The sequence below is a fragment of the Mycobacterium sp. SM3041 genome, from assembly GCF_039668335.1.
In the GTDB taxonomy this organism is placed as follows: Bacteria; Actinomycetota; Actinomycetes; order Mycobacteriales; family Mycobacteriaceae; genus Mycobacterium.
The window spans coordinates 1-56,453 of the sequence record NZ_JAYXBQ010000049.1; the positions used below are offsets into that span (position 1 = coordinate 1).

Sequence of the window (56,453 nt, forward strand, 5' to 3'; positions counted from 1 at the left end):
CTGGTGTACTCGGTCAGTGACGGCGCGGTCGTCGTCGACAAGCTGACCGCCCGGCCGTGGGTGTACGACGGTGGTTTCGCGGTACCGGGCCGTAGTGCCAGCGATCCTGAGGGCCGGATCACGTTCTACGACAACACCGGAAAAGAACTGTCGCATTTCACCGTTGGCGTTGGCCGCGGCGCCTGGCAGGTCATCAGCCGGGGCGCGCTGCTGGTCGTCCAGTACGGCGATCCCAAGGCCCCGGACCAGATGCGGTGGCTGGTATTCGACGCCACCGGCAAGAAGATCACGGACCTGCCTACCCAGGGTGAGCCGAGCAAGACCCGGGCGGTGATCATCGGCGACAAGTTGTACGTCTCGGACACCGTCGGTATCGAGAACACCGCCAAGGAAAACCCGTGGAAGCAGATCGATCTGGCCACCGCCAGCATCCTGCGCACCTGCGCCGATCTGAACCTGCGCGGCTATGTCGCCTCCGATGGCAAGACCATCCTGTCGGGCATCATGGGCGAGGCCGGGCACATCACCGAAAACGCGGTGGACCCGTCCAGCTGCCAGACGCTGTGGTCGATGGATTCCCGCGACGGCGGGGTGGTCAAGGTGAACACGTCGTTGGTGCAGTACTCCGATAGTCAACTCAACGGTGTGGAGAGCTGATATGGCCAACGGTTTCGAAGCGATCCAGCGACGGCGGGCCCGCATCGCCGGTGTGCTGTTCCTGGCTATCCATAATGCCTGATATCGATTTGTACAGCCCTATTCCAGGCCCGTTCACGATCCCACAGCGGTGACATTGGGCTGATCCGCTCGACAATCTCGACGAGTTCGTCGCGTGTCGGCTGCACCCGGCGGACCAGCCCCGGATCGTTGGCTAGCCGCAACGCCCAAGCAGCTGCAGCGGGATCGCATGATCCGAAAACCCTATCGAGCCAACCGGGTTCGACGGCTAGGCCAGATTCGGCGGCAAGATGCTCCGTCAGCGCCGTAGGCGTTTCAGCATGTTCGAGGCGGTCGTAGGCGTCGGAGATGAGCTCGGTGAGTCGGTCGTCGAAGGCCGGCGGCAACAGTTCTGGACGCATGTCGGCTATCGCCCCTCTCCCTCTGAAATCTGGAGTGCCGGTGGGTCGGTGATGTCGCACAGCCGTAGTTCGTCGTCCTCGACGGCGAAGTGGAACATCTTGCCGTTGTCGCTGCCGCCGGGCCGGAAGAAGAACACCATCATCGACCAGCTGGTGGCGGTGTCCTCGGTGAGCTCTCCGAACCCGAGAATCTCGATCGGCGAGCCGGGCGCCCCGACTTGGGCCAGGCGCCTACCGGCGTCGGTCTCCGGACCAGACGCCGAGCACGTCAGCGCACGCACGTTCGCGCCCTGGCGGTCGCCGACCTGCTGCGCCCACAGCCGCACGGTGCTCTGAGCGACGGCTTCACCTTGCCCGCGGGGCATCGCCGCCGCCGCGGCGATGGGCCGCATCGTCACCCGCTCGTGGGTCAGTGCGAATCCGACTGCCGCACACAGCATTACCACCGCGACGATCGCGGCCATGAGCGGCCAGCGGTACCCGGCTGGTCGGGGTGTCATGAGATCGCCCCGCATACCTTGAGCTCACCGTCCTCGTTCACCAGCACGTACGTGTCGCCGAAGAAGTTGTTGGCGCCGACCGCGGCGTGCTGTCGTCCGGCCGGGGTGAGCCCGATCTGCCGGTACATCACGTCGATCTGGGCGCCGTTGCGGGTCTTGGCGTACCGGAAGAACCCGTCGATGTGGTCGCGGGCCTCGACGCGGTACCCGGTGGGGTCGAGGATCGTCGGCAGGTCCCGTGCGATGGTGCCGGTGGGGTTGGCGCACGTCAGCTGCCGCACCGTCGCCGTGTCGCCACTGTCGGCGGCTTGAACCCACGCGGTGACCACCTGCTGGGCGTGCAGCTGCTCGGCCGACGGCGCGGGGGTTGGGGTGAGTCCCGCGCGGGGGGCCGGCCACACCGCCACTGCCACCACCACAATGGCCGCGATCAACGACACCACGGCGATCGCCCACAACACCCAACGAGCCCCAGGGCGCGTGCCCGTCGACGACGCGATCGGGGCCTCGACGTTCATCGGTGTCCAGGGGGTTGAACCGGATTTCCGAGCGGTAAGGCCGTAGTCACCGCTCGATGTTATGCGGCCACACATGGTCGGCGATCGGTGTCGTGCTGGATGGCGCCCTATGTCCATGTAACCAACGTGGTGGAACACCACAGCTAGGAGTTCTATCGTCCCGATTGGACGGTGGGGTTACGTGTGTGCGAATAGTGCCGCGCAGTGATCGACACAACCTTAACTTGTTGGGTAGCAGTCTTTTTCAGTATCGGAGGGCAGGCTGGCGTTCGCGCTCGTCAAGTGCGCGTTCACTCCTTGATCGGTCACTGATAGCTGATCGACGTGCAGGCCCAGGGGCAGCGTCTGTTTCGCCATGTAGGCGTCCAATGCCGGTTGCAGCGTCTCGACCGCTGCCACACCCGGTCCAGTGGTGTCGACGACGTCCAATGCGATGGTCCCGTTGGCGAGCGTCTTCGGTTTCACGGTCACACTGGCCAGGAAGTTGCCCAGTTTGATGGTGCCGTCGGTTGGGCTGGCCGTGACGTCGGTGAGGAGCTTCCCGGCGACGGGTACCGCAGCCTGCAGCGTTTGCTTGATGCCGTCGAGGCTCCACGTGAGAGCGGCGTCGGCCGATCCGACAGAGCCCGCGGAACCGTTCGCCGCGGGACGCACGTCATGCAGGTTGATGACGACGGGCATGCCCCGCATGCCACGAATCCTGTTGCCCGAGGTCTGAATCCGGATGGATGTGTAGGTACCGCTGGCGGCTTGCCACAGGATCGGCGGCATCGTGGCGAACGAGACCGTTGAGGTGTCACCCGTCGCGCACTTGACGGTGTCGGCAACGACCGATTCCGCGTGATTGCGAACCAAGACCTCGGCGCCGATCAGGCCAGCCACGGCGACGAGGATGGTCCCACCCAAGGCGATGAAGGCTGTGCGTCGCGACCGTTTGCGTGGTGCCGCAGGCGGGGCCGCGTACGCCGGCGCTGGTGGTGGTGCCACGGGGTGGGCGGGCGTGGGCACGCGGGGCGGATAGGTCGGATGTGGCGCCGTCGGGCCGTCATCGCCAACGAATCCGGCCGGTCCGGTCTCGGCAGGGCGGAATCGAGGGAACTGGATTGTCGGACCGTCGGCCGGCGTCGGCGCTGTGAATTGCCGGGGACCGGGCTCACGCGGCGGATGGTCGACCATGGAAACGTCCTCCCTGATGCTCCTGGTTGCCGCTCATACCGCTCGGCCCACATGGTGCATCGCCTCGTCAGTGCAGGCATTGATGAACTCGCCGCGCATGAGCCTGCCGGGCGCCAGATGCGTCCCGTTGGCCAGGTCGGTTCCGTTCGACCCGACTCGAAATGCCTCGGCCATGCAACGCCGTTCGACGTCGGACTTCGACAGATCGTCGGCCCGGCCGGCCGCTTCCTGCGCCTTGATCCACCGCAGGGCATACTCGCGGCCCGCCTGCCGGGACGGCCCAACGGCGTTCTCCCAGGCTTTGGGCAGACTGATCACCGTCACCGCGATCCCGATGGCGCAGAACGCCAGCAGTGCCGTCAGCGCCCACACCGGGTGGCGTGCGACGAATCCTGGGGAATGAGCCGGCGCCGACGGCTGATACACGTCAGATGTCCAGTTCGTTCCGTTCCACCACCGCAGGCCGCCGCTGCCGCCCGGATCGGGAAACCAGCTCGCGCCGGTCACCCGCAGCGCTCCCACATCATCAAATCCCCCCGAAGACTGTGCCTGGTCATCAATTCTGCCGCAGGCGCGGGACCGGTCACGTCACGAATTTTCGGGCCTTGCGGTACATCACGGACACGAGGAATCAATGTGGCCCGTCCGTGGGGCTGGGCATCTGTGCGATTGTTTCGGTTAGCGGCCCACGCGCCAAGGTCATGGCCGCGCAGCAGGAAAACTCCAGGCGCTGGCGCCGGTTGAATAGCCCCGAGAGTGGTGGAAGATCATCCGCACAGCAGGCAAGTGGTCCCCGCGATATGCTCGCGGCGACTCGGTGCGCTGCGTGTGGCTTGACATGCGTTTGCCGTCGTCTTCAGGCATTACGAGGCGACTGGCTTATCGTTTACTGCCCACGCTGCGGGCACGCTGCGTCTCCCGGGACGCGGTGCCGAGTCCGGTGGCCCACCACTGAGCGGGCGCCGATGGTGGCTCCTGCTGTCTGATTAGCTTGTTCCCTGTCGGGCTATGGTCTGATTCGATCCCCATGGTGTCGACAGCAGGGCCTCAGCACTGTGAACGGCACTGATGGGAGCGACATGTCGGGCCTCGGGATCACCCAAGCCGCTCCGTCGGTGGTCGTTGGCGTGGACGCGCACAAGCGGACCCACACGCTGGTGGCTGTCAACCATCTGGGCCAGAAACTGGGTGAGTTGACTGTCGAGGCAACGGACCCGGGGCATGCCAAAGCGTTGCGCTGGGCGCAGACCAAGTTCGGTCCCGATCCGGCGCTCTGGGCGATCGAGGACGTACGCATGGTGTCGGGGCGCCTCGAGCGCTTCCTTGTGGATGCGGGCCTGACCGTGGTGCGGGTGCCGACGCAGACGATGGCGAAAACCCGTGCCTCCGCGCGCAGCCCCGGCAAGTCGGATCCGATCGACGCCGAGGCTGTAGCGCGCGCCGCGCTTCGCTACCCCGAGCTGCCCAGGGCCTGTCACGAACCGGTCTCGTACGAGATGAAGCTGCTGATCGATCACCGCGCCACGTTGATCAAACAACGCACTGCCGCGATCAACCGTCTGCGGTGGCGGGTACATCGGCTCGACCCCGAGTACGACTGCGGGCCCAACCTCAAAGCCGACGTCCATCGAGAGCGACTCCGCGGCTGGCTGCTGGAGACCCAGTCTGGTGTGCTGGCAGAGATCGCTGCCAGCGACGTCGACGAGCTCTCCAGACTTACTCAGTTGATCCGGCCGCTGGAGCGTGACATCGAGGTGCGCATAGCGGAGGTCGCGCCGAATCTGCTTGCGGTGCAAGGCTGTGGCAGCTTCACCGCGGCCCGAATAGTGGCAGAGACAGCCAACGTCACCCGCTTCCGCACCGAGGCCCAGTTCGCCATGCATGTTGGTGTCGCGCCACTTCCCTTTTGGTCATCCAATAGTCCCCACGTCCACGGTGTGCGATACGGCAATCGGCAGCTGAACGCGGCGATCCATGTCATCGCCCTAAGTCAGCTCCGCAGCGGCGGCATCGGCCGGCCGTACTACGACAAACACGTCGACGCCGGGGACAGCACCAGGAGCGCACTACGCCGCCTCAAGAGGCGACTAGCGCGAGTGGTGTTCAACGCAATGCGCAAGGACTATGCGCTGAGGGTTGCCGCCGAGACAGACACCGCCGTGAGCGTAGATGCGCCTTGAACTTGTCGTCGTTTGCCCGTGGCACTCTCGTTTCTCATCAAGTCGGGGCACGTGACGATCCCCGCACACACAATCGGGCTCGATCCTCGGTTACGAGTGAGGAGAGAGGCACCCGCCTGGCTTTCCGCTGACAGCCGTCAAGCCGATTGCGCATCGACCGACCCCCGCAGAAATTGGTGCAAACCAGCTCAAAAAGTGTGAGCTACGGTTAGCTCTGGACTGACCAACGAGGGGGGATGTCATGGGTTCGGGAATGGTCGCGCCGCCGTTGGTGGTGCGTCTGGGCGACGCGATGTTTACGTTTCCGCCGGGCAAAGAGGTCGTCGTGGGCCGCGGTGAAGGCGCCGATGTGCGTATCGACGTCGACTCCAAGCAGGCGATTTCCCGCACGCACATGGTGTTGCGGGTCGAGGGCGGCCAGTGGGTGGCCGTGGACAAGAGCCGCAACGGCATCTATGCCGATGGCATCCGGGTGCAGACGATTGCGGTCGACGACAGCATTCCGATCGCTCTCGGCGCGGCCACTGGCCCCAAACTGATCTTCAAGACCGCCACCCAAGTCGTGCCCGCGGCACGTCTGGCCACGGCTGCCCCGCCGGCGGCGCCCGGGCCGGCGGCGCCACCTCGGCGCCCTGTTCCCCTGCCTGCCCGTGGGCCGCAGCCTCCATACCAGCCACCAACCGCTGTGCCGCCGGCTCGGCCGAGCGGACCCGTGCCGCAGCCGCGGCCCACCGGTCCGCTGCGCGGCGCGGTACCGCCTGTGCCCCAGCAGTTTTCGCCGCCGCCACTGGGCCAGCAGCCCCCTGCGCCGCGGGCCCCGCAGGGTCCGCCGTCCGGGCACGCTGGTCCGCCGTCGGGGTCGATTCACCGTCCTGCCGGCCCGCCGCCGCGCCCAGCCAGCCCGCCGCCGCGCCCCGCCGGGCCGCCCCCGGCCGCGCCCAGCCAGCCTGCGCCGGGGTGGCCGAACCCCGCGGCAGCAGCAGCGGCTCCCCCAGCTCCACGCCCGCTGGAGCCTTCACCGGCCGACGAGGCGGATGCGCTGGCCAAGGTGACCGGCATGGTCAAACGGGTTCTGCCTCAACGCGGAACACCGGCGCTGCCGCCCGGGGCCATCACCATCGGCAGGCACTCCACGTCGGCGATCCGGGTCGATGACACGCTCGCGTCGCGTACCCATGCCTATCTGCTGCCGGCGCCGACCGGCATGCAGATTCACGACAACCACAGCAACAACGGCATTTTCGTCAACGGTGTGAAAGTGCCGGCGGCGACGCTGCAGCTCGGTGACGTTGTGACCATCGGCAACACCGACTTGGTGTTCACCGGCGTCACGCTGGAGCCGCGCACGGCTGCGGCGGCGACCGGAGGTCTGCAGGCCCACCAGGTTGGTCTGACCATCGACGGCTACCAGCTGTTGACCAGCGTGTCCTTCGCTGCCCGTCCCGGCACCCTGACCGCGGTTATCGGGCCGTCGGGTGCGGGTAAGTCGACGCTGATCAAGCTGTTGGCGGGGGCCACCCAACCGACTTCCGGGCAGGTGACGTTCGACGGTCACGACGTGCACGCCCACTACGCCTCGCTGCGTTCCCGGATCGGCGTCGTGCCGCAGGACGATGTGGTGCATCGCCAGCTCACGGTGGATCAGGCGCTGGACTACGCGGCCAAGCTGCGGCTGCCGGCGGACACGAGCAAGGCTGACCGGCGCGCGGTTGTTGAGTCGGTGTTGGCCGAACTCGAGCTGACCCAGCATCGTGCCAAGCGGGTGGAAAAGCTCTCGGGCGGCCAGCGGAAACGTGCCTCGGTGGCGATGGAGTTGCTGACTGGCCCGTCGTTGCTGATCTTGGATGAGCCGACCTCGGGTCTCGATCCCGCGCTGGACCGCCAGGTGATGTCGATGCTGCGCAAGCTCGCCGACGCGGGCCGCACCGTCATCGTGGTCACGCACTCGCTGACCTATCTGAGCATGTGCGACCAGGTGCTGCTGCTCGCCCCGGGCGGCAAGACGGCCTACGCCGGCCGACCCGACGGCATCGAGGCGGCGATGGGCACCACCGACTGGGCTGACATCTTTGCGTGGGTGTCGGCCAAGCCGGACGACGCGCACGCGGTGTTCCTGCACAACAACCCGGCGGCCGCGCAACCCGCCGCGGCGGCGGGACCGGCGGGGCCGTTGGGTGAGCCGGCCCGCACCAGCACCGGCCGCCAGGTGCTGACCCTGATGGGGCGGCAGGTCCGGCTGATTCTGGCCGATCGCGGGTACGCGGTGTTCCTGGCTCTGCTGCCGCTGGTGATGGGTGCGCTGTGCCTGGTGGTCCCGGGCAAAAACGGGCTCGGGGTGACCAAGGCCAACGGACCCTCGCCGAGTGAGCCGGCGCAGCTGCTCAGTGTGCTTATCATCGCCGCGGTGTTCATGGGCACTGCCCTGACCATTCGAGACCTGGTGGGTGAACGGAGCATCTTCCGACGCGAACAGTCTGTCGGCCTGTCTGCGGGGGCGTATCTGACCGCGAAAGTCGTGGTGTACAGCGTCGCTGCGGCTGCGCAGACCGCGATCGTCGTCGCCCTGGTGGTGGCGCTCAAAGGCGGCCCGGCACGCGGCGCGCTGGCTTTCGGCAGCCCGGTGGCCGACCTGTACGCGGCGCTGGCGTTGACGGCTGTGGTGTCGGCGATCGTCGGCCTGCTGCTGTCCGCATTGGCCCGCTCCGGTGACTGGATCATGCCGATGCTGGTGGTGATGATCATGTCGGCGATCGTGTTCTCCGGCGGCCTCATCCCGGTCAGCGGGCGCGCCGGCCTCAACCAGTTGTCGTTCCTGCTGCCGGCCCGCTGGGGCTTCGCTGCCTCTGCCTCCACGGTCGACCTGATGACCGCCAACGCCCTCAACACGGTCGACGATCCTCTGTGGCGTCACCAGCTCACGTGGTGGCTCACCGATGTGGGCATCCTGCTGGCCCTCGGCGTCGCCGCGACGATCGTCGTGGCGCGGCTGTTGCGACTGCCGTCCACCGACGCCACTGGTGCCGGCGGGCGCACGACGATGTCCATCGTGGTGGTTATTGCTCTCCTGGGCGGGTTCGTCGCTGGTGCGTCGTACTTGACCCGCGGCAGTCACATCCGTGACCACGCCGCGACGGCGGACCTGCCCAACATGCCCGCGCAGGGGGCGCCGCCGAGCCAAAAGCCGGTGGCCGCAGGCGATCTTGCCGGGCTGCTGCCGGACGCATCGGCGGTCGGGGGTGTCATGGGGTCGACGATGACGGTCACCGGAGCGAACCCGGCGACCACTTTGGCCGCCAGCACCGTGGACCCGGCCAAATGCGCGGGTGTGACCGCTGCCGGCACCGCGCAGGTCTATGGGCCCAGCAATCCGACTGGGGTCGCCGGTTTGAGTTTCACCTCCACCGACCCCAACGTGACGGTCACCGAATATGTGCTGGGCTACCCCGACGCCGACCACGCTGCGTCAGTCCAGAGTGACCAGATCAACGCTTGGCATCCCTGCGCGCGCACCACCGCCAACCTGGCCGCTGACGGTCAACCGCCGTCGCCGGTGGCGATCGGTGAGGTCAGCTTGCCCAATGGCCATGCCGCGGCGGATCTGACCATGGGCTCCAAGGCATGCCGCCACGTGCTGGTCACGGACTCCAACGTGCTCATCGACGTGCTGGTCTGCGGGCCCAACGCCGGCGCGCATGCCGACGATGTGGTCGCCAAGATCACCGACAAAATCCACTGACCCCGTACGGCGACGCCAATTTTGAAATTGGCGTCGGGAGGGTCGCCGATTCAGCTTTAGAGTAATGCCGGGGAGGTTCCCTGGGGGGCGCCGCAAATGTGTGTGCGGAGCGCTTCGGTTGACACAGAAAGTAGGAAACTGAATGAAGTTCCGTACGACTCTTGTGGTCGGTGCCGCGGTGGCGGGCATCGCGCTCAGCGGCTGCTCCAGCCAGCCCAGCGGCGGCGGCCCGGCCAGCGGTGCCGACGCTTCGCAGTTGGTGTCGCAGTCGGCCACCGCGATGAAGGCCGTGACCGGTGCACATGTCGTGATCACGGCCGACGGCAAGGTGCCCAACGTCAAGATCACCAAACTCGAAGCCGACATCGCCGACAAACCTGCGGTGGTCGCCACCGGTGAGGCCACCATGCAGGTCGGCAACGGCCAAACCCAGAGCGCCAAGCTGATCTACCTGGACGGGCGCTTGTATTCCGACATCGGTGAGCCGGGCAAGTGGGTTGACTACGGCCGCGGCGACTCGATCTACAACCTGGGCGTGATTTTCGATCCGAGCCAAGGCCTGGCCAACGCCCTCTCGAAGATCAAGGACGCCAAGGAAGCCGGGTCCGACACGATCAATGGAACCGACGCCACCAAGGTGACCGGCACCATTTCGTCCAATGACGTTGCGCAGCTTGCTGGTTCGCGCAAGGCCCCGCAGAACGCGAAGGACGTGCCGATCACCGTCTGGATCGACAAGAAAGATCCGCACAACCTGCTGCAGGCGCAGGTGGAGTCGCCGTTGGCGCAGGACGCCAAGGTGACCATGACGCTCTCGGACTTCGGCAAGACCGTCACCGTCGAGAAGCCGCAAGTCACCAACCCCACCGACGCCGGCAACTGACCTCACCGACCACTCCGGCGCCGCGACATGCTCCGTGCGCGCCGCCTGAAAGGACTTTTCTTCCAATGAAATTCACCGTTTTCAGCCGCCGTACCGCTGCGGCCGCCGTGGCTGTGCTGGCCGCGTCCACGTTCAGTGTTATCGAGTCCGCACCCGCTGGCGCTGTCAGCGGCTATGGCGCCATCGCCTACAACCCGTACGATGCCGCTGGCTGGGCGATTGATTACCCGACCCGGCAGGCGGCGTCGCAGGCTGCAGTGAACTCCTGCGGCTACACCGACTGCGAGGCGCTGACCACCTTCACCGGCTGCGGGGCGGTAGCTAAGAGTCATTCGCTGAAGGTGGTGCAAGGCGGCAGCGGCACTACCCTGGCCCGCGCCGAGGCAAGCGCTCTGCGGCAGCTCAATGCCGCCGATGGCTATATCGATACCTGGGCGTGCAACTAACTCTGTTGCCGCACAACGCGAAAACAACAAGTTTTAGTTGTCACCTGCACGTGCTATCTGTCACCTGACCTGAGAGTAAACAGTGACCGAGCAGCACTACTACGAGATTGACAAGGTTCGCCTTCATGGCCGGTGGGTGCCGCGACGACGTCGTCACCGCGGCGCCCACCGCGCCTGAAACCAATAGATAGTTCGACATTCGGGGGTCGTCGTGGACGCATCCACACCAGCGCGGCGGGGGCTGCGCACCATCACCGGCGCTCTCGCCGCCAGCACCATCCTGCTGTTATCGGCGTGCACGGGGGCGGTGGTCGCCGGTCATGGGGTGTCCCCGATCAACGACCCCACCCATGTGGGCGATCTGCCTGCCGCCGATGGTCCCAGCGGCGTCAAAGACGGAGCGCCGCCGGCCACGGGAACCGTGCAGAACACGAACAACGGCGACATCGATCGACTCATCCTCCTGGCGATCAACGACCTCGCCGACTACTGGCAAACCACCTACCCCACAACAGATTTCAAAGGCAAGTTCACCCCGGTCCCCAACCTGGCATCCTATGATGCCCGCGACCCCAACAGCCCAGAGCTGTGCGGCGAGAAGACCTATGAGCTGGTCAACGCCTTCTACTGCCCACCGGATAACCTCATGGCCTGGGACCGTGGTGTGCTCGTCCCCGCCGGACGCAAGTACTTCGGCGACATCTCCGTCGCCGGGCTGATCGCCCACGAGTACGGCCACGCCATCCAGCGCATGGCCAAGATCGTCAACAAGAAAAGCCCCGTGGTCGTGCGCGAACAGCAAGCCGACTGCTTCGGCGGCGCCTACATCTACAACGTGGCGGCCGGCAACTCGAAACGCTTCCAGGTGAGTACCGGGGACGGGCTCAATCACGTTCTGGCAGGACTCATTACGATCCGTGACCCCAGCTACGGGCCCCAAGACGAAGAACTCCTCGAAGAGGGCCACGGCACCGCGCTGGACCGAGTCAGCGCCTTCCAGATCGGATTCACCCAGGGGCCAGCCGCATGCGGGAAGATCGACATGCGTGATGTCGAGCGCCGCCGCGAGGGGCTGCCGATGGAGCTCGACGAAGAACCCAACCGCGACAACAAGCGCCGCGGCACGGACGTCCCGCTCGACCAGGGCGTGTTCACGGTGCTGGTGGACACCCTCAACGCCGTGTTCGAGCCGAAGAACCCGCCGAAAGTCAGCTTCGATTCGGCCAGCTGCGCCGACGCCAAAGGCGGCTCCCCGGCGTCCTACTGCCCGGCCACCAACACCATCGTCCTAGACCTGCCGGAGCTGCAGAAGCTCGGAAAGCCAGCCGACGAAATCAAACAGAAGCTCCTGCTGCAGGGCGACAACACCGCCCTGTCCATCGTGGCATCGCGGTACATGCTTGCGCTGCAACACGAAAAAGGTGTGCCGCTCACCGGCGGCCCAGCGGCGTTGCGCACGGCGTGCCTGACCGCCGTGGCCGAACGCAGCATGGTCAAGCCGGTGAAGACGCCCAGCGGACAGAACCTCACGCTGGCCGCCGGCGACCTGGACAAGGCCGTCGCCGGACTGCTCACCAACGGTATCGTCGCGACCGACGTCAATGGTGATGGTGTCATCGCTGGCTTCACCCGCATCGCGGCGTTCCGCGCCGGCCTCATCGGGAACCACGACGACTGCTACGACCGCTTCGCCTAACCACCCGCTGGCACGACTCCCGGGCCTACTCCGTTGAAAGAGGGGCGTCGATGAAGGCACGCGTCTACGACTACGTGGTGCTCACCGCCGATGTCCCCGGCAGTTCCGGGGACAGGACCATCCCCAAGGGCACGCGTGGCGCGGTCATCGACGCCTATGACCGACCAACAGAGCGATACACCGTCATCGTGAACATCACCGACGACCGATCATTGTCGGGATCGCGCCGCGACAACGTGATACTGAGTCCCGATCAATTCGACCTCGCGCCAACGGATTAGCAGGCCGAAGACCTCCCGGGCCGGTTCAGCGGTGGTAGCCCGCGCCGAAGTCAACCGACAGCGCCGCGGCCAGCTCCGCGATCCGGCGCCGGTACGTCGCGCCGAGCTGGTCGAAGACAATGCCGGCGCCGGCCGCGATGTGTCGGTCGTAGGGAAGATCGATCACACGCCCCGGCATGATGTGACGCTCAAACTGGGCGATCAGATCTTTCATATCGACCCCCGGGCGACCTGGCGTCACGTGGTTGATCACCACACAGGCGCGGTGGGCCAGGTCCTGGTAACCGTTGAGGCGCAACCAATCCAGCGTGGTCGCCGCTTGCCTGGCACCGTCGACCGATGCGGTGGCGACGACCACGACGTCCGAGACGGTGGACAGCACGCCGAGGGACGCTGAGTGAAACAGACCTAGGCCGCAGTCGGCGAGCACCAGATTGTAGAAAGGGTTTACGCGCTCGACGATGCCCGTCCAGTCGTCGGCGCTGAAATCACGCTTGGCGACACTGTATGGGTCCGATGCGATGACTTCGAGGTTGGCATCGGTCGTGCGCGTGTATGCGCGCAGCGCGTTGGAACTGTTGATGTTGTTGTCCGCCAACAGGTCTGCCACGCTCACCTCGGATGGCAGCCCGGCCCGGTCGGCGAGGTTGCCGCAGTCCGGATCAGCGTCCACGGCGAGAATCCTGTCGCCACGAACGTCCGCGAGAAGCGATCCGAGGGCCACCGTGACCGAGGTCTTGCCCGCGCCGCCTTTGAGCCCGATGATCCCGATCTGGTAGGAGCCCACGACGTTGCTCCGGATGCGGCTGAACAGATCACGCTCATAGATTTCGTCGCGGGAGGGACCGAGGTTGATGCGGGTCGTGGCGTACACGGCGCGACGCCAGCCGCGCCGCGGCAACGTCCTCGCGGCGCCCCGGGCCGCCACCGTCGACACGGATTCGGCGGCGGTGGGCAGGCCGAGCTCGGCGGCCGCCTCGGGCGCCATCTGCAGACCAGGCAGCACCTGATCCTGCCCATAGAAGGGGTTGCTGGCAGGCTCCGGATAGCCGGCGCCAGCAGGCCCCGACGGGTGCGCCGGCACCGGCGGGAGCTGAGGGAAAACCTGGGTCCGCTCCAGCTCCTGGGCGGGCCCGCCAACAGTGGCCGGCACCCGTCCATGGGTGGCAATAGGGTCAACGCCGGCAGGATTTTCGCCGTAAAACTGCTGCTCAAATTGGTTATTCATGAAATACCTCTCAACGTGTGCATCCCCGTGCACACCAAAATGTTTCGCATCGACCCTACGTCGGGACGCGTGCTACCGCCCTGGCACGACGCTTCAATCGAAGGTCAGCGGCGAGTGGATCGTTAGCTGGCGGCTGGTGCCCGCGGGCTGCGTGAACGGCCGGTTCGTGGCCGAGCGTGGTGCGTCGTAGGGTTGGGCGGATGGGGCTCGGGGGGACGCGACGTCGATGACTGCGCTGCTGCTGTCGTTGGCGGGCCTGGCGCTCCTGGATTCGGTCAACGTGTTGAACATCGGCGTCGTCTCGGCAGTGATCTACGGCAGCCGGTTGAATCGTCAGTCGGCGCTGCCGGGTGGGGTGAGCTTCATCGTCGGGCTCCTGGCCGTGACGACCCTCTTTGGCCTGGGCGTCGTGCTCGGCCTGGGGCTACTTGCTGATCTGACCACGTTTCACCTGACGCCCACGGTCCGGTTGTGGGGCGAGCTCGCGCTTGGACTGGTGCTGATCGTGGTGGCCTTCGTCCCGTTGACGGCGCACACCACGGCTCCGGGATGGGCGCTGGCGGCAATGCGTGAGCGTCCATGGTTGCTCGGATTCTTGGGCGCGGCAATCGGTCTCGGGCAGGCGCCCACAGCGGTTCCCTATTTGGCGGGGCTGGCGATGATCTCGGCGATGCACCCACTGCCGCCGGCGTGGCCGGTCATCGTGGTGGTGTATTCGGCGCTCACGGTGCTGCCGTGCGTGGTGTTGCTCGGGCTGTCAACTCGTGCGAGCAGGCACGCCGATCGACTCCAGCGCTGGCTCGTACGTGGCCTCACGCGGTACGGGCCGCTCGGGGTTCGCCTGCTGTTTCTGGTCGCCGGTGTCGCGATGGTCGCTGATGCGCTTGTTCACGCGCGCCGATGGTGGTGACGCTGGGGCCTGTGACGCCCCGGTCGTACCGTGTACTTGCTTAGGCGCACACCGACATTCGGATGACCAAGCCGTGGTACATGGCCTCGACGCATGTCAGCAGGGCACGCGCCTCACCCATGTCCTCGTCGACGGCCAGTCCGGCGAACTCGAGTCGCAGCTGCCCCAGCCGCTGCAGTAACCGCAGCATCGTGCGGGCGGCGCGCGGATGGTCTACCGCCGGCACCACCATCACGTCTTTGATCACTTCCTCCAGTTGCGCGGTGGCCCGCTCGTAGCGGGTCAACTCCGGTTCCTCGGCCGGCGTTGCCTCCCCGGCCGGAGCGTCGGCAGCAGCCGAGCGGGTCGCCGCCGGGGCGGTGATGTCTTCGGGGCGGACATAGCGGAACGTGAGGGCGATGCCTTTGGGGCTGGCCAGGTGCACCGTCATTCCATCGACGACAGGCGTCGAGTGCCGGACCCGGACGCCGTCGACGTAGATGCCGTTGCGGCTCTCGTAATCGACCATGCACCACTGTTTCTCGCCGGGGATCAGCCGGGCGTGCACCCGCGATACCGCGAAGTGCTCGACTGACAGGACTGAGGGCCGCTGGTCGCGGCCAACGATGAACGCGCCATCGGCCGCGTGCCGGATCGAGGTGTGGCCGTCGTAGGTCACCATCAGGTCGGGTCCGACCGTGGCCGCACTGTCCCCCATCGCCAGGCCCCCCTTCCGTGCTGCGGTTCGTCGCCAGCTAAACCATAGCGTTATCGCAGATTTTAAGCCAGTAACTGCAGCGGTATCGCGGTCATTGAGCCTTTTGTCGAGCATCTTGACGACCGGTGACCTCCCGCATAGCGCCTACTGCTGTCCATGTTGTTGCAGGTTATGGGGCTATTTGAGGGGAATGGGACAGAAAGGTTCCCGCCGCTCTTGCATCTGTAGCGTTGCTACGGTTAGAGTGTGTCAACGCTACGGTTACTGATCCCGAGAGAGGCCACCACATGACCACCACCGCCAAGACCATCCGGACCACCAGCACCCGCACCAAGGCCACCGGCCGCGGCACCGTGGTCCGCCTGGCCACCGCCGCCGTCCTGGCGAGCATGGCCGCCACCGCGGCCGGCGGTACCGCTGCCGCCGCACCGTCCGCGCCGCTGCCGACGTTCACCGGCTACGGCAACGGCAACCATGACAGCACCGGCAGTGACACCACCAACGGCGGCGGCGACACGGCGTCGGTGTTGCTGTCGCCCAAGCAGGTCGCCGCGGCCCTGGGGACCGGACCCCTCAAGGAAATCTCGACCTCGTCCAAGCTGGGCGACGGGGCGGCCGACATTTCGCCATCGTCCTGCATCGCCGCCTACTCTCCGGCTGATTCCGGCGCCTACAAGGCCACACCGGACACGGTGGTCAAGGACATCCTGGCGGACGCCAAGGACGAGATTCGCATCACCCAGGCCGTCGTGGTCATGGCCGGCAAGCAGGACGTCGCCGCCCAGATGAAAGCCACTGTCGCGCAGTTCAAGGCGTGCGCCGGCGTCACGATCACCGGACACGACTCGGAAGGCCCGCGCAAGTGGGCCCTGGGCGATCCCGAACTCAACGCCGACAAGACGGTGCTGTCGATCGTGCAGCGCAACGCCGAGGACGGTCAGTCCTGCGAGCGTGCGGTCGCCGGCTACGGCAACGCGATCATCGACGTCATGGCGTGCGTCACCGGCTCGGCGCACGGCAAGGGCGTGGCCTTGGCCAATGCGCTCTCCGATCAACTTTCCAGCCAGAAGGCCTAAGGCCCAGCCCCGCTCCCCCCGTCGGTGAACACCCCGGCGGGGGGACGCACACATTCCTGCACCCGAACCCCACCGACGTAAGGCAAGCTAACGCCATGAGCTACGACCGCAACAGCGACGCAGAAGAAACGTCCGCCTGGCCCGGCACTCAGCCACCGTTTTCCGCCCCGGTACCACCTGCTGTCCCGCAGACCGGCGCACAGGCACAGCCATGGCAGCAGCCCACCGCCCAACCGAGCCCCAGCGGATGGGTTCCCCCCACCCCGCCGGGGCAGGCGCCGGGCGCCCCATTCACCGGCTACGGTCAGCCGCAAACACCCCAAATGCCCACCCCGGCAACCGAATCCGGCGGCTCCAAAAAGGGCATCCTCGCCGCGGTGGCCGTTGTCGTTGTCCTGGCTGTCGGTGGCGCCGGGTTCTACTTCTGGACACCCATCTCAGACAAACTGCTTGGGCAGTCCTCCACCACCAGCTCGGCCACCTCCAGCGCCACAACCACGAGCCCGCCACCACCGAGCACCACCGCCACCAGCAGCGCACCCGCTCCCAGCGCGGCCGCACCAGGACCCGGCGCCGCAGCCACGCCCGCACCCAGCGCGCCGCCGAAAGCCGCTGCGCCCGTAGACCCGGCCGACCTGCAGTCCTATCTGGCGACAGCGGACGCACTCTCGACGCGATTCGGGGGCGCCGACATGCAGCCCGTGGGCTTGGGCAAACAGCCCATGAGTGATATCGATGTCAGCCCGTTCAAATGCTCGGGCGCCGCCGTCCCCGGCGCCTCACAGGCGTGGAGTGGCAGCGGATTCACCGGCTTCGTTCAGCAGGTCGTCAACGACAGTGCCGGCGCCCACAAATTCGTGCAGACGCTGGGCACCTTCCGCACTCCAGAGGCCGCCAAAGCGTTCGTCGACAGCCAACTGAGCCAGTGGCAAGGCTGCGCCAACACCGATCTCACGATCACCCCCAACGGCGGCAAGAGTGACCACGCCACCTTGGGCGCCGTGGCCACCACCGACGGGGTGAACACCATCGTGCTTACCCCGCCCGCTGTGGGATCGCGCCAGTGTGAACGCGCCATGACCTCAAGCAGCAACGTCGTGATCGACGTGCGGGCCTGCGCCGTCAACGTCGGCACCACCGGATCGGCCATCGCCCGCGACATCAGCCAGAAAATCGCCGGGCCACGCTAACCAGCAACGCGCACGCGAGCGGCCGCCGGCATATGCCACAGTTAGGGGCGACACACCGGCGGCCGCTCACACGGCAACCACGCAGGGGGAACTCGGGCCTGGTCCGAGTACGAGGTAAGGGGACTGTGCGATGAGCGCACCAGAACAGGGAAGCAGCGGCGCGAATCCGGAGAATGGTCCGGCCGTGGCATTCGAATCGACAGGCCTGTGGCCGATCGACGACCCCGAGCAGACCACCCACATCCAACGCCCACCGGCCACCCTGCCGACGCCCGCATCACCGGCTCCCGCCGAACCATCCGCGCCGGCATCGGTCGCCACCCCACCGGCAGCCGCGACGCCGCCTGCTGCAGCGCCGGCAGCTGCCGACCCTGCACCACACGTGGACCCGGAGGCGACCTCGGTGGTGCACCGGCCCACCGACAACTACACCCAGCCGTGGGAAGCCGCCGCACCATCTGCGACACCGCCGTCACCGGCACCCGCCCCTGGGTTTCCGGGCTACCCGCCCGCCGGCGGCCACCAGCAGCAGTACGGCGGTTACCCGCAGGGCGCCGGATACCAGCCGGCACCCGGGTATCCCACCGGGCCCAGTGGCGCCCCCGCCGGTTACTCGCCCAACCCGGGCTACCTGCACCCGCAGCAATCGGCAGCGGCCGAACCTGCGCCGGGTAGCTTCGAGTTCACCCCGGTAATCGCGACACGTTCTGGCCGGCGCCGCCCCGTCTGGCTCATCGGCGCCGCCGGCGCCGCGGTGATCGCTGTCGCCGCGATCGGTGTCACAGGCTTCTGGAAGCCCGGCTTTTTCGTCACGCGGCAGCTGAACGTGTCCAAAGTCCAAGAGGGCGTGCAGCACATCCTGACCGACCCGAACACCGGATACGGCATCAGCGGCGTCAGCGGGGTGGCGTGCAACGACGGGCACGACCCCTCGGGGGATCAGGGAACCAAGTTCCGCTGCTCCCTGTCGGTAAACGGTGCGCCGCACTCCGTAGAGGTCACCGTCGTCGACGATCACGGCACTTACCAGGTCGGCAAAGTCACCTAGCCACACGCTCGGATTGAAGAAGCGCACGCGCGCCCCACATCACCGGATGCGTAGTGGACCTCGGTGGCGCCCCCAACACGGGCAGGCCCGCCGTGTGCAGGCGGACATCGTGGTTGGCCGCGACCGGCCCGCCCACGATCGTGACGCCGGTGCAGGCCAGCCCGTCGACATCACGATCATCAACGCGACAAAGAACCGACCCCATAGCGTCCTGCGTGGACACGCCGGCTAGTCAGCCAAGCGTTCCAAAGCACGTTTGGCGTACTTGCGCACATCGGAGTTCGCATCGTCGACGTAAGGCGCGATCCGCTCACGCACGCCGCGGGCCTTCATCGCAATCAATGCCCGCAGCGCGAACCATGTCCATTCGGTGTCCAGCCAAGTCAAGACGATCTCTTGCGCCTCAGGGGTTTTCACCCGGCCCATGTATTCGATGAAATCACCGCGTGCCACCTCCGGCGGCATCTCCACGAGCAGCGCCGCGATGGTCGGGAAGTCTTTGACGGTCGCGATGCGGGCGAGCGCGAACTGCGCGCAGTCCGCTGCCCGCCGGGGTATCGGCGGTCGGCGCCGGAGCTGAGCGGCCAGCAGGTCGATGGATTCCCTGTTGCCGCGGTTGGCGATGTCGTCGAGGCCGCGGATCAGGCCGATACGAACGGCATTGCGGTGATCGGTTTCCGGACCGGGGATGCGTTCTTCCAGATGGGTGAGCCAGTCAAGGAAGATGGGGATCCCTTGCGGGACGAACCGGACATGGTCGGCGAGCTGGTTGACCGTATAGCACGGCACACCCGCGGCGGCGAGCTCCTCCATAATCCGGCGGTCAAACCCTCTCTCGCCGTGGTGATACCAAGCCGGGAGGTTGTTCATCCAGTCATCGCCTTCGGGCATGCCCTGGTAGGTCACGGGCGGCCAGGTGCCGTCGGGCATCCTTTTTGGTGTCGACGGACGCCGCGTCGGTGGCGTTCGGCGTACCGCCCGGGCGGCCGCGACGCGGTCGCGCGGTAGCTCGGTGCTGGTGGCCTCGATCGCGGCGACGGCCTGTCGCAATGCGCTGATGACGTCGTTCCGCACCGGCTCGCGCTGGACCCCCGAGGAATGTGGCGTACCGTCGCACTCGGTCATACTGCGAGCACCCGCATGTCAGGCGCCAGCAGGTCGCTCACCTGCGACCAGGGCACGTGATCACCGGTAAACCGTGACCGAATTGACCGTCTTCGAAATGGATTTCGATTCCTACGGCGGTCGGAATCCAGCTGTGGAAGTTCTTCTCGGCGGGCGCGTTGCCTGGCTCATCGCTCATCGGCCGCCGATACACGGTGGGCCAGATTTTCTTGGTCTGCTCGGAGACGCGGCGGAGCCCGGCCTGGGTATCGACGAACAGGTCGTCGAGGGTGATCGGTGTGGCGGTGCGGATGTCGATCACGATGGTGGTGACGTAGTTCAGCGGATGGGCTGCGCCCTGGTGGTAGTAGGCGCCATGGAGTACCTGCGCGATCGCAGTGGGCCGAAAGCTCACGGTCGGGGTGGAATCAAACGTCGCGTGGTCACGATCGACGTCGTCGCCGTCGAGCAGGCTTCCCATAGTTCGGCCGGATGCCACGCTGGCATTGTTGAATGCTGTTGCCACAGCGTCATTTCCGCCCGAGAGCTGGCCGACGTTGACGTGCCATCGGGTACCGAGATCGATCACTGTGGTCGAGACGTCGTATGTCGCGCCGTAGCTGGTACCGGTATCAGCCAGGGCGATGCCGGCGGCGACCAACGCCGCAGCGAGCAGGGCCGCGACCATCGCGGCCGCTCGGGTCATGGACATCGTCCTCGCTATCACGCCGGAATCTTCTGAGTAATCAGTGCGAGCACCGCCTGAGCAATCCGCGGGTCTGTCGACAAGTGCGGTGCACCGACTTCGACCAGCACCTGTGCGCGCAGCGCATACACGCTTACGCTACCCGGTCCGTTGACGGTCTCGGCGTACCGCGCCATCAGCGTCACCGCGTCTGGTTCGGTCAGGGTGTCGCCGGCGTCAAGCACACCGGGCGACGGGTGAAGCTGGCATTGCCGTGCAGCAGCAGTGAGCGCCCCGAAGACCCGGCGGGCGGTATCGGCGTCGGGATACACGGCGATGTGTTGCGACACACCGACATTGCTTGATCCGCTGTAGCGGGTGGAGGCGAAGTTCACCCACGTGCTGCCGAACGCCTCGTCCTCGTTGGCAAAGTGTCGGCACGGTGCCGACAGCTCAGTGTCCCTGCTGTGGTCGACCCACGGGCTGGTGCGGTCCTCGAGGGGGTTTGCGTGCAACGTGGGTCCGCCGCCATCGCTGACGATGGACTGCACCTGCTCCAGCGGCACTAGCATGTCGCGGCTGTGTGGAACTCGGGCCGGGGACGCTGCCGCCGCGGGGACAGTGACGAGCCATATCGTGGCCCCGACAGCGGCCACGCCACGACTTGGCCGGCTTCGCAAGAGGTCGTTCCATGCCATGCAGTCTGTTCCCCCTCATTTTTCCCAGACACGTTGGGCGGCAGGCGATCTACGTTCCGCGCGCCGATGCGCTCAGTAGCCGGGATTACCCAGCCAACTCGCGTCCGGGTTGACCAGGAACTGGGCGTAGTAGGACCCATCGCAGTAGACACCGTTAGCGGGGGTGGTGGCGCACGTCGTGCTCCCGTACTTGATGAAGCTGTTCGGCGGCAACACCCGCTGTGGACCGCCGGCGACAAAGCGAAGTTGGGCCGTCGAATCGTAATGAGGTTCGGTATCCCCGGTGAACCAGCCGATCTGGTTGGTCCCCGCCGGTGCACCCGGGATAGAGCCGGTGCAGCCGAAGCTGCCGTCCTCCCAGATACCGCAGTTCAATCCGTTTAGACTGGAGAACCATACCCCTGGCTTGCCGTCGATCCGGAAGCCCTCGAAGTCGAGCTTGGTGTAGCGACTGATGTCGGGATAGGGCTTCTTCGGGGTATCAGCCGACGCCGGGGCCCCTCCGGCGAGAACAGCACCGGACACGGCAGCACACACCGCGGCCGTGACAACAAATCGCTTCATCTTCTTCTGCCTTTCACTGTGGTGGGTGGCTTGTCTCTCGCGTGGCCCAAGTGAGTCGCGGCCATCGGACCCCGGACAGCTCGAACACGTTGCCGCCTACGGCCACTCAGTCACCGGCGATAGCTCCATCCGGGTACTGTCTACTCGGCCAATTCGGCGCCGTGAAGCTGCCGGCCCGCCCAATGAGCTCACGCCGCGGGGATCCGCTCGAACGTCAGTCGCTCCAAGGCCACACCGTTAACGAGCTCGCCGCGCTCGGCCGGATGTTGGAAGTAGAAGCGGCACAGCCAGTACAGACCGGTCCCACCGGGTACCCAGGTGTTGGCGCTCGCGATGATCTGCCGGGTACCGTCGCTGCATTCGAAAACGATGGGGCGCATGCCTTTTCCACGTTTGGTCAGCGGAGTGCTGGTGATGTCGACAATGTCATCCCAGACGATGGTGAAGGTCCGATCCCCGGGGAGCGAGTAGGCGATCCCTTCCGGCGCGAGGATCAGGGTGGGCCTGCCCTTGATGACGTTCCGCAGCATCATCACCGCACCGATGACGCTGATGATGACCAGGACGATCAGGCGGCCGGCGTCTCGGCTGCTCGCGGTTGGCAGGTCGTCATGCACCTGCGACCCGAACAACAGATACAGCCCTCCACTGAGGGCCAACGCCACGCACATCACGACCGCCCACGGCTGGGCCGGAACAGCATCGAGCGTGGTGCCCGACTCGTCGAAACTGCCACGCAGCTTGTTTGACGCCGTGAACAGGACAATCAACCCGACGGTCATGATGCCGAACGCCACCGCCGCACACAGTGCGATGAGTGTGGCCAACCAATGCGACTCGCCTGCTGCATTGATCGCGATATACCCGAAGTACGCGAACAACGAACCGATCACGGCCATGCCGATCGAGAACAGCACACTTCGGTTCTTCCAGCCCTCAGGCTTCGGTAGCGCGCTCATGGCCGCACTCGGATGTGGTTGTCCACCATGGCAGTTTCTCCCCCAATACTGACCCGTTGTGTGGCCTCCTCATCGATTGTCCCGCGAGTTCAGGACACTGCCCGACACCAATTCTCAAGCGCCCCGGAGGGCACCAGAGTCCGGCTGTCCTATTGCCGGCTCGGTCGCACCGAGAGCGCACCGCCGCTCATCGAGAATGTGAGGGGCGGTAAATCGCCTCTGGCGCAACGCGGCTCAACCTAGCCCGGTGCGGACGGCCGACGTCCGCCGGGCAGCGTGCGACACGGCACCAGTCCGGACTAGCCGAAAGGGCAGGGCAGGCCGCTGCCATCGACGCCGGTGGACAGATTCCGCGGCTCGATCAGAATCAGTCCGGGGATCAGTAATCCCAGCGCCACCACGACCGCCCAGAGCACCACCAGCACTGCTCCCACGCGGGCTGTTGCGCAGCTGCGGGCGGCCCGGGCGTACAGGACGGCGCCCACCAGTACAGCCAGGACCGCGAGCCCGATCGACACCAATACCGTCCACCCAAGCGGTGAGTTGTTCGGCAGTGGCGGAAAGTCGGACTGTTTGCAGTGGTGGCGCGCCTCCTCCACCCACCACTGATCCCGCCCCCAGCCCCACGCCACCAAACCGATGTCGCCCACGAGGGCGGCAAAGCCAGCGAAAATCCACCACCGCGCTGAACCGGCCGAATCGCTCAAAACCATTGGGCGCGCATACCTTCCAGAAACTCCGGCGTCAACGGGTAGCCGGCCGCGTCCCCGATCACGGCGTCGATCCCGCAGTGTGGGCATAATCCGGTCTGGCCGCGCCGGCCGGACTCGGCGGCGATTTGCGGGGCCGGGTCGATCCAGTCGACAACCTCCCCTGGCGGGAAAGTTCGGCCGCAGTGAAAGCACCCGCAGCGGATGCTCGCGGCCAGCTCGTCGCGATGGTCGCGGCAATGCCGATGGGCACCGTCGAGGTTATTCAACGAGCTTGGCGCCTGCGAAGCATGACAGCGACGACCGTGATGGCGACCGTCACCGCGCCCATGACAGAAAAAAAGATGTACAGCCACGTGTTGTCGCGCGGGGCGCTGATCCACAGGACCGCATCGTCCGAAGAGCACGAAATACGCAGTGGGCCGCGGTCTGTCGGTAGGACGGCGACCGCCCAATACTTCGTAGCGTTTCGACGCGACCCAAGCGATTCCCGGCGGTTTGCGCCTACGAAAGGCGCCAGCGTCAGGGACTCGCCACCGGATGTGGTGGCAGTGCAACGGATTTGCGGATCATCGTTGTGGACGTAAACGACATCGCGGCCCCGCCCCGGTTCGACAACATCACCGCGCCCAATCAATGTGCTCGAGTCATGGGTGGCCATCGACCCCAATGGCACCACGACCGCGAACAGAAAGACGACGAACGCCCCAAACCACAGGCGCTGGCTGCGGGTCCACGTGGCCCAAATCGGTGCTCGCCCCTCAGAGGCCGCCGACCTACGGTCGTCTGCATCATCAGCCTCCATCGAGCTTGCATCCCTCAACCGGACGGCGCGCGACGCCGAGACCGATATCGCTAGTCAGGTAACAGTTTTCACGCATGTCAGCGTCAGCTGTAGTTGGCCAATTCGGGGATTAACTTGCGATCAAGGTATTGAATCGCTAGGTAGCCGCCCGGGTCGGCCAGCGCCGCAACTGTGCCTGGGTCGTCGACGACGATCAGGCCCGGGTTGGCGGTCAACGCCCCCGGCAGGCCTGCCTGCCCGCCGCCGCCGGCGGCCTTGTCGGTGCGCACCACGATCACGAGGTTGGTCTGGACCAAGTACAGCTTGGCCTGATCGGCCAGCACCCGCGTCGGTCCCTTGTCGTCGGGTTGGCGTACCAGCTTGTTGTCGTAGTTCAAGCCCAAACCGGCCAGGAAATCCGCCGCGAAAGATGGCGTCAGCGTCTGGGTGACACCGTCGTCGGAGTAGTTCAGCACCGAGACGGTTTTGCCGACCAGCTTGGCGTTCTGATTCCTCAGGTCGGTCTGCTGGGCCCCAACCTGGGTGATCAGCGCGGTGGCGTCGTGGTCGCGGCCGACGATCTTGCCGATCCACTGCAGCTGGGTCTGCCAGTTCCATACCGCGCTGGTATCCGAAGGGCGGGTGATCGTCGGGGCGATCGCCGACAGGCGCTGGTAGGTCGCGTCGTCGATGTCGCCGGTGGCGATGATGACATCGGGGTGCGCGCCCTTAATCGTGTTGGTGTCAACGAAATTCATGACCGCCGGCTTGCCAGTGATCTTGTCCTGCATCCACGACGGAGGATCGGCTTTCACCCCGCCGATCGCCACCGGCTGCACCCCCAGCGACAGGACCGCATCAGCATCACCCGGGCCGATCGCCGCGATCGCCGTCGGGGCCTCCTTGATCTCGGTGCTGCCGTGCACATGGTTGAACGTCTGGGCCGTGTAAGGCGCCTTCGAAGGCCCGGCGGCATAGAACACCATTCCCACGCCCACCACCAGAGCGATGACCGCGAGCACCGCCCCGGCGATGATCAGCCGCTTCCTGCGCCCCGGGCCCGGGGCCGGGGCCGGGGCCGGCAAGCCGCCCTGCCCGGCGGGAGCGCCCGGGCCGTAAGGGCCGCCCGGTCCGGGGGGACCGACCAGTCCGCGAGGCTGGGTCGGCCCCTGCGAAATGTTGTATCCATCGGTCGGCGGGAACGGAAGGGGCCGCGGCCCACTGGAATACGCCGGCGGAATGGGCCCGGACGGCCCACCCGGACCCGTCTGGGGTCGGGCCGACCATTCTTGGGTCGCCGTCGATCGCGGGATGGCCATCGTGGGGTCGTTGATCGCGGCCGCGGCCGCGGCCGCCAACTCTTTCGCCGACTGGTAGCGCTCGGCCGGATTCTTGGCCATCGCTTTGGCGATCACCGCATCAATGGCACGGGGCAGCTCTGGCACCACGTCGGTGGCGCGCGGCGGCGGCGCCTGCAAGTGCGCCGCCATAATCGCCGACACGCCGCCAGGCAGTCCCGCAAACGGGGACTTGCGGGTCAGCAGGGTGTACAGCGAGCAACCCAAGGAGTAAATGTCCGAGCGGTAGTCGACGACGCCCCCGGCCAATGCCTCCGGGGAGGCGTACGCCACCGACGCCATCACCGTGCCGTCGGTGGTCAGTTGCACCGCGTCGTCGAGGGCCCGGGCGATACCGAAGTCGGCGAGGAACACCCGTTCCTCGTCGGCGTCGTGCTCATCGGGGGCGAGCAGGAAGTTGGCCGGCTTGATGTCGCGGTGCACGATGAGGCGCCGGTGCGCGTAGTCCAGGGCCTTGGCGACCTCGGTGATGATGTGCACGGCTCGGCCCGCGGTCATCCCGCCCTTGGCGAGCACTTCGCCGGCGTCGGTGCCCGCGACGAGCTGCATGGCGATCCACAGTTGGCCGCCTTCGGTCTTGCCCTGCGCGTACACGGCCACGATGTTGGCGTGGCTGAGCTGGGCGGCCACCGAGGCCTCGCGCTCGAAGCGAGCCTGGAAGGTGCCGTCGCGGGACAGGCCGGCATCGAGAATCTTCAACGCATCGCTGCGCGGCAGCGTGGGGTTGGCGGCCTTGTACACGACGCCCATGCCGCCGTGACCGAGCACACCTTCGATCCGGTAGCCCGAGACCACATCACCTGGCTGGAACCCGCTGGAAGTCATTGCCGCCCTTTACTATTTCGCGACCAGCATGAGGTACTGGGCAGAAATCTGTTGAATCGCATCCGCGCTCTGCTTGGCGAACACCGTGACCACGTACCGATCCGCGGTGGCCACGCACTCAAACCGATCCGAGAACTCGCCGGGATCTTTGATAGTGAAGCATTTGGCCCCCGGGAACCCCGGGACAGTCGGCTTCTGTTCGTTGCCGTCGGCGAAGTCTTTGGCGACCAGTTCGGCGAAACCCGTTGCCGCAGCAGCATCTTTGGCCTGGTAGAAGATGCTCTTGCCTTGCACGATGCGGTCGATGCCGAACTTGGCGAACCGGTCAGTGGCCTCCTGCGGCCCGTCGAGCGAACTGCCGGCCGAAAAATGCAGGAATGCCGCGGTGGTCCACACTCCGTCGTTGACCGTGGCGTCCTTTTTCGGTAGCGATCGCGCGAGCAGTCCGGTCGGGTCGGGGTTGAGCGTTGGCCACTGGGCTGGGTCGGTGGGCTGGAATTGGTCGATCTTGGGGCCCTGCAAATCCAGGGCCTTGCCGATCGCCGCGGCCGCCGCCTCTGCGGTGTCATCGGTCTGGGTGAACACGTTGAACACGTACGGGCCGTGCGCGCTCAGCGAGTCCACCGACGGCCGCCCGCTGTTGAGGACGACCGCGGTGGCCGAGGCCTCCGGATGTCCGGGAATCGGGATTGGGTGTGCCCCGGTGCTGCCTTCGGGCGGCGGCTGTTTGGCGACCAAGGCCGATAGCGCGGCGTTCGCTTGATCGGGTCCGGGGAACCGCATGACGATGACGTTGACCGCCATGTGCGCTCCGGGTGCGTCCTTCGGTGTCCCGCGCGAGGTGGTGAAACCGTTGAGGAACCCGTTGGCCTGCACGATATCCGGGGCAACGCCGCCGGGCATCTGCACACCCAGGGCCTCCGGAGACAGGATCACGCGGGTGCCCAACTCATCCAACGTGGTTGCCGTCGGATACGCCTCCCACGGGTAGATGACGTACTCGGCCATCCGCTGCGCCTCGATCACGCGCGACAACGCCACACTGGGTGCCGGCGCGTTTCTGATGCCGGTGGGGTAGTTGCCGGTCTGCAGTAACGCCCGGGTGACATCGCCCGGTTTGAAGCCCGGATCGCGCGTCGCGGAGCCGTCCATCACGGTCGTGCACCCCGCCAGCAGAATCGCCGATACCCCGACCGCGGTGATCCGGGCCAGCAGCCGGCGAAGAGTCAGTGGGGGTCTCATGCGGCCGCCAGGATCAGGTATTGCGCGGCGGCCTGCTGCTGCACGTCTTTGAGCACATGGCCATACACGCTGAACTCGTACCGGCCGCGTGCCGCCACACACGTGAACGCACTGTCACCGCTGTATTTGTCGGTCGATTTCTGGCAGGCACTGCCCGCAAGGTTGGGCACAGCGTCGGCGACCGACCCGTCTTCGCGCAGGCTCTTCACATCGTCAGCGAGCAGGGCGGCGGCACCGGCCGCGTCCCGCGCTCGATGCAGCCAACCCGCCGCCTGCACTGACGCGTCCACCCCGGCGTCGGCATACACCTTGCCGGTCTTCGTCGGGTTACTGAGCAGGTTGAGCATCCCCCGCGGCCCCACCGTCATGTTGGTCGCCACCGCGTCGGTGTCACCGGGCGGCGGCAGCGCCATCGCGAGCATTCCACTGGGGTCGCGAGGCAAGGCGGCGAACTGCGTCAGGTCGGTGGGAACGAACGTGTCGATCAGTGGGCCCTGCAAGTCGAGGGTCTTGCCGACCAGCCGCGCCGCGTCATCGACGCTGCCGATCAAATCGGCCTGCTGGAACAGCACAAACGGGCCATGAGGTGTGAAGGCCTGCACCGTGGTCCATCTCTGATGGTCCGCGGCATCGATGGTTTGGCTGGCGCCCTGCGCATCGGGATGGCCGGGGATGGGGCAAGGTACCGGCGGCGCGGCCGGCGGAAGAAAGTCGGGCCGGGGGTTGGCGTGAATCAGCTCCGCGGCCGCGGCCGCTGCTGCGGCCGGATCGGCGAACCGGAGCACGGCATTGGTGAGCAGACGCTGGCCGGTGACCTCGCGGCCGGTCACGTAACCATTGATGAGGCCAAGGCGGCCCAGCGCCTCGGCCTGCGACGAACCGCGCGACAGGATCAAACCGGTGCCGTCGGACATCAACGGCGTCGCCGCCGGAGCCTCACCGAAAAGGATCGGCGTGAGCAGCGCCGGATCGACCTCCCACGGCCCGGTCATGTAGTCGGCCATCCGCCGCGCCTCCACCAGGGCGCCGATGGTGGAATCGCCAGCGGCCCCCAGCGGGGGTCGGGCATGGGTTGGATAGTTGGCAGCATTGAGCAGCGCAGGGTCCACCGCACCCGGCGTGACGCCCGGATCACGTACCGCGGCGCCGCTCATCACTGTGGTGCAACCGGTAACGGTGAGCGCGATGGCACCGGCGAGCAGCCCCCATGCCCACCGGCAGCCGATGGTCATTTCGCGGTCAGCAGCAGGTACTGCGCCGCAGCCTGCTGTTGGGCGTCCTTGAGCGTGTGGGCGTCGATTTGGTAGACGTACCGGTCCGCCGCCGCCACGCAGGTCACGCTCTTGCCGTCGGTGGCCTTCTGGCAATGGCTGCCCGGCAGGTTCGGCACCGTCTCGTTTACTGGCCCGTCGGCCTGCATCTTGGCGACCATGGCATTCACCAGGCCCGTCGCCGCGGCCGCATCCTTGGCCCGGTACACGAAGTCTCCGGCACTCACCCCGAGGTCCACCCCGGCATCGGCGTACATCTTGGTCGAGGCCACCGGGTCGCCGTCGAAATTGAGCAGCCCGTGCACATCCAAGGTCATGTTGCTGTTCGGCGTGCCGCGGCCCTTGGGCACCGGAATGGCCCGGGCCAGCAGACCGCTGGGATCGCGCGGTACCGACGCGAACTGCGCAGGGTCAACAGGTTTGTACTGGTCGATCGCCGGACCCTGCAGGTCCAGTGTCTTGGCTACCAGCGCCGTCACACCGTCCACCGGCCCGATCAGCTGGGCCCGCTGCATCAAGACGAACGGCCCGTGCGGGGTGAACGAATCCACCACCGTCCAGGTCTGGCCGATGTTTTTGTCCTCGAACATGTGCGTGGTGGCGACCGCCTCCGGATGCCCCGGGATAGCGATCGAGGTGGTCGGGATCGGCGGGGGCAGCGGGATCGGATGCGCGATCTGCGCCTGGGCGATGCTGGTGGCCGCGGCCGAGGCCGCCGCCGGATCGGTGAACCGCAGCACGACGTTCATCAGCTGCTTCTGGTCCTTGACAGCCCGAGCGGTGGCGAACCCGTTGACGTACCCGTCGAGGGCCATGGCCTGGTTCTGATCCGGCGAGAAGAACGTGGCCAGCGCCTTGGCCCCACCGGGCAGAGCCAGCGAGCCCGGCCCAATGCCAAAAGCCAGCGGCGCCGTGAGCGCCGCGTCGACCTCCCATGGGCCGGTCACGTAGTTGGCGAGCCGCTGCGCCTCCAACAGGGCGCCGACCTCGGGCTTGCCTGCCTCACCTAGCGCCTGGCGCGGTTCGATCGCATAGTTGCCGTGATCGAGCTGCGAGGCGTCGACCGCGCCGGCAGCCGCGGACGTCGACGTCGACTTCGTCGCCGTCCCGTCCATCGTCGAGCCACAGCCAGCGGTGACCGCCACGGCCAGCGCTGCGGCGATCGAACCCATCACAAGGCCGGTCCCCCGATTACGCATCAAATCCCTTTCCCCCTTGGAAGCCGCCCCGCGGGCTGCGCGGACGGGGCACTGCGAACTATTGCAGCGAAGCCAGAAAATTCTCCAGAACAGCCTTGTCGGTGGCGGGCACCGCGCCACCGGTCTCGAACGCCCGCACGCTCTCCGCAGGCACCCCCGCGAGTTTTGCCGCGTCCTCAACGCTGAGCCGATCCCGGTCGCGAATGGCGAACAGCCGCTGACCCGACGTCGCCGAGGGTGATTCGGCCGCTGCCAGCATCACCTCACGCAGCTCGTTGCGGACCTGCATGAACATCGGCCGCAGCTCTGGAGTGGCAGAAGCGTTGTGCACCAGCAATTCCAGCGATGCCAGCTCGCCAATCAGCCGGGCCACCGCGGGCTGGTAGGCGGGTTTCGATGCCGGTGGCAGTTCAGCGCGGTGGGCGCGGGCCTGCGCCAGATTCTGACTGGCCCACTGGGCCAAGAATCCCGGATCGATCGCCGATGTGCCGGTCTCCTCTCGCGCCGGCGACGGCGACGGGGGCACCACCACCGTCTTTTCCGGGTCAGGCACAGCAGCAAGCACCGGTGCGCTGGCCGCCGCGGTGGTCTGCCCACCGTGGGCATATTCCCAGCGCAACTTTTCGATCGTGCCCTTTTTCCAATGCACGACCTGCTCGAGCTTTTCGCGGGTGGACTTGCGCGGCCACGATCGGCCTTTCTCGAAGGCGATCAGCGCACCGGCGTTGATGACCCCGTCACTGGCCAGGGCACGTTGGGAAAGCCTGAGTTGTCGGCGCGCCGCGGCGAACTGAGCTCCGGCGTACACGACGCCAGCATCGCTGCGGCTGAACGTGATCTGAATACCCGCGGCCGGATTGCCCAGGTGAGCGATGATTTCGTCATCCTCGGGAATCTCGAACTCGTCGACCTTCTCCCCATTGATGAACGTTCCGTTCCTGCTGCCCGGGTCGGTCGCGAACCAGCGGCCGTTACGCAGCGACAGCACCAGGTGCTGGCGCGAAATCCGGTAATCCACAACGGGAATGTCAGCCGGAGGCGTGTCCGAGGACGTTGCTGAGGCAGTTGCAGGATCGACCCATCGACCGATCACCACGGGCGCCTGGTCAGGATCGATCGCATGCGCGACAGACGAACCGATCAGCACTGTCAGTGTCGGCGCATTATCGTCGACCGGGCTTGAGCTGGTGAGTCCAGTGGCGGGTGACGACATACGAAAACAGTAGCATCGCTACACCTAGGATGGCTGCACCTATTCCGTAGCGGGGGGTGCTTCACTTTCGGATTCCTCGTCGCTCCTACCGCCGCCCACCAAAGAGGTGTCGGTAACCTCTTGCCGGAGCCACTAACGTGAGGCCTATGAGCGACAACAACATGGCCGCCGACCCCGACGAAACATCCATGGTGACCCCGGCCGCGCACGCCGATCCCGACAAGACGTCCCTGGTGACCCCGTTCAGTACCGGCTCACCAGAGTCCCCAACATCGCAGGTCAACCCGCACGCGGCACCGCCTCAGACTCCCCAGTGGCAGGCCCCCGCGCCTCCGAATCCTCAGTCCGCGCCGGTCCCGCCGAGCCCGCAGCCCACCTGGAATCCAGCGCCGCAGCAGTGGACACCGCCGCCGGCAGCTGCCCCCGCTCCGCCCTCACCGCCGGTCCCCTCGGCTCCTTCCGCCCCGCCGTACGGCGCCCCGCAATATGGAGCACCCCAGCCTCCACAGGGTCCCGGAGTGCAGCAGCAGCAGTGGCCGGGCGCCCCCGGACCGCAGCAGCAGTGGCCGGGCGCCCCCGGACCACAGCACCCCGCTGGAGGATTCGGTGGCCCCCCGCCACAGTCTGGCCCCCCGCCGCAGTCTGGCCTCCTATACCCATTGGGCCCCTACCCCACCAATCCAGGCCCCGGCGCCACCCCGCAGAGCCCCGGCGAACTGGCCAGCAACCTCATCGGCAAAGGCAACACCTTCCTCACCCGGCTGATGAAGCGCGGCATGGACGGTGAACTGATCAAGGCCCCCTGGTTCCAGGCCTTCCGGCAGTCCCCCGACCAATTCATGCTGATCAGCTACATCGTTGTGGCCCTGCTGGTGCTCCTGCTGTCCTACGGCGGCGGACTGATCGGCAGCGTTCTGTCACTGGCATTCTGGGCAGCTCTGGCCTACACGTTCTTCGCCATCGGCACTCTGAAAGCTCATAAGTGGGTGGCGAACGGCATCGGTTACGGCGGCGCGGCCATCGCACTGGTCGGCACCATCGACCCCATCACCGCCCTGATCGACTTCAGCGACTACGCCCCCACCAGCCTCGGGCTGCGCCTGGGCGTCAACATCGCCATCTCGGTCATAGTGGCCGCAGTCTTGGGTCTGGCCGGGTACCTGGTCAACAAGGAAATCAAGCGTCTCACGACCAACCCGTTCTGACCGAAACCGGTTGCGCACCAACGCAACTAGAGTGGATTTCAAGCCCGTGAACATGGCCGCGATCGTCGCGGCCATGTTTGCGTTGGTGGCCATCTTCACCCCGCAAGGTCCCGTACAGTACCGACGCAGCAGCACGGCAATGCCGGTCGCGCCCAGGGGGACGGAATTCCCGGCCGGATTCCCGCTTCCAGCACAATCCCTCCACCCCTCCACCCCAAGTACTTCATTGCGGCCGGCTCACGCGCACACCAGTCAGCCAGCTGACGAGATGCAGCGAAGATTGACAAGACACGCCGCGCTACATTGACAAACATTCGGCGTGTCTCGCGCGGCCGTCAAACTAGCTTGCCGTCGAATCACGCACCGCCGCAAGCAATTAGCGATCTACAACGGCCTCAGCAATCCGCTGTTAAACAATTTGGGCAGTTTGTCAATCTTCGCTGCATCTCGTGGTGACAGCAGCCTTTCAGCGCCCATGGCCTCGTCTACGCCGCCGACGAACCGCCAGTAACCGTTGCATCTCTACACGTGTTGGCACTTTAACCGTCGCTATGCTACGGTTAAGGTGTAGCGGTTGTTAATAGAAAGGCCCGTCATGATCCGATCTGTCGCGCAGCACCTGGTCAATAACCCCGGGATCGCGCAGCACGTCGCCGCCACCATCGGGGGCGATGCACCCATGCGCCTGCGTCACACGATCCATCTGGCCCGGCACGGCGTCCACGGTGGCTGGCTCACCGCAGTCATCTTCCTGCTGATCATCAGCCTCCCGTTCATCATCGCGCTGGCCGGAATCATCTACCGCCGCACCCAGCAAAAGTCGGCCCAGGCCTCACCCGCCTACCAACCAATCAGCGTCGCGCCGTGGCAAGCCGGCACCACCACCCCGCCGGCCGCGCCCTGGCAATCCGGGATGGCCAGCTCCTCCGCCGCGCAGCCCTCCTACAGCCCGCTGTCTTACACGCCAGCACCCATCGCATCCGCTGCGGCTCCCGTGCCGGCGTGGAACGCGCCACAGACCAACAACTGGGCCGCGCCAGCACCCCAGTGGACCCGCTGACGACCGACGACGCCGCGGCGACCGTGGCCGGATGGCGGCGGCCGATTTCCCTTGGGATGACGGGCGGGTTTGATGGCCGCTGGCCCCGCTGACGCGGCTGGGCAAGGTGTATCAGCGTTGCAGGTTCGAGGGCTCTGCGGTGCGTAGAGGCAGCGGGCCGTATCGGGGGCGCCGCACGAGGCTTTCGCTTTACAGTACTTTTCAAGTAGCGAGGCCAGCGCATCGTTTCCGCAGGTAACGGACCCTTCCAGGGCGGTGGCCGGGCCGGACCGGCTTTATAGCTGTTTTAGAGTACGGCGGACCAGAGCCGCGGAACCCCGCGTGTGCGCTAACTTTCAGTCCCCCGGTAGGTCCTCGGTCCGTCCGGTGCAGAGTATCGGAGGCGGGCGAGGATTTCGGCCCGGTACTGGTCGCCGGTGATCTTCCCGGTGGCGAGGTCGGCGAGGCGGGCGATCGACTCCAGGTCTGGCATGTAGCCCTCGATGGCGCCGCTGGTCACCACGTCGTGGACGATTCGGCGCTCCTGCGGTGGGAGGTCGGCGAGGATGCCTTCGTACGTGTCGCAGCCGGGGGTACTGGGGTCCCCCGGGGGTGAATCAGGCACCGAGGTCTCGTAGTTGTTTCAGCGCATGCGCGCCGTGGTGCGGCGCCGCTGCCCGTCAGGAACAGTCGTCAGGCCGACGTGATCGAGAGCGGCTTGGATATCGGCGCTCTTTGGCTCCCATGAGATTTCAGCGAGGAAGTCGTTGTAGCCCCATACCTGCGCGGCATACAGCATGTCGTCGTATGAACGCTGAAACCGGTCGGCAAACGTGGACAACTCGCCGGTGAATGCAGCGTGTTCTTTGCCCCACATGGCGGTGGAGAGAGCGTGCTGGCCCGCGTCGGAGTAGTCGCGGTGAATTTCACTGGCGCCGATGATGAACAGCCTCCATGCCGGCATCTCGAGGTCGATCTGCTGGAGGTCCCTCGCTTGTGACTGGTGGCTGACGACCTCGATGAGCAGAGCGCTCATGGCGCGGTCGGTCTCTCGTAGCAGCCGCGCGTGTGGCTTGAGCCGGCGCGGCCGGGCCACCATGGATTTGGTGACGCTTGGCAGGTTCTGGACCTGGGTTGCCTGATCGGCCAGTCCGGCCGATTCCAGGGCGGCCGCGGGGCCGGCGCGCAGCACCCAATCGAACAGCACGTGCGTGGGCACGGGCAGCCAGCCGGTACCGCCGTCGGTGTCGGTGCGAGCGATCTGGTGAATCACGTTCGTGCCTTCCTAGTCGTCGACGGCGATCCGCGCCGGCTGGCCGGCAGCGTCCAGAGCGTGGACGCGGCGAGCTGCCGCAACCTGCAGCATCCGTACGGGGTACGGCGTCCCCGACCGCTCGAAGCGGGCCTCGGGGTAGGTCTTCTCGAACTCGTCCTGGTCGTCGAGAACCCAGATGACGCTCACTCCACCGTCGCCGGCGGTGACCTCGAATCGGGCGGCCGCGTTGTTGATGAAGTCGTCGAGCGCCTGCAGGTCCTTCATTGTCGCGAGAGCTCCCGGCAACGTTCCTTTCTCGGATGCGTTGTAGGTTCTTTCGTTGAGCCCCAACAGCTTCGCGGTTTCTTTCTTGCCGAGTCCCACCGCGAGCCGGGCCGCGGCGAGGTCGAAGTACCGATCGCCGCGGTACACCTCGACCTCGAGGCCGCGGCGCCGCAATTCGGCCGCGGCCCTGCCCACAGCAACGTGATGCAGGGTCATCGGGTAGGGGCGGCCTGCGTGCAGGGTGCGAGCGTGCGGGTACCGCTCGATGAAGGTGTTCTGGTCGAGAACTGCGTGCAGCACCACCGTGCCCGCGTCCGGCTGATCCTCGATCAGTCTGGCCACTTCGCCGGCGACGAACGCTTCCATCGCGATGACCTCGTCGACGATGCCGGCCGCTGCGCCGCGTAGATCGCGACCGCCGGTCTCGAATGTGCGGTACCGCGTGAGATCTAGACCCAGCACTGGGGCTAGATCTTCGGCCCACAAGCTCAGCGCTGTGCGGCGCACTTTCAGGTCCGACCACAGATATTCAGTCAACGGGTGTTCCTTGATGGTGTCCTCCTCGCGGAACGCAGCAGGTAACACCGCTGCCAATCCGACGCTCATGATGATCTCCCTTCCCGGAGTTTCCGGGCCTGCCCTCGTGGCCAGCCCTACATCTGCAAGGGTATCAACTCCGACCGTCATTTACGTCCACTCACGCAGTCGTGGCAGCGCGATCGCGAGCCGATCGAACAAATCGGGCCAGCCGAGTTGCAGCCAGGTGAGATGTCCGTTGGACAGTTTGGATGGGTCGATGATGGAGTCGACGCGGATTTGTTGCTCTGGCACACCGAGCTCGGAGAGCTTGCGGTAGATCGGGTTGGGTTCGATTCCACGGCCGGCGAGGTATTCAAAGACGTGGTTGTGCTGCCAATCCCAGATGGGCCCGTAGGTGACGGTGCCGTCGGTGCGTCGCACAACTCCGCCTGCTTCGTCTCGCACCTGGCGGCGTGATTGTTCTTGTCGGACACGGGTTTCTGCCGCCAGCTGCTGGCGGTAGAGAATGCGTCGGCCAGCTGATTCCTGCGCCCGTACGCCCCACAGGGATCCTCGGCCGTGCCGGCGGTGTGCCTCGGCTGCCGGTCCGCGGATCATGAGCTCGGCCAGCTCGACGCCCAGTCGTCGATCGGGCGCCTGGTGGTCGAATCCGCCGCAGGCGATCAGCACGGTCAACAGGTCCGGCTCGGCCGCGATCGTTGTGAAGTTCAGTCGCCACGCCTGCGCCAGGTCCTGCATGTAGTGCAGCGTCTCGGGGAACTCCAGGCCGGAGTCGAAGAACACTACCGGCACATTCGGGTCGACTTGGCGGGCGAGGTCGACCACGACCGTGGAGTCTTTACCGCCGGACCAGGGGACGAATCCGTCGTGGCTGTCCAGGTGCTCGGCGATGCGGTCCAGCAGATGCCGATACGACGTGCCGCGCCGGCGGGCGGCGATCGCCCGAAGCGTCTGCATGTCCAGCCCTGCGGGTGTATTCACCGGTTGTCGGTCACCGTGATCGCCATGCCCGGGAACAGCTTCCGGAAATACTCTTCGACGTAGCCGGCGGCCTCGGGCCCGTCGAGGATCGACTCGTCGCTGGTGGTGCCGTCCCACCACCACCAGCGGCCACGGTCCTTGAATCCGAACGGCGCCGGCAAGTCCGCCGGCTCGGTGTGCAGGCGAGCGAAGGTGTGTGCGACGCCGACGACGAACAGCCAGTTTTCGGCGCTGAACGTCTTTGATCCGTCCGGGCCGGCGAGGTGAGAGAACTTGCGCGGCAACGCCACCTGGGCCTGGCATGGCTCGGGCGGCGATGCCCGGCGTCGGGGCCGGCTCACCGACCGGAAATGGCCATTGCGGCCCGGCTCATCGTCACCGATCTCAGATCGGTTCGGGTGGACCACCCATTCCCTGTTGTTCATCTCTACTGCTCCCTCAGTTGCAGGACGAGTCGGGTCGCCCATCCACCGCGGCCGTTGTCGTATGGTGCCGATTCAGCGGCCGTTATCTCTCCTGAAATGCCCCGTGGGAGAACGTGAGTGGTGTCTTCGACGCTGTCGGAATGGCCGAAGTACATGCCGCGGCTGGTGGTCAGCTCGAATGTCAGATACCGGTCGCTGTCGGCCCCGGATACCTCGTGCAGGCTGTGGCGGGCGACGGTGAACTGATCGAACGTGACTTTCGCGCCGGGGCTCAAGTTCGGTGGCAGCTCACGCGGGCTGGAAATATCCCCGTGGGTGTCAGGCAGTTTCACGGCGACGTAGACGGTGTGGGTGCGGTCGTTGGCCTGCTCGTAGCTTTGGATGACCCGGTCCAGGCGCTGCACCGTGGCCCGATCCTTGTCATCGAGTTTCTGGACATCGCCGGCCGCGTGGTGCAGAGCCCCGTTGATGCGTCGCCACTCGGCGGGATCATCGTTGGTCAGCAGCGTCCGGACCGCTTCCCGTTGGGTGGCCGGCGCCCGATTGATGACCTGATTCTTTGTGGCGGAACGGATTTTGCGTTGCCGGGCACTCAGCGGGTGGCGGAATTCTCCCTCTGCGGGCAGCTCGCCGCGCAGCCGCGGTGACTCGACATGGCTGACATCACGCGGGGTGGCGCGATCGCGATCTCGAGTAGCACGCGTCAACCCGGCGTCCTCGTCGCGGGCTTCGTCGGCGATGCGGTTGGCCAGCCGAGTGAACTCGCGCTCGGTCATCGCGCTCTCGGCGACTTCCCGGGCGGCCTTGAGGTCCCGGGAGGAGATCACGCCGCCTTCGACGTCGAACACGACCGGTTCCCGGTTGGGTCGTGGTGTCTTCGAGCTGCTCATCAGATCTGTTTTCCCCGGTTGCTGGCGTTTGGATGCAGTCTAGGAGCCGAACCGGACACCATGGGTGAACGCATCCGCGCCGGTCATCGCCACAATCAGCGGCCCGAGAACGCAGGAGGCGGCCCCGGAACCGGCTCGATGCCGGTCCGAAGCCGCCTCGGGTTGCACCATCTCCCAACCCCTGTGCGCGTTTCGTGCCGTCCACGGTAGCAACACCGACAACCGATCGGCCCGTATCGTGGCCGCCAGCATGCTCTCTGATCCCGCCGCCACAGCGTGGGTAGTCGCCGGTCGACCCGCCGTGGACGCACCGACGCCGGTACCCGGCCGCTGCGGCCGCTGCGGTGAAGATGTGCCCACAGTCGCCAGCCGCCACGTCATCAGCGAGAAGTTCACCAACTTCGACGACTGGCCGTTCGGGTCGCGCCGGCTGTGTGTGCCGTGCGCCTGGGCCTACAGCCGATCGCCAGCTGCGGTGCCGGCGATGATGATCACCGCGGCCACCGTGACCGAGCACCCCAAAGGGATCGGCCTGGCCGCGGTGCTGGCCGCCGGTCCCCTGGCGCACACCCACGCGGTCGTGCTGCCCACCTCGCACCGCCGGCACATCCTGGCGACCGCACAGTGGGGGCATGTGGCCACCGATGGGCTGGTCACCGCGTGGGATGCCGCGGCCGCCGCCAGGCTGGCCGACCTGGCGATGCTGCGGCCGGTGGTGACCGACTGGGTAAGGGCACGCGCGAGCAAGTCCACCAATGGACGCCAGATCGCCATGGAGATCGACCGCGTGCTGCTGCGCGAGATGCCGCCCTATCCCCTGCTGGCCACACAGCCCAAGCAGGACTGGCAGCGGTTTATTGCCGCCTGGACGGGGCTGCAGCCGTGGCGGACGGTGACGGCGCTATGGAGTGCGGCCAAGGTCCTCACTGCCCCGGTCAGCAGCGCCGCCACATAACGCCGGGTGCCGGCTGGGTTCGCCGATGGTGGCGCCACTGGCCGATACGCTGACGCCCATGACCGACGAGCTCACGCCCACCAGACGGTGGCAGGCGTTGGTCCCGGAGCTGCGGTCTTTCACCTTGCAGGGCCAAACCTCCGAGCTGGACGGGCAGTCCCCCGAGTGTGCGCCGCCGATGACGGATGCCGACAGCGCCGCGGCCAGGGCGGCTGACACCGCCGAGCGGCTGCTGCTGCTGGTGCACTATTCCATCGACTGGGACAACAGCTGGGTCGCTGAGGAGAAGTACCGGAAAACCTACTGGGATGAGATCCTTCCCGGGCGGGTGTTCCGGGCCGCGCGGCGGGCCGTCACGCTCGATGAGTGGTGGTCCTCACCGGCGCTGAGGAATCTCGGTGTCCAGCACCCCCGCTACCCGGACCGGCGGCTCGAACTGGCCGAGCTGCTCCGCGAGCCACCAGTACCGGTCTTGCGCATGTTCCAAAACAGCCTGCCGGCTCTGCTGCTGCGGGTGCGCATCATCGCCGAGGCCGTCGCTGACGACCGGAAAGCGCGGAAGCCATGAGCCTCAACACCATTCGCTGGGATATCGACATCGTGGCGCTGTCCTCGATCGTGCACCGCGGCTCAGACAATGACTCCGCCGGCACCGACACCACCGCATCGTTTCGCACCGAGAAGATCATCACCCCGGACGGCGACCTGCTGCAGGTGCCGATCGTGTCCGGCAGCAGTTTCCGCGGCGTCCTGCGCCGGATCGGCGAGGAGCTCACCGCGGCGGTCCTCGACTACGAGGACGCCGCGCTACCTGTACCCGCGGCACATCTGCTGACCAACGGCGGCCGGCTCAGCAAGTCCGCAACGCCATTCACCGACGAGGACGAACGCCACCTCAAAGCGCTGCTCCCGCAGATCGCCGTGTTCGGTGGCGCGGCCTCCGGCCGAATCATGTCCGGGTTGCTCACCGTCGGCAAGGTCCTGCCCGAGGTGGCCGAACTTGCCCACATCCTGCCCCGCCCACCCCGCACGAAGGCACTGCCGGCTGTCTACGCCATCGCCGATGAATCGTTCAGCCACCTGGCCGATCACCGCACCAACACCGCCGAGGCCCCCGCCCGGGGCGATAGCGACGACGACACCAGCCCCCTGGGCCGATTCGAGGTCGAAACTCTCCCCGCCGGCACCCGCCTGCAGACCTGGGTGCGTCTGGCCAACGCCACCGATCTGCAGGTCGCGTTCATGCGAAGTGTTCTCACCGATTTCACTAGCCGCGGCCACCTCGGCGGGCGCGTCGCCGCCGGCCACGGAGCCATCGACGCCGGATTCAGCGACGTGGTCGTCGAACGCGGACAGCTGCCCGGTGAGAGCGTGGACTGGCGGGCTGAACTCAAAACGCGCCGCGCGGAGGCGATCGAGGCGCTTTCCAAGATCACTTGAGCCACACCATGATTGCGCTGCAGATCACCGCCACCACCCCGCACGGCATCGTGCTGTCGCGCCCCTGGGGTGTGGCTTTGGATGGACTGCTGGCCTCGGTGGTGTGGGAGCGGCGGAAACTGGCTGCCCGCGAAGCCGGCGAGTACTTCACTTACCAGCCTGACGGCCCCCAGGAAACCCTGCCGTTGCCGCTGGCGTGCTGCGGCGACCCGGACCGCGACACAGACTGGCACTGGATGGCCACGTTCGCGGACCTGCATCCGCGTATCCAGGCGGTCACCGAGCCCGATATCCGCTGGCGGACATCGCGCACCGATCACCACCGGCTCCAGCAGCTCGCCCCCGTCATCAGCCGCCAAGTCTCCGATACCGCCGGCCGCTATCAGCAGCGTGTCGTGCCTGTTGCCGCGCGGCCGGCGACCCATCTGACCTGGCGTGCGGTCGGTGATCCGGAGGCGATACGGGATCTACTCGCCGACCCCGCCCTTCATTCGATCGGCAAGAACAGGGGCATCGGTGAAGGTGTGGTGACTCGGTGGGATGTCACCGAGACCCCCGACGTCGAGGAATGGTCCGCCGGCCACGAACACGAACCGGGGGTCCTCGGACGGACCGCGCCGCCGCGCTGCATTGAGTACGCCTGCATCGATACTGGCCCCTTGGGTACCGGTGCTCTGCGTCCGCCGTATCTGCATTCGGAGACCCGCGCCGAGGCCTTTCAGCCCGCGCGCTAGCGGCGGGTTACCGAGGCGCGGTGTGGGTGGTCCAGGTGGTGCCGTCCCACCAGCGCCAGTACTGCGGGTTGCCCGGGTCGACGTACCAGGCCGCTGGGGCACGCTGGGTGGTCGGCGCAGGGACCTCGCCGGCCGGCTCGAATTCGACGGTGAACGCGGTGAGTGGACGATTCGGCTCACCGTCGTCCCGCACGGGGTCGCGTTGATCGACGGCGCGGTACAGGTGCACTGCCTCGGCCAGACCGAAGCGTGTGGCGCGGTCGATGTCCGGGGTCGTTACCAGATGGAACAACGGCACGGGTGCACCTGTCTCGGGGTTGGTGCCTACCCGGCTCGGGTCGTATTCGATGACGTACTGGCCATCGAAAATCGTTGGCGTCCCGTCAAGGAGACCGTCGATCCGAATGGTGCAGCGCCCACTACGGCCAGCGTTCATGTGTCTTTCGTCTCCCCCGTCGGATGGTCAGTTCGCTCCCCAGGTGGCCGCAGACGAGCTGCGGCTGTGCACAGGCTCACCGCCTGGTGCTGAACGTCGCGCGACTGCCCCCGGCCCGGGCCGAAGGTGGCTTCGGCGGTCAGGAATGCGCTGTGCTCGGCGATCGCGTCGGTCAAGTCCCACATCACGCTGCTGCGTGCTTCCTCGAGCAGAGCCTCTTGTTCGGCGGCGACGGCAGAGACGATCTCGTCGGACCACATGCGTCGCCCGTCGGTGGTGTCGTACGCCGAATCGGTTGCGCGGTCGGCGATGTCGTCGAGTTGGGTGAGCAGCGAGTTCGCCGCCGCGCCGGCGTGCTGGTCGATGAACATGGTGCGCTGCTCGGCCGGCCACCAGGGCGGGATCGGCAACTGCGCGCAGTAGACCGCTGTTATCTCGGCGTGGAGCTGGTCGACATCCCATGTGCCCATGCGCGCAGTATGGCAGCTGGCACCGACACGTTGACCTACCCGCAATCGGTGCAGATCAACCGGCCACGGCTGTCCGTTCTCATTGAATCTGGGGCACATTTACTAGTCTGACCTGCATTGCCCCAGATTGGATGAGAATTTCGATCGCGACGTTTCTCATTGAATCTGGGGCTACCCTGCTTCCGCGCCCGGCTGCGAGCGCAGCAGGGTAGCCGGAATGGTCTCCTGTCGATTCCGTTGGCTCGGGTACGTCTTCGGTATAACTACTGTGATCGTGTCTCTCGTGACACACGATCATGATTCTGTGGTGCGCTCGCTCGTGTTGGTAGTTCGGGTGCCGGCTGCGGCCTTTGAGCACCTTGGCCACCGCCCGTTTTAGATTGTCATAGCGGATACGGGCCGGGACATCACCAAAGTGGTTGAACGCCAACACATGCCGATGCAGGAGCGCCTCCTGGCCCTGAGTGGTGAAGTTGCTCCGAGCTAGAGGGCGAACGCTCCGCCTTTGATGAGGATGAGGGCCCCGATTGTGATCAGTGCAACGGGCAGAACGATGTGGCCCCAGCGTGAGAGTGCTTTGGCGATGATCGGGTGGGAGGCGAAATATCGGCCGGCCGCGCACCAGATGGCCACACCGATGAGGAACACGATGATGTAAACACCGATGGTGGCGATCGTTGAGACGGCGAAGATCGGAACGTACACGCCGATGTTGTCGCCGCCGTTGGCGAAGGTGATGACTGCGACCTGCCAGGTGCCAGGCGTCAACAGTGTTGCGGGATCATCGGTCGGCGCCGGTTGGGTGCGGCGATCCCGCCAGGCCAGCCATGCCGCCCGCAGCCCCAACACGATGGGCAGCAGCCCGAAGTACGGCAGTGCGGCTGGAGGAAGCAGCGTGGCACCCAGGAGTGCGCCGCCGACCGAAACTGCCAAGATGGCGGTGAAGCCGAGGTACTGACCGGCGGTCACTCGGATGGCTGCGCCACGATGACCGGGCGCCTGGCCGAACATCACCGCGAGGACCACGATGTCGTCGATATTGGTGATGGCGAAGGTGGCGATCGCCTGAACGAGTGTGGCTGGGCTCAGCACGGCCAATGCGACCAGCTTCGAGTGAAATCCCACCGCATCGGGTGAGCCTACTGCTCAGCAGGCCCCGCGCTCCCGCGCACCAACGACCTCCAGTGGGGCGGAAATTCATGACGACTGCCGGGGTCAACGGACTTGACGAAATACATGCCTCCGGTGCCACGGAGGTGGCTCCTAGAGGTATCGACATACGTCATCGGCGCTGCATGATTCCGGGTCGACGCTTTCGGCGCCCTGCCGCAGCCGGGCGATGGTCTCGCGCAGTGCCACCAGTGCGCTGATCTGCTCGTCGAGGTCGGTCAGTCGGATGTCGAGCAGGTCGCGCACGTGCGTGCACGGCGCGTGGCCGCTGTCACGGATGTCGAGGATCTGCCGAATCTGGGCGAGGCTGAACCCGGCGGCCTGTCCCCGTCGGATGAAGCCGACCCGGGCGATCGTGTCGGCGGCATAGTCGCGATACCCCGCCGGGGAACGTTCGGCGGGCGGGAGCAGGCCTTCGTCTTCGTAGTAGCGCAGCGTCGCGGTGGTGGCCCCGGTCGCCTCGGCGAGCTTCCCGATTCTCACGATGTCTCCTCAGAACACTTGACCTTCAAGCCTACTTGAAGGTCAAGGATGGGTGCATGAGTCAGGGATTGGACCTCGCGGTCATCGGTTCCGGCGGCGCGGCGATGGCCGCGGCGATCCGCGCTACCGCGCTCGGCAAGTCCGTCGTCATGATCGAGCGCGGCATCTTCGGTGGCACGTGTGTCAACACCGGCTGCGTGCCGTCAAAGGCCCTGATCGCAGCGGCCGAGGCCCGGCATACCGCAGCCGACACTGCCCGGTTCCCGGGGATCGCCACCACGGCCGGCCCGGTGGACATGGCGGCCCTGATCGCCGGCACGCACGATCTGGTGGAGTCGCTGCGCTCAGAGAAGTACCTCAACGTGGCCGAATCGTATGGCTGGCAGCGCATTCAGGGCCAAGCGCGGTTCGCCGGAACCCCGGACGCGCCCGTCATCGAGGTCGGCGATGCCACCATCGAGGCCGAGCACTACCTGATCGCCACCGGCGCGAACCCAGTCATCCCGCCCGCATTCGAGGGCGTCGCCTACCTGACCTCGACCACCGCGATGGAAGTCACCGAGGTCCCGGAGTCGCTGCTGGTGATCGGCGGCGGCTACGTCGCGTTGGAGCAGGCGCAACTGTTCGCCCGGCTCGGGTCAACGGTGACGGTGCTGGTCCGCTCCACGCTGGCATCGAAGGAAGAGCCGGAAGTCGGCATGGCGCTGCTGGAGGTGTTCGCCGACGACGGCATCCGGGTGGTGCGCCGCGCCACGGTGAGCGAGGTCGAGCAGGCCGACGATCAGGTCACGGTCACCGCGACCATCACCGGCGGAACGCAGCAGTTCCGTGCCGCGAAAGTCCTCGTCGCCACCGGCCGCCGTCCGAACACCGACGGCCTGAATCTCGAAGCGGTGCAGGTCAAAACCGGCGAGAACAACGAGGTCGTGGTGAGCGACGGGCTGCAGTCGTCGAACCCACGGATCTGGGCGGCCGGCGACGTGACCGGGCACCGCGAGTTCGTCTACGTCGCCGCCCATCACGGCGCGATGGTCGCCGACAACATCTTCACCGACGCCGGCCGCAGGGTCGACTACCGCCATCTGCCCCGCGTGACGTTCACCAGCCCCGCGGTCGGTGCGGCCGGGACGACCGAGGCCGAGCTCCTCGCCGCCGGGACACGGTGCGACTGCCGGGTGCTGCCGCTAAAACATGTGCCGCGTGCGGTGGTCAACCGAGACACCCGCGGTTTCATCAAACTCGTCGCCGACGCCGGCACCGGCCGCATCCACGGCATCACCGCCGTCGCCAAGGATGCTGGCGAGATCGCCGCCGCCGCGGTCTACATCCTCGACGCCGCGATGACCGTCGACCAGGTCGCCGGGTCCTGGGCCCCGTATCTGACCATGGCCGAAGGCATCAAAATCGCCGCCCAGTCCTTCAGCGCCGATATGTCCCGACTGTCCTGCTGCGCATCCTGACGCATGGCTCACTCGAAAGGTTCCTGATGCCCAATTTCCTTGACCGCCTGACCATTCCGGAAGAGTCCGGGCTCGACCCGACGATGCTGGTGCCGTTGCTGCGGCTGCTCGCCGCCGGCGAGCCGGTCACCGTGGAGGCGCTCGCCGCGGCCGTCGGCCTCCCGGTTGACGAGGTGACCCGGCGTCTGGCCGCGGTACCCGACACCGAATACGACGAGCAGGGCCGCATCGTCGGCCAGGGCCTGACCCTGCGCCCGACCCGCCACCGATTCACCGTGGCCGGCCAAGAGCTCTACACCTGGTGCGCCCTGGACACCCTCATCTTTCCCACCATCCTGGACCGGCCCGCCAGCATCGAATCCGAATCACCCGTCAGCGGGCACCCGATCAGGGTCTCGGTCGGCGAAAACGGTGTCACCAGCGTGCAGCCCGAGACCGCGGTGGTCTCGCTGGTCAACCCCGACGACCTCACCTCGATCCGGTCCTCATTCTGCAACCAGGTGCACTACTTCACCTGCGCGCAGGACGCCGCGCCGTGGCTCGCCGAGCACCCCGAAGGTCAGATCGTCAGCGTCGCTGAGGCCCACCAACTCGGCGCAGCCCTGACCACACAAATCCTTACCCAGCTCCATACCCCGCCAACTGCCCACCCCGGCTGCTGCAGCTGACCAGCCGCACCCAACCTGATGAGGAGAAATCAATGAATCAACGTCCACGAAGAAATCCCGTGCTGCTGGGTGCGGCAGCGGTGCTGGTGACGGCCCTGTGTTGCGCCGCGCCAGTCCTGATCGCCGGCGGCGCGCTCGCCGCCGTGTGTGGACTGCTCGAGAATCCATGGGTCATCGGGGCAGCCGTCGCGCTGCTGCTGGCGGCTGTGGTCGCCTTCGCCCGCCGCGGTCAACGCGGCGATCACTGCTGTCCCGCCGACAGCCATTCACCCGCGACGCACACGCTCGACGACCTGACGAAAGGAAGCATCGACAATGTCTGAAACGCGTTCGTTTACACCCCACAGGTGGGCGGGCGTTACGGCTGTGATGCTGGCAGCGGGCGCGCTGACCGCGTGCGGCCAATCGGCCACAACCAGCAATCCGACCTCACCGCCACACGCCAACGCCACAACCCAGGCGACGGCGGCGACACTGACCACGGTGGACGGCAAAACCGTCGAACTGCCCGCTGCCGCCCCGACCGCGATCCTGTTCTTCTCCTACGGGTGCGGCGAATGCGTCGGCGGCGGTAAATCCCTGGCCGCTGCTCGGGCGGCCGTGGAGAAAGCCGGAGGCAGCGCCAAGTTCCTAGCCGTCGACATCGTCCCCACCGAGAAACCCGCCGATGTTCGCCACTTCCTGGACCAGATCGGCGGCACCAGCCTGCCCGCGGTCGTCGATACTAACGGGGCCCTGACCAGCCGCTACCAGGTGACCGCGCCGACCACCGCCCTCGTCATCGACCCGTCCGGGCAGATCAGCTACCGCGGCCACGCCCCGTCCCAGGATCAGATCCTGGCCGCCCTCGGCAGCAGCGCCGCACGGTGAACCTGCTCGCGCTCGCGTTTACCGCTGGCATGCTCGCCCCGGTCAACCCCTGCGGGTTCGCGCTGCTACCGGCGTGGATCACCGGCACCATCGCCACCGGCGGCACCGATGCGGTGCTCGTGCGGCTGGCCCGGGCACTGCGCACCGGGGCCGTCCTGACCATCGGGTTCACCGGCACCCTCACCCTCGCCGGTATCGCGATCAGTGCCGGTGCCCGGACCCTGGTGACGGCTGCTCCCTGGCTCGGGATCACGATCGGGCTCACCCTGGCCATCTTGGGCGGCTTCATGCTCACCGGCCGCACCATCGGTCTGCGTATGCCTGCCCGGACGCGTCATCGGCCGGACTCCCCAACAGCCGGTGGTGTGCTCGCGGCCGGAATCGGCTACGCCCTGGCGTCACTGTCCTGCACCTTCGGGGTACTGCTCGCGGTGATCGCCCAGGCCCAGGCCACCAGCGGATGGGGCGGTCTGCTGGCAGTGTTCACCGCATACACAGCCGGTGCCGCCACCATCTTGATGCTGGTCAGCGTCGGCACCGCCATCGCCGGCACGGCCCTGACCCGGCATCTGGGTATCCTCGCCCGCCACGGGACCCGCGTCACCGCCGTTGTCCTCATCGCCACCGGCGCCTACCTCGCGTGGTACTGGCTGCCCGCGGCCACCGGGCACACCGCCAGCGGCGGCAACCTGCTCACCGGCTGGTCGGCCACCGCGACCGGATGGCTGCAGGACCACGCCCTCCCGGCCAGCGTCATTGCCGCCTTCGCTGTGGTGGTCAGCGCGGTGGCCGCGTGCTGGACCACCCACCGCCGGCCAATCACCGGCAAGCAGCGCCGCCGGTGATGATTCACCGGCCGATACACCCAGCCAGATACCACTGTCCCTAACGATTAGAAAGCCGATAGATACAACCGTCGGACACAGTCAGATGCACACCACAAGTGCCTTACTGATAAGGCACATTCAAGACTGCCGACCCCTAAGCGCGACACGCCAGTTCTGCGCCGTCTGAGCGTGTCGTCAATACGGCAGTGGCGAATAGGCGTCGGTACTGCGCCCATTGCTCGACGGGGGTGGCGTCGGCATGGTGGGCGCCGGTGCGTTCGTTGATGCGGTCGAGCAGTAGCGTCGGCCAGGCGGGTTCCGTTGGCGTCCTGGGCTGTTCAACCCGAGGGCGAGCTGTGAGCAATGTTGCGGCTACGGCGATCACATCGGGGTAGGCCACCACGTGCGCTTCTAGGCCATTCTGCAGAATCCCCGCCGCCACGTGACGCTCTGCGTGAGCCCAGAAGACCAGGATGTGGCGGGCGTCGCCCAAGGCGTCATGAAGGTCGACCTCTGAATACTGACGGGCCAAGCGCCGATGCGTGCGCCCGGCACTGAGCACCGTGGGCCGGTCACGAAGATCCACCTGGTCGTCAAGAACGCGCGTTGGTGAACCGATCCAGCGTCGGTGACGGTGGCATACGGAGACATGTGCAGGCAGGTAGCAGTAGACGGGTTCGTGTATTCCCTTGCGTGCCATACATCTTTGACACAAAGGGCGGCGGAGATATTGCTTGAGCGCGGTGGGGTCGCCAGCAAGCCCGCAGAGACGGGACCGGATTACCTGCTCAGGTTGGCCGCTGACGACGGCCAACCAGTCCGGTCGCGGCCGGGCTGCGCATGATTCGGCGACATGGCCGCGCAGTGTGGAGACGCCGATATGGTTGGCGCGGGCCAGCCTGTCGATGTAGGACGATACGGCTTCCCAACGGAACGGTGCGATCGTTCGCGGGAGCCGCTGGCGTGGTCCGCGCGGCCACGGCCTGACAGTTGCCACGTCAGCTGGCCGTGCGGGCCGCGGCCGTGTGGGCGGCGTAGTCGATCAAAATATCGTCCATGGCCTCGCGGGTGATGTGCTCGGTGCCGTCGAGCATCGCTTGGATTGCTGAAGCCCGGATCAAGTGGGCCAGGCTGCCGATCATCCCGCCGGTGCGGCGGTGCAGGTAACGGGCCTGGGCGACAAGGCTTCCCGGTTCGTGTCGATGCAGACGCAAGGTACCTTCCATGGCGGCGACGAGTTGTCGCCACTCCTTGGCGTCGGGGAATGCGCTGGTGTGGATCACCCCGCAACGGCCGGCCAACTGCCGTCCCCGCGTGCCGGTGAACAGCCCCGAGCGTTCCACTTCGATCCCGGCGTAAACGAATGTCGCAGGCAGATGCTCGGTGAAGTATTTGAGGTGGTCGGACAGTTCTTCGCCGGCGCGGGTGTCGAGGTTGAGGTTGTGGATTTCATCGACCACCACGATGTCGGTACGGGCATCGATGAGCACCTGGCACACGGCATCGGAAATATCGGTCACGTTCATCCGCTGATTGAGCGTGGGAAGCCCCAGAAACCGTGCGAACTCCATCGCCAACTTGCGGGGCGACCCTTTCGGCGGGGCCGTCACATACACCACCGGAATCCGGCTCTCATCGCCGGGAAACCGTGCACGGGTGCGCAATTCGTGAAACCGACCCAGTTGCTTGATCGCCGTAGTTTTCCCCGTCGCTGCCCCGCCGGAGATGATCAGCCCGCGCCGGGCCCCGATCTCGCGCTGGTTGAGCAATGTCAACAGCCGGCCCTGATGGGTGATCGCTTCGATCGCCGACGTGGTGACCACCACCAGCTCCGAATGATGCGCAACCCGGGCCTCGTTGTAGGCCGTCCGCTCGTCCTCACCGAGGCTGGCCCACTCGTCGTCGGCGAGCAACGTGAACTCCGGCGGATCGGCATCAACAAAACGCCGCCAGCCCTCCAGCGTCGTGGTCGGCTGGCGGCGATCCTCTAACTGACCCACCGCCGCAATCTCGGTCACAGTCGCCACGTTTGGGCCTCCTTGCGTGCATCAAACACCGGCAGGGGTATGACCTCCGCCATCTCGCCGTCATCGTCGAAAGTCTCGTTGTCGGCGGCCCGTTCCGACGGTGACGGGCCATGATGTTCGGATGATTCCGTCGGGTCCGGCCAGTCCCGGCCGGCGCTCGCGGCGCTGGTCCGTCCAGTCACTCGGCGCTCGGCTTTCGTCTGCTGCTGCGGCCCAGCGGCGGCGCGGTCCAGCAAGTCCTCCGCGATGGCCGCAATCTCCGCTTCCTGGGTCTTCTGGGCCCCTCTGCGGTCGGCTACGGAGCGGGCGTGGCGCCACAGTGTCTCGCCGAACGGCACCGGCGAGGACCGAAGGTGCGTCCACGTCGCGGCCAGCCATCCGTCTTCGTGGTGATTGCGCACCCAAATCCTCGACACGTCATACGGGTCGTAGTGCACTTCCCACTGTCCGTTACGGGCATCGACCCCGGAATGCTGGCGCCGGTATGGGTTGAGCGCCTTGGCGTCATAGGTGCGATGGTTGATCCGGACCCCGTAACTGTTGATTGTGCGCCACTGCACGGGAAGCAATTCGATATAGTCGTCGGCGTCCAGTGGGACCGGTACATAGCCAGCCACCTCAACGAGGGCAGTGTATTTCTCGTTGGGAGACAACGCTTTCCCCGGCGTCACCGGATCCCGCAGGCCATCGTGGGGGCGGTTCTGCCACACCGCGATGATCCACTCGTCCAGCAGCGCCTGCAGCTCAATCATCGACCACACCGCGTCGTCCTCGGCGTTTTTCCCACGCCGCTCCACCGATGAACCGACGTAACCGGCCACGTACTGTGCGAACAGGGTGCCCACCGACTGCAATGTCCGCTCGATCTTCGGCTTATCGGTCGGGCAGTCGGGATGAGCCGGCTGCAGATTGATCCCCAATGTGCAGCACGCTTGCCGAAATGTTTGGGACAGATACGCTTTCCCGTGATCGCAGACGATCGTCTCGGGAGCGATCACCGGCCTGGCCGCAGCATCGGCCAGGCGCTGATCGACACTGGTCAGGCTGTGGTGCGGAAGTACCGACCGGGACATCCGCAGCGCATCGGCCCATCCCGGGCGCATCGGTTCGGGCGTCAATGCCCGCGCCAAGAGCAGTGACGCGTCCACTGCTTTGGTCGTCGGTCGCAGCACCGCGGCCGGGATGGACCGCGTAGCGTTGTCGACCATCGCAGTCAGCTCGACTCGGTCTACCATGCCGTCATCGAGCACTACCCGTACATCCAGAAGGGTTGAATCGATTTCCACCATCTCGCCGGGGCGCACCACGGTGATCGACCCGAATGGGCCATCGGGCTGCTTGGACAGCGATCGCCGCGTCCGTGCTGACCCGAACGTGTGCCGTCCTTCCGCGAGGCGCTTGACCAGCCGGTAGAAGGTGGGCTGCGACGGCATCGCGGGCGCGTCGTCGGCACCATAGGTGGCCACCAGCGTCTTGGCGACCCGCCGTTGCAGACGCTGCACCGTTCCCGTTGACAGGTCGGTCTCGCCCTCGATCGCATCCCGCACCGCGGCGACGACACGGTCGTCCACACGGCCGAATACCGCGCGCCGCCGATTATGGCGCCCGTCAACCACTCCCAGGAGCCCGTCCCGTTCGTAGGCAAATCGGCGACGCTGCAACGCATTCCGACTCACGTCGTGGCCGGCGGCACGCAGCTCGTCCAACTTGGCCAGCTCACGCTGCCGCAGAGATCGTTTCGCCGTGTCGAACTCTGGGCGGGGACGAATGCCCGCGGCCGTCCCAGGCGGGCGGCCGCTGAGGATCTCCACGATGTGGCGCTCCCACCACCGTGCTTGCTCGACGGCTGCCTCGGGAATGCCAGCCAGCATTTCCTCAGAACACAGTGGCGGTCGCGACCCCGACACCAATTCCAATGCCGGATCAACCATCAGCTGCGAGAGCGGCACCACAATCTGCTCGCCGACAGCGTCAACCAGTCGAGCTGATCCGCCCGACAGGGTTACGACGGTGAAAACACCTGCTGATAAACGGATTTCGTCTCCCTCTCGGACGACACCCGTTCGCACGTCAGGTCACCACCCGGTCCCGAGGCCAATCGCCGTGTCGTCGCCAAGTGCCGCTCCTTGCAGATCGGCAACTAAACGGCCGTGCCAGAGCAGATGAAACAGTACGGGCAGCACCACCAAAGGAGTCCCGACCGCGTGCACACCAGCCATCAACGGACGGACCCGAGCGAAGACCTCCGCCAGTTGATCAGCCAAACCGATCTTCAATACTCGCGGATGCCGATAACCCGACAACCAACGTAGATTCGCCCGCAGCACTGGATCGAGGGAACCGACACGCAGGTAATCCCAACCGACCATCGCGCACGTGGCGGCAGACCGATCGAACACGTCCCGATCAGCGTCAGAGATCCGGTCGTCCTCACGAACGTCGACTACGACGACAGATCCATCGCGGCGCCGCACGAAGTAGTCAGGAGCATGCCGCGTGCCGTCACGCCAATGAATCCAAAATGGTTGCGACAGAACACCAACAACATCCGGATCGGCATCCAACGCCATCAACTGGTCACGTTCTACCCAGGACTCGTGACCTACATGTGCGCCGGTTGTGGCGAACCACCACAGCCCGGGAAAGTTACGCTGACCTCGAAACGAGGGGAAATTCCGCACTGGTGAACAGTCCAACTCAAACCGGGTTGCAGCACATCGGTCCAGCGATTGCCGCGTGCATCCCTCGCGGGTGTTGAACTCCAAGTCCACTGCACTCGCTACACCTGGCCCAGCCGAAACAGCCGACGTCAGCACACATAAACGCTAAGCCTCGTGCCCCAGATTCAATGAGAAAGACACGCACTTACCCCAGATTCAATGAGAATGCCCCAGAATCAATGAGAACGGACAACGGCGGCGGCGACACCGGCCACCTTCGCGGCAAGGGCATCCAAATCTACTGCTGGCGCGTCGGCCATCCACACTTGTGTGCGCCCGATGTCCAGTTGATTCTCAGCGGGGTAGACGCGCCATTCTTGTTGGCGCACCATGACGAAGTTTGTCACCGCGATGGCGTGAAATCGGTTCGGCACCACCACAGTTGAGACGAGTTTTCCGCGGCGGTGGATGGCTGTCATCGCTCGGTGGTTCGCTTTGGTGAAAACGACTTGCTGCCACGGCTTTGCGTTCACGGCGATCACCGCGACGGTGTGTTCGTCGAGGTATCCCTGGTTGCGCCATGGCGGGATGGTCTCGCCGTGGGCGATCATGTCGATCGCGCGCAGCGCGTACAGGTAGCGCCTTTCCTGTTCCTCTTCGGCGGCGTCGGGGGCGCGTTGCAGTTGTCTGATGCGATCGGGTGGGACCCGTGCCGGGGTCCGGCTTGGTGGGCCGTCGGGGGGGTGCAGCCAGCGGCGGACCGTCGCGGGTGTGACGTCGACGTGGGCGGCCACAGCGGCGACATCGACCGGGCTGCGGGCTGATGGCCCGTAGCACTCAATCAGCATGTCCACCAGTCGTTTTTGCGTCCAGCGTGGACCTTTGACCGGCTTGACCCCGTCGGTCAAGGGCGCTCCTCGAACTTGATGTCGTGGATGTCGGCGAAGTCCCAGATGTCGTCCTGGCCGTAGTACCGGCCTTCGTTCATGTAGTCGTTTCCGCGGTCGGTGAGCCACCGTTGGAAGCCGTCGTCGCCGTCCTCTTCGTAGGCGCGCAGCATCGCTTGGACGTCGGTGGTGTCGAGGGGCTGGTAGATCGTGCGGTCACGCCAGTAGGTTTGGCTCTCTTTGACGGGCCCCTGATAGCCGTACACCGACACGTATATCGTGCCGCCGCGTTCGGATGCCTTGCCCAGAGCGCTTTTTCGGAATTCGTCAGCAGCAGCTTTGCGGCCGCGCTTTGTCGATGTCACGCGACGCGCGGCGGTCCTGAGCGATGAGAGGTGCTCATCTGAGGGTTTCTGTGTGCCGGCGGCCCACCGTCGAACTGTGCCCTGCGATACTCCGAGGGCGTCGGCGGCTGCTTTGGCGTTGACCGCGCCGCCGCGGGCACCGCGCCCAAACACGGCCTGTAGTAGGCCTTTCGGGTTGGCTTCATCCGATCTGTCTGCGTCGGTGCGTCCGGTGAGACTGCGCAGGACCCGGTCAGAGAATTTGGCTTTGCTTTTGCGGATGACGTCGCGGACCGCTTTTTTGGATACGCCGAGGGCTCGTGCAGCCGCATCGACGTTGACCGTTTGCCGGCCGCCGGCGGATGGGTCTTCGGTGCGGTAGTCGGAGAGGGCCCCCGTGGTGAGTCCGGGTTTCTTCCGGCGTCCGAAAGCCATTACGCCTCCTCGTTATTGGCAGTCAGGCCGTGGGCGCGCCGCCAGTCGTCGATGGGGTCGAGCTCCTGCTTTCCCTGGTAGCCCCGCCCGTTCAGGTACTTGAGCTGGTCGGCGAGCAGTCCTGATCGTTCCGGCTTGTACTGGCCAAAGCCGCGGCCGTAGGTCTTCGGTCCTCCTGGCCATGCTTTGTCTGGGTCAGCTTCATTGGATGGGTAGAACACGGTGTCTTTCAGCACGGCCAGGGGCCAGTGTCCGGTTTTCGTGCCAATTTCGTTGATGCGGTATGTGATATTGGAGTTGGCCTTGGCCATCACATGCAGCCGGCGCTCAGGGTTGTAGCACGTCTTACCTTTCAGAAAGGGTTCGGACCCGATGATGCCGATGCCGCTGTTGCGAACCACCTTTGACTGGTTGCGGGCCGCTTGGCAGTCGGGGTCGTCGGTATCGAGGATGGTGCTTGCGTCGCGGAGTCGCTCATACCATTGGAGCAGCACCCGGCCGTGCTGTGGCCAGGTGTAGGACTCCAGAATTTCTGGCTCATATCCCATTGCGATGGCCTGCTCCAGCCTCGGCGAGCACACCCATTTGGGTTCAGTGAACTTGTACCCGTGGGGATTTAGTACATAGGGCTGGAGCCAATCCCCTTGTTTGGGAATGAGGGTCAGGTGGTAGGCGGGGACCCGCGGATCGAATGGTGCTCCCTGCGGATGGTGGGTTGGGGCGCCGATCGGCAGTTCTGTTCCTGCGATGCCCGCGACGTAGGAACCGCCTCGGTCGTAAGCGTGCAGAAATGTCATCGCCCGTTCTTCGTCGGTGGGCTCACGCGACCAGTTGAAGTCAGCTTCGACGTCACCAATGTTGAACGGTGGCTCCGTTGTTGACGGGGCCATCACCACGTTCTTCCAGTCCTGCGGCGACCAGGTTTTGGGCCGTGCCTGCAGCATGAGGTCGATCGCGGTGGCACTGGAGCTGATCTTCCACGGGAAGCGCATCGCTCCGGCGAGCAAGTCGAGGCGGCGTGCAACCTGTGCTGCTGTGGGGTCTCCCGCGAAGATCGGCATGGCGACGTCGTCGCCGAGGCCGGCGGTGAGGACTACCCACACTCCTTTGCGTTTGTCGCCTTCGCGGTAGACACGGGTCCACGTGCCCAGCCCCTCCGGTTCTCCATCGGCGATGCCGCCGAATCGCCATCCGTCGTTAAGTGCTTTCTCTACGAACGGGATTCCTGCGGTGAGTGCGCGCAGTGACTTCGATGGGTGCATGTGGTCGATCGAGTCGACATCGACGCCGACGGCTTCGCAGACTTCGACGCTGAGCCAGATTTGGCCGGGCTCGGTGAATGTCTCGGAGAGAGGGAATCCGAGGTTGTGGGTGTAGGCCAGTTCGGCGACCTGCCCGACATGGGTGATCGGCTCGTCGAGCTCCACGCGGGTTCCGTCGGCCAGCCAGAGTCCGTCGGTGTCGAGTACTGCCGCCGGTTTTCCCCCCAACGTTGCCTTGGGTTTGGCCTTCGTGCGGCGCGGGCCGGCAGGTTTGTCTGGTTGTTCTGGCCCTTGATCCTCTGGTGAGGTGTGCGTTGGTGCATCAGGCGCGGCCGCGGTTGTGTTCTCTTCACCGGCCGCCGGTTCGGCTTCGTGATTGTCGGCAGCAGTGGTTTCGGGTTCCGTTGCGGGAGTGTGCTGTTCGTTGGGGCCGGTGGGTTGATCGCTGGCGATGATGTCGATGCCGAGCGCGTCGGCCAGTGCTTCGCCCACTTGGCTGGTGGACTCTGCGAGCAGCATGGCCAGGATCGTTTCGCCGGTCAGTTCCGCGCGGGCAGTGACGGTCAGTCGGCCAAGCCGAGTGTGGGTGTCGGACAGGTCAACGGGGCTGCCATCTTCTGCGGGGGCTGGCCCGTAGATCATCGACGTGCCCTCGATGTACACCGGCCACGCGTGGTATTCGCGGGAGATGCGCATCGCGGCCCGCCGGCCACGCATGCGGTTGTGGGTGGCGATCGCCGCGGCCCAGGCTGGTTGGTAGTGGTGCCGAAGGCTCGCGTCGGTCCAAATGTCTGGATTGGCAAGGGCATTGAGGTAGTCGGCTGCCGCCGTGTCCACCAGTGCCAGCATCGTCGGGTCGTCGGCGAAGGTTTCGCGGGCCTCCCGCAGCCGGGTTGCCCACGCTTCCAGGACGCGGGCTTTCTGTTGCCACACAATGGCTTCGGTGATGCCGAGCTGCTCGACGGTCAGGCCGGCGCCGCCGTCGCGGACGGCGTTGGTTAGGCCGTCGAGGTCTTCGGTGGTCAGCCAGGCCTGCACGCGGTGGTCGGGGGCCATGAGGGGGTGCGGCAGTGGCAGGGTGTCGGGCAGCGTCAGTTCGTCGGCGGCCGGCAGGTCGGCCAGCCAGAGACCGAACGCTCGTTTCGGTGCTGCGGCGGCCGCGGCCGCGGCGTCGCCGTCGAGTGCCTCAGATTTCCCGTATCCGAAGGTGAGCATGCCCGCAGACGCCAGCGCGGGGGCCATCTGGGATATCCGGACAATTTCGTCACTGTGACGAACCTCGTGTTCCACCTGGTCCGCGGTCATCGCCCAGGCCGGTTGAACTCGGACTTCGGGTGTCGCCCACGACGGCAACAGCCCCGGTGCCGACACCACAGCGCCGCGCTTTCCCGCGCGGCTCGCCATTACACGGTCGGCCAGCACGGCTCCCGACAGTGCACCCGTGGTCTC

General features: G+C 66.2%; 57 protein-coding genes and 1 pseudogene. 22 read left to right on the forward strand and 36 right to left on the reverse strand.

Annotation, left to right across the window (positions count from 1 at the left end; translation table 11 throughout):
• Positions 1 to 657, forward strand: a pseudogene (locus VXD91_RS16265) (hypothetical protein); the annotation flags it as partial.
• 65 nt (positions 658 to 722) lie between these two features.
• Here VXD91_RS16265 and VXD91_RS16270 read toward each other — a convergent pair.
• From VXD91_RS16270 to VXD91_RS16290, 5 genes are all read right to left on the reverse strand, one after another.
• Complete coding sequence (locus VXD91_RS16270; RefSeq protein ID WP_141244998.1) at positions 723 to 1,079, reverse strand: hypothetical protein; 357 nt, start codon at positions 1,077 to 1,079, stop codon at positions 723 to 725.
• Between the two features lie 5 nt (positions 1,080 to 1,084).
• Positions 1,085 to 1,579, reverse strand: a complete 495-nt coding sequence (locus tag VXD91_RS16275) for a hypothetical protein (protein WP_141244997.1) — start codon at positions 1,577 to 1,579, stop codon at positions 1,085 to 1,087.
• Positions 1,576 to 2,097 (reverse strand): hypothetical protein, encoded by a 522-nt coding sequence (locus tag VXD91_RS16280; protein WP_141244996.1) that lies wholly within the window; start codon positions 2,095 to 2,097, stop codon positions 1,576 to 1,578. Before VXD91_RS16280 ends, VXD91_RS16275 begins: the two co-directional genes overlap by 4 nt.
• A 219-nt stretch (positions 2,098 to 2,316) precedes the next feature.
• Positions 2,317 to 2,979: a DUF2993 domain-containing protein gene (locus VXD91_RS16285; protein WP_176470759.1), complete on the reverse strand. Its 663-nt coding sequence runs from the start codon at positions 2,977 to 2,979 to the stop codon at positions 2,317 to 2,319.
• Positions 2,980 to 3,306: 327 nt separating this feature from the next.
• On the reverse strand, positions 3,307 to 3,780 hold the full coding sequence (locus tag VXD91_RS16290; protein WP_176470758.1) for a DUF2510 domain-containing protein: 474 nt from the start codon (positions 3,778 to 3,780) through the stop codon (positions 3,307 to 3,309).
• Between the two features lie 572 nt (positions 3,781 to 4,352).
• Between VXD91_RS16290 and VXD91_RS16295 the strand changes: the two genes are divergently transcribed.
• The 6 genes from VXD91_RS16295 to VXD91_RS16320 all read left to right on the forward strand — a co-directional run bounded on the left by VXD91_RS16295 (position 4,353) and on the right by VXD91_RS16320 (position 12,495).
• Positions 4,353 to 5,453 carry an IS110 family transposase gene (locus VXD91_RS16295; protein WP_095795062.1) on the forward strand — a complete coding sequence of 367 codons (1,101 nt, stop codon included), beginning with the start codon at positions 4,353 to 4,355 and terminating at the stop codon, positions 5,451 to 5,453.
• Between the two features lie 241 nt (positions 5,454 to 5,694).
• Positions 5,695 to 9,189 carry an ATP-binding cassette domain-containing protein gene (locus VXD91_RS16300; protein ID WP_095795003.1) on the forward strand — a complete coding sequence of 1,165 codons (3,495 nt, stop codon included), beginning with the start codon at positions 5,695 to 5,697 and terminating at the stop codon, positions 9,187 to 9,189.
• A 142-nt stretch (positions 9,190 to 9,331) separates the two neighbouring features.
• A complete protein-coding gene (locus tag VXD91_RS16305; protein WP_095795002.1) occupies positions 9,332 to 10,072 on the forward strand; it encodes an LppX_LprAFG lipoprotein in 741 nt (246 codons plus the stop codon).
• A 65-nt stretch (positions 10,073 to 10,137) separates the two neighbouring features.
• Positions 10,138 to 10,518, forward strand: a complete 381-nt coding sequence (locus VXD91_RS16310) for a DUF4189 domain-containing protein (protein ID WP_095795001.1) — start codon at positions 10,138 to 10,140, stop codon at positions 10,516 to 10,518.
• Positions 10,519 to 10,729: 211 nt separating this feature from the next.
• On the forward strand, positions 10,730 to 12,214 hold the full coding sequence (locus VXD91_RS16315; protein WP_255251175.1) for a neutral zinc metallopeptidase: 1,485 nt from the start codon (positions 10,730 to 10,732) through the stop codon (positions 12,212 to 12,214).
• Positions 12,215 to 12,264: 50 nt separating this feature from the next.
• On the forward strand, positions 12,265 to 12,495 hold the full coding sequence (locus VXD91_RS16320) for a hypothetical protein (RefSeq protein ID WP_095795000.1): 231 nt from the start codon (positions 12,265 to 12,267) through the stop codon (positions 12,493 to 12,495).
• Positions 12,496 to 12,520: 25 nt separating this feature from the next.
• Here VXD91_RS16320 and VXD91_RS16325 read toward each other — a convergent pair whose 3' ends face one another.
• Complete coding sequence (locus VXD91_RS16325; protein ID WP_255251174.1) at positions 12,521 to 13,723, reverse strand: MinD/ParA family protein; 1,203 nt, start codon at positions 13,721 to 13,723, stop codon at positions 12,521 to 12,523.
• 226 nt (positions 13,724 to 13,949) lie between these two features.
• On the opposite strand from VXD91_RS16325, the gene VXD91_RS16330 reads away from it, so the two are divergent.
• The gene (locus tag VXD91_RS16330) at positions 13,950 to 14,633 is read left to right on the forward strand and encodes a GAP family protein (protein WP_293016930.1); all 684 of its coding nucleotides are present in this window, start codon (positions 13,950 to 13,952) and stop codon (positions 14,631 to 14,633) included.
• A gap of 40 nt (positions 14,634 to 14,673) precedes the next feature.
• Here VXD91_RS16330 and VXD91_RS16335 read toward each other — a convergent pair whose 3' ends face one another.
• Positions 14,674 to 15,330, reverse strand: a complete 657-nt coding sequence (locus VXD91_RS16335; protein ID WP_293016931.1) for an FHA domain-containing protein — start codon at positions 15,328 to 15,330, stop codon at positions 14,674 to 14,676.
• Positions 15,331 to 15,617: 287 nt separating this feature from the next.
• Between VXD91_RS16335 and VXD91_RS16340 the strand changes: the two genes are divergently transcribed.
• From VXD91_RS16340 to VXD91_RS16350, 3 genes are all read left to right on the forward strand, one after another.
• On the forward strand, positions 15,618 to 16,406 hold the full coding sequence (locus VXD91_RS16340; RefSeq protein WP_293016932.1) for a sensor domain-containing protein: 789 nt from the start codon (positions 15,618 to 15,620) through the stop codon (positions 16,404 to 16,406).
• A 323-nt stretch (positions 16,407 to 16,729) separates the two neighbouring features.
• The gene (locus tag VXD91_RS16345; protein ID WP_293016933.1) at positions 16,730 to 17,596 is read left to right on the forward strand and encodes a sensor domain-containing protein; all 867 of its coding nucleotides are present in this window, start codon (positions 16,730 to 16,732) and stop codon (positions 17,594 to 17,596) included.
• A gap of 130 nt (positions 17,597 to 17,726) precedes the next feature.
• Positions 17,727 to 18,644, forward strand: coding sequence for a DUF4333 domain-containing protein (locus VXD91_RS16350; RefSeq protein WP_293016934.1), 918 nt, complete (start codon positions 17,727 to 17,729; stop codon positions 18,642 to 18,644).
• Between the two features lie 228 nt (positions 18,645 to 18,872).
• Here the strand turns inward: VXD91_RS16350 and VXD91_RS16355 are convergent, their stop codons facing one another.
• From VXD91_RS16355 to VXD91_RS16410, 12 genes are all read right to left on the reverse strand, one after another.
• Positions 18,873 to 19,769, reverse strand: a complete 897-nt coding sequence (locus tag VXD91_RS16355; RefSeq protein ID WP_293016935.1) for a HEAT repeat domain-containing protein — start codon at positions 19,767 to 19,769, stop codon at positions 18,873 to 18,875.
• Positions 19,770 to 19,806: 37 nt separating this feature from the next.
• Positions 19,807 to 20,454, reverse strand: coding sequence for a DUF3298 domain-containing protein (locus VXD91_RS16360; RefSeq protein ID WP_293016936.1), 648 nt, complete (start codon positions 20,452 to 20,454; stop codon positions 19,807 to 19,809).
• Between the two features lie 17 nt (positions 20,455 to 20,471).
• Positions 20,472 to 21,005 (reverse strand): sensor domain-containing protein, encoded by a 534-nt coding sequence (locus tag VXD91_RS16365; RefSeq protein WP_293016937.1) that lies wholly within the window; start codon positions 21,003 to 21,005, stop codon positions 20,472 to 20,474.
• Between the two features lie 198 nt (positions 21,006 to 21,203).
• The gene (locus VXD91_RS16370; protein ID WP_293016938.1) at positions 21,204 to 21,695 is read right to left on the reverse strand and encodes a hypothetical protein; all 492 of its coding nucleotides are present in this window, start codon (positions 21,693 to 21,695) and stop codon (positions 21,204 to 21,206) included.
• A gap of 188 nt (positions 21,696 to 21,883) precedes the next feature.
• Complete coding sequence (locus tag VXD91_RS16375) at positions 21,884 to 22,654, reverse strand: hypothetical protein (RefSeq protein ID WP_293016939.1); 771 nt, start codon at positions 22,652 to 22,654, stop codon at positions 21,884 to 21,886.
• 299 nt (positions 22,655 to 22,953) lie between these two features.
• Positions 22,954 to 23,367, reverse strand: a complete 414-nt coding sequence (locus tag VXD91_RS16380; protein WP_293016940.1) for a hypothetical protein — start codon at positions 23,365 to 23,367, stop codon at positions 22,954 to 22,956.
• A complete protein-coding gene (locus tag VXD91_RS16385; protein ID WP_293016941.1) occupies positions 23,358 to 23,633 on the reverse strand; it encodes a cytoplasmic protein in 276 nt (91 codons plus the stop codon). Before VXD91_RS16385 ends, VXD91_RS16380 begins: the two co-directional genes overlap by 10 nt.
• Before the next feature lie 619 nt (positions 23,634 to 24,252).
• Entirely contained in the window at positions 24,253 to 26,331 is a 2,079-nt protein-coding gene (locus VXD91_RS16390) for a serine/threonine-protein kinase (protein ID WP_293016942.1), read from the reverse strand.
• Between the two features lie 12 nt (positions 26,332 to 26,343).
• A complete protein-coding gene (locus VXD91_RS16395; protein ID WP_293016943.1) occupies positions 26,344 to 27,573 on the reverse strand; it encodes a hypothetical protein in 1,230 nt (409 codons plus the stop codon).
• Positions 27,570 to 28,727, reverse strand: coding sequence for a hypothetical protein (locus VXD91_RS16400; protein ID WP_346415918.1), 1,158 nt, complete (start codon positions 28,725 to 28,727; stop codon positions 27,570 to 27,572). Before VXD91_RS16400 ends, VXD91_RS16395 begins: the two co-directional genes overlap by 4 nt.
• A 74-nt stretch (positions 28,728 to 28,801) precedes the next feature.
• Positions 28,802 to 30,043 carry a hypothetical protein gene (locus VXD91_RS16405; protein WP_293016945.1) on the reverse strand — a complete coding sequence of 414 codons (1,242 nt, stop codon included), beginning with the start codon at positions 30,041 to 30,043 and terminating at the stop codon, positions 28,802 to 28,804.
• Positions 30,044 to 30,101: 58 nt separating this feature from the next.
• Complete coding sequence (locus VXD91_RS16410) at positions 30,102 to 31,256, reverse strand: FHA domain-containing protein (protein ID WP_346415920.1); 1,155 nt, start codon at positions 31,254 to 31,256, stop codon at positions 30,102 to 30,104.
• A 146-nt stretch (positions 31,257 to 31,402) separates the two neighbouring features.
• Between VXD91_RS16410 and VXD91_RS16415 the strand changes: the two genes are divergently transcribed.
• Positions 31,403 to 32,461 carry a hypothetical protein gene (locus VXD91_RS16415; protein ID WP_293016947.1) on the forward strand — a complete coding sequence of 353 codons (1,059 nt, stop codon included), beginning with the start codon at positions 31,403 to 31,405 and terminating at the stop codon, positions 32,459 to 32,461.
• Positions 32,462 to 33,056: 595 nt separating this feature from the next.
• Positions 33,057 to 33,521: a hypothetical protein gene (locus tag VXD91_RS16420; protein WP_293016948.1), complete on the forward strand. Its 465-nt coding sequence runs from the start codon at positions 33,057 to 33,059 to the stop codon at positions 33,519 to 33,521.
• Between the two features lie 328 nt (positions 33,522 to 33,849).
• Here VXD91_RS16420 and VXD91_RS16425 read toward each other — a convergent pair whose 3' ends face one another.
• The 6 genes from VXD91_RS16425 to VXD91_RS16450 all read right to left on the reverse strand — a co-directional run bounded on the left by VXD91_RS16425 (position 33,850) and on the right by VXD91_RS16450 (position 37,876).
• Complete coding sequence (locus tag VXD91_RS16425) at positions 33,850 to 34,125, reverse strand: hypothetical protein (RefSeq protein WP_293016949.1); 276 nt, start codon at positions 34,123 to 34,125, stop codon at positions 33,850 to 33,852.
• A gap of 18 nt (positions 34,126 to 34,143) precedes the next feature.
• Positions 34,144 to 34,719, reverse strand: a complete 576-nt coding sequence (locus VXD91_RS16430; protein WP_346415921.1) for a hypothetical protein — start codon at positions 34,717 to 34,719, stop codon at positions 34,144 to 34,146.
• A 66-nt stretch (positions 34,720 to 34,785) separates the two neighbouring features.
• Entirely contained in the window at positions 34,786 to 35,646 is an 861-nt protein-coding gene (locus VXD91_RS16435; RefSeq protein ID WP_293016951.1) for a hypothetical protein, read from the reverse strand.
• A gap of 81 nt (positions 35,647 to 35,727) precedes the next feature.
• Positions 35,728 to 36,561, reverse strand: coding sequence for a phosphoadenosine phosphosulfate reductase family protein (locus tag VXD91_RS16440; protein WP_293016952.1), 834 nt, complete (start codon positions 36,559 to 36,561; stop codon positions 35,728 to 35,730).
• Positions 36,558 to 36,986, reverse strand: a complete 429-nt coding sequence (locus VXD91_RS16445) for a hypothetical protein (RefSeq protein WP_293016953.1) — start codon at positions 36,984 to 36,986, stop codon at positions 36,558 to 36,560. The genes VXD91_RS16440 and VXD91_RS16445 overlap by 4 nt, the downstream gene beginning before the upstream one ends.
• A gap of 2 nt (positions 36,987 to 36,988) precedes the next feature.
• A complete protein-coding gene (locus VXD91_RS16450; protein ID WP_293016954.1) occupies positions 36,989 to 37,876 on the reverse strand; it encodes a hypothetical protein in 888 nt (295 codons plus the stop codon).
• 352 nt (positions 37,877 to 38,228) lie between these two features.
• On the opposite strand from VXD91_RS16450, the gene VXD91_RS16455 reads away from it, so the two are divergent.
• Genes VXD91_RS16455 through VXD91_RS16470 form a run of 4 tightly spaced genes read left to right on the forward strand, consistent with a single transcriptional unit; the run spans position 38,229 to position 41,005 of the window.
• The gene (locus VXD91_RS16455; protein WP_346415923.1) at positions 38,229 to 38,831 is read left to right on the forward strand and encodes a hypothetical protein; all 603 of its coding nucleotides are present in this window, start codon (positions 38,229 to 38,231) and stop codon (positions 38,829 to 38,831) included.
• Positions 38,832 to 38,889: 58 nt separating this feature from the next.
• The gene (locus VXD91_RS16460) at positions 38,890 to 39,399 is read left to right on the forward strand and encodes a hypothetical protein (protein ID WP_293016956.1); all 510 of its coding nucleotides are present in this window, start codon (positions 38,890 to 38,892) and stop codon (positions 39,397 to 39,399) included.
• Positions 39,396 to 40,271 (forward strand): RAMP superfamily CRISPR-associated protein, encoded by an 876-nt coding sequence (locus tag VXD91_RS16465; RefSeq protein ID WP_293016957.1) that lies wholly within the window; start codon positions 39,396 to 39,398, stop codon positions 40,269 to 40,271. Before VXD91_RS16460 ends, VXD91_RS16465 begins: the two co-directional genes overlap by 4 nt.
• Positions 40,272 to 40,279: 8 nt before the next feature.
• A complete protein-coding gene (locus VXD91_RS16470; protein WP_293016958.1) occupies positions 40,280 to 41,005 on the forward strand; it encodes a hypothetical protein in 726 nt (241 codons plus the stop codon).
• Positions 41,006 to 41,012: 7 nt separating this feature from the next.
• Here the strand turns inward: VXD91_RS16470 and VXD91_RS16475 are convergent, their stop codons facing one another.
• The 4 genes from VXD91_RS16475 to VXD91_RS16490 all read right to left on the reverse strand — a co-directional run bounded on the left by VXD91_RS16475 (position 41,013) and on the right by VXD91_RS16490 (position 43,564).
• A complete protein-coding gene (locus VXD91_RS16475) occupies positions 41,013 to 41,441 on the reverse strand; it encodes a DUF2510 domain-containing protein (protein WP_293016959.1) in 429 nt (142 codons plus the stop codon).
• Positions 41,438 to 41,911, reverse strand: a complete 474-nt coding sequence (locus tag VXD91_RS16480) for a hypothetical protein (RefSeq protein WP_293016960.1) — start codon at positions 41,909 to 41,911, stop codon at positions 41,438 to 41,440. Before VXD91_RS16480 ends, VXD91_RS16475 begins: the two co-directional genes overlap by 4 nt.
• A 483-nt stretch (positions 41,912 to 42,394) precedes the next feature.
• A complete protein-coding gene (locus VXD91_RS16485) occupies positions 42,395 to 43,036 on the reverse strand; it encodes a cadmium resistance transporter (RefSeq protein WP_079481877.1) in 642 nt (213 codons plus the stop codon).
• A 138-nt stretch (positions 43,037 to 43,174) separates the two neighbouring features.
• A complete protein-coding gene (locus tag VXD91_RS16490; RefSeq protein WP_005148625.1) occupies positions 43,175 to 43,564 on the reverse strand; it encodes a heavy metal-responsive transcriptional regulator in 390 nt (129 codons plus the stop codon).
• A 56-nt stretch (positions 43,565 to 43,620) separates the two neighbouring features.
• Between VXD91_RS16490 and merA the strand changes: the two genes are divergently transcribed.
• From merA to VXD91_RS16515, 5 genes are read left to right on the forward strand one after another with little or no spacing between them, the layout of a single operon-like run.
• Positions 43,621 to 45,024: a mercury(II) reductase gene (gene merA / locus VXD91_RS16495; RefSeq protein ID WP_005148655.1), complete on the forward strand. Its 1,404-nt coding sequence runs from the start codon at positions 43,621 to 43,623 to the stop codon at positions 45,022 to 45,024.
• Positions 45,025 to 45,050: 26 nt separating this feature from the next.
• Positions 45,051 to 45,692: an organomercurial lyase MerB gene (gene merB, locus VXD91_RS16500; RefSeq protein ID WP_005148656.1), complete on the forward strand. Its 642-nt coding sequence runs from the start codon at positions 45,051 to 45,053 to the stop codon at positions 45,690 to 45,692.
• 32 nt (positions 45,693 to 45,724) lie between these two features.
• Positions 45,725 to 46,015 carry a hypothetical protein gene (locus VXD91_RS16505; RefSeq protein ID WP_005148657.1) on the forward strand — a complete coding sequence of 97 codons (291 nt, stop codon included), beginning with the start codon at positions 45,725 to 45,727 and terminating at the stop codon, positions 46,013 to 46,015.
• 46 nt (positions 46,016 to 46,061) lie between these two features.
• A complete protein-coding gene (locus VXD91_RS16510) occupies positions 46,062 to 46,562 on the forward strand; it encodes a redoxin domain-containing protein (protein ID WP_225433764.1) in 501 nt (166 codons plus the stop codon).
• The gene (locus tag VXD91_RS16515) at positions 46,559 to 47,407 is read left to right on the forward strand and encodes a cytochrome c biogenesis protein CcdA (protein WP_024444598.1); all 849 of its coding nucleotides are present in this window, start codon (positions 46,559 to 46,561) and stop codon (positions 47,405 to 47,407) included. The genes VXD91_RS16510 and VXD91_RS16515 overlap by 4 nt, the downstream gene beginning before the upstream one ends.
• Before the next feature lie 136 nt (positions 47,408 to 47,543).
• On the opposite strand, the gene VXD91_RS16520 is transcribed toward VXD91_RS16515, so the two are convergent.
• The 7 genes from VXD91_RS16520 to VXD91_RS16550 all read right to left on the reverse strand — a co-directional run bounded on the left by VXD91_RS16520 (position 47,544) and on the right by VXD91_RS16550 (position 56,426).
• Positions 47,544 to 48,089 (reverse strand): hypothetical protein, encoded by a 546-nt coding sequence (locus VXD91_RS16520; protein WP_226522004.1) that lies wholly within the window; start codon positions 48,087 to 48,089, stop codon positions 47,544 to 47,546.
• 298 nt (positions 48,090 to 48,387) lie between these two features.
• Entirely contained in the window at positions 48,388 to 49,416 is a 1,029-nt protein-coding gene (locus VXD91_RS16525; protein ID WP_005148661.1) for an ATP-binding protein, read from the reverse strand.
• Entirely contained in the window at positions 49,404 to 51,368 is a 1,965-nt protein-coding gene (locus VXD91_RS16530; RefSeq protein WP_005148662.1) for a Mu transposase C-terminal domain-containing protein, read from the reverse strand. Before VXD91_RS16530 ends, VXD91_RS16525 begins: the two co-directional genes overlap by 13 nt.
• A gap of 123 nt (positions 51,369 to 51,491) precedes the next feature.
• Positions 51,492 to 52,232 carry a TnsA-like heteromeric transposase endonuclease subunit gene (locus VXD91_RS16535; protein ID WP_011894084.1) on the reverse strand — a complete coding sequence of 247 codons (741 nt, stop codon included), beginning with the start codon at positions 52,230 to 52,232 and terminating at the stop codon, positions 51,492 to 51,494.
• Positions 52,233 to 52,312: 80 nt separating this feature from the next.
• Positions 52,313 to 52,984: a hypothetical protein gene (locus VXD91_RS16540; protein ID WP_346415924.1), complete on the reverse strand. Its 672-nt coding sequence runs from the start codon at positions 52,982 to 52,984 to the stop codon at positions 52,313 to 52,315.
• Positions 52,981 to 53,742, reverse strand: a complete 762-nt coding sequence (locus tag VXD91_RS16545) for a hypothetical protein (protein WP_293016965.1) — start codon at positions 53,740 to 53,742, stop codon at positions 52,981 to 52,983. The genes VXD91_RS16540 and VXD91_RS16545 overlap by 4 nt, the downstream gene beginning before the upstream one ends.
• On the reverse strand, positions 53,742 to 56,426 hold the full coding sequence (locus tag VXD91_RS16550; protein ID WP_293016966.1) for a hypothetical protein: 2,685 nt from the start codon (positions 56,424 to 56,426) through the stop codon (positions 53,742 to 53,744). The genes VXD91_RS16545 and VXD91_RS16550 overlap by 1 nt, the downstream gene beginning before the upstream one ends.
• Between the last annotated feature and the right edge of the window lie 27 nt (positions 56,427 to 56,453).

Bases quoted from the DNA above. Each gene is read 5' to 3' on its own strand.
- VXD91_RS16270 (WP_141244998.1), bottom strand. From the start codon at position 1,079: ATGCGTCCAGAACTGTTGCCGCCGGCCTTCGACGACCGACTCACCGAG.
- VXD91_RS16275 (WP_141244997.1), bottom strand. From the start codon at position 1,579: ATGACACCCCGACCAGCCGGGTACCGCTGGCCGCTCATGGCCGCGATC.
- VXD91_RS16280 (WP_141244996.1), bottom strand. From the start codon at position 2,097: ATGAACGTCGAGGCCCCGATCGCGTCGTCGACGGGCACGCGCCCTGGG.
- VXD91_RS16295 (WP_095795062.1), top strand. From the start codon at position 4,353: ATGTCGGGCCTCGGGATCACCCAAGCCGCTCCGTCGGTGGTCGTTGGC.
- VXD91_RS16300 (WP_095795003.1), top strand. From the start codon at position 5,695: ATGGGTTCGGGAATGGTCGCGCCGCCGTTGGTGGTGCGTCTGGGCGAC.
- VXD91_RS16305 (WP_095795002.1), top strand. From the start codon at position 9,332: ATGAAGTTCCGTACGACTCTTGTGGTCGGTGCCGCGGTGGCGGGCATC.
- VXD91_RS16310 (WP_095795001.1), top strand. From the start codon at position 10,138: ATGAAATTCACCGTTTTCAGCCGCCGTACCGCTGCGGCCGCCGTGGCT.
- VXD91_RS16320 (WP_095795000.1), top strand. From the start codon at position 12,265: ATGAAGGCACGCGTCTACGACTACGTGGTGCTCACCGCCGATGTCCCC.
- VXD91_RS16325 (WP_255251174.1), bottom strand. From the start codon at position 13,723: ATGAATAACCAATTTGAGCAGCAGTTTTACGGCGAAAATCCTGCCGGC.
- VXD91_RS16330 (WP_293016930.1), top strand. From the start codon at position 13,950: ATGACTGCGCTGCTGCTGTCGTTGGCGGGCCTGGCGCTCCTGGATTCG.
- VXD91_RS16335 (WP_293016931.1), bottom strand. From the start codon at position 15,330: ATGGGGGACAGTGCGGCCACGGTCGGACCCGACCTGATGGTGACCTAC.
- VXD91_RS16340 (WP_293016932.1), top strand. From the start codon at position 15,618: ATGACCACCACCGCCAAGACCATCCGGACCACCAGCACCCGCACCAAG.
- VXD91_RS16345 (WP_293016933.1), top strand. From the start codon at position 16,730: ATGCCCACCCCGGCAACCGAATCCGGCGGCTCCAAAAAGGGCATCCTC.
- VXD91_RS16350 (WP_293016934.1), top strand. From the start codon at position 17,727: ATGAGCGCACCAGAACAGGGAAGCAGCGGCGCGAATCCGGAGAATGGT.
- VXD91_RS16355 (WP_293016935.1), bottom strand. From the start codon at position 19,769: ATGACCGAGTGCGACGGTACGCCACATTCCTCGGGGGTCCAGCGCGAG.
- VXD91_RS16360 (WP_293016936.1), bottom strand. From the start codon at position 20,454: ATGACCCGAGCGGCCGCGATGGTCGCGGCCCTGCTCGCTGCGGCGTTG.
- VXD91_RS16365 (WP_293016937.1), bottom strand. From the start codon at position 21,005: ATGCTAGTGCCGCTGGAGCAGGTGCAGTCCATCGTCAGCGATGGCGGC.
- VXD91_RS16370 (WP_293016938.1), bottom strand. From the start codon at position 21,695: ATGAAGCGATTTGTTGTCACGGCCGCGGTGTGTGCTGCCGTGTCCGGT.
- VXD91_RS16375 (WP_293016939.1), bottom strand. From the start codon at position 22,654: ATGAGCGCGCTACCGAAGCCTGAGGGCTGGAAGAACCGAAGTGTGCTG.
- VXD91_RS16380 (WP_293016940.1), bottom strand. From the start codon at position 23,367: ATGGTTTTGAGCGATTCGGCCGGTTCAGCGCGGTGGTGGATTTTCGCT.
- VXD91_RS16390 (WP_293016942.1), bottom strand. From the start codon at position 26,331: ATGACTTCCAGCGGGTTCCAGCCAGGTGATGTGGTCTCGGGCTACCGG.
- VXD91_RS16395 (WP_293016943.1), bottom strand. From the start codon at position 27,573: ATGAGACCCCCACTGACTCTTCGCCGGCTGCTGGCCCGGATCACCGCG.
- VXD91_RS16400 (WP_346415918.1), bottom strand. From the start codon at position 28,727: ATGAGCGGCGCCGCGGTACGTGATCCGGGCGTCACGCCGGGTGCGGTG.
- VXD91_RS16405 (WP_293016945.1), bottom strand. From the start codon at position 30,043: ATGCGTAATCGGGGGACCGGCCTTGTGATGGGTTCGATCGCCGCAGCG.
- VXD91_RS16410 (WP_346415920.1), bottom strand. From the start codon at position 31,256: ATGTCGTCACCCGCCACTGGACTCACCAGCTCAAGCCCGGTCGACGAT.
- VXD91_RS16415 (WP_293016947.1), top strand. From the start codon at position 31,403: ATGAGCGACAACAACATGGCCGCCGACCCCGACGAAACATCCATGGTG.
- VXD91_RS16420 (WP_293016948.1), top strand. From the start codon at position 33,057: ATGATCCGATCTGTCGCGCAGCACCTGGTCAATAACCCCGGGATCGCG.
- VXD91_RS16435 (WP_293016951.1), bottom strand. From the start codon at position 35,646: ATGAGCGTCGGATTGGCAGCGGTGTTACCTGCTGCGTTCCGCGAGGAG.
- VXD91_RS16445 (WP_293016953.1), bottom strand. From the start codon at position 36,986: ATGAACAACAGGGAATGGGTGGTCCACCCGAACCGATCTGAGATCGGT.
- VXD91_RS16450 (WP_293016954.1), bottom strand. From the start codon at position 37,876: ATGAGCAGCTCGAAGACACCACGACCCAACCGGGAACCGGTCGTGTTC.
- VXD91_RS16460 (WP_293016956.1), top strand. From the start codon at position 38,890: ATGACCGACGAGCTCACGCCCACCAGACGGTGGCAGGCGTTGGTCCCG.
- VXD91_RS16465 (WP_293016957.1), top strand. From the start codon at position 39,396: ATGAGCCTCAACACCATTCGCTGGGATATCGACATCGTGGCGCTGTCC.
- VXD91_RS16470 (WP_293016958.1), top strand. From the start codon at position 40,280: ATGATTGCGCTGCAGATCACCGCCACCACCCCGCACGGCATCGTGCTG.
- VXD91_RS16475 (WP_293016959.1), bottom strand. From the start codon at position 41,441: ATGAACGCTGGCCGTAGTGGGCGCTGCACCATTCGGATCGACGGTCTC.
- VXD91_RS16480 (WP_293016960.1), bottom strand. From the start codon at position 41,911: ATGGGCACATGGGATGTCGACCAGCTCCACGCCGAGATAACAGCGGTC.
- merA (WP_005148655.1), top strand. From the start codon at position 43,621: ATGAGTCAGGGATTGGACCTCGCGGTCATCGGTTCCGGCGGCGCGGCG.
- merB (WP_005148656.1), top strand. From the start codon at position 45,051: ATGCCCAATTTCCTTGACCGCCTGACCATTCCGGAAGAGTCCGGGCTC.
- VXD91_RS16505 (WP_005148657.1), top strand. From the start codon at position 45,725: ATGAATCAACGTCCACGAAGAAATCCCGTGCTGCTGGGTGCGGCAGCG.
- VXD91_RS16510 (WP_225433764.1), top strand. From the start codon at position 46,062: ATGCTGGCAGCGGGCGCGCTGACCGCGTGCGGCCAATCGGCCACAACC.
- VXD91_RS16520 (WP_226522004.1), bottom strand. From the start codon at position 48,089: ATGGCACGCAAGGGAATACACGAACCCGTCTACTGCTACCTGCCTGCA.
- VXD91_RS16545 (WP_293016965.1), bottom strand. From the start codon at position 53,742: ATGGCTTTCGGACGCCGGAAGAAACCCGGACTCACCACGGGGGCCCTC.